The sequence below is a fragment of the Microbacterium endophyticum genome (assembly GCF_011047135.1).
Lineage (GTDB): Bacteria > Actinomycetota > Actinomycetes > Actinomycetales > Microbacteriaceae > Microbacterium > Microbacterium endophyticum.
This window is the reverse complement of record NZ_CP049255.1, coordinates 1,784,985-1,842,655: the sequence shown is the minus strand read 5'-3', so window position 1 is coordinate 1,842,655 and position 57,671 is coordinate 1,784,985. Positions and strand designations below refer to the sequence as shown.

Sequence of the window (57,671 nt, the reverse complement as noted above, 5' to 3'; positions counted from 1 at the left end):
TCGGCGGAATGGCCGCGCTCGGCCCACTCCTCGGCGGATGGCTGACGACCTACTTCTCGTGGCGCTGGGCATTCGGGATCAACATCCCCCTTGGAATCATCGTGTTTATCGGCATCCTTCTCACGATTCGAGAGTCGAAAGAACACCGAGCAGGAAACCTCGATTTTGTGGGCGCCGGGCTTTCAGTTGCACTCTTCGGAACGCTGGTATTCGGACTTATCGAAGGCCGCACCTACGGATGGTGGACGGCAAAAGGGGCGTTCGAGATCGGTGGCTTCTCCTGGCCATTTGCGCTCTCGCCCGTGCCGGTCGCGTTCGCGATCACCGCGCTTTCCCTCGTCGGCTTCATCGCCTGGGGACTCCACCGGCGCCGTGTGGGCAAATCGTCGCTCATCGAGTTTTCGCTCTTTCGGATCTCGTCATTCACAAACGGCAACATCGCAGCCCTCGTCGTGGCGCTCGGCGAGTTCGGCATCATTTTGTCGCTACCGCTGTGGCTGCAATTCGTCCTGGGCTTCAACGCGTTGAATACCGGACTCATCCTGCTCGCACTCGCCGTCGGATCATTCTTTGCGAGCGGAATCGCGGGGGCGACAAGCGGTCGAGTGCGCCCCGTCGTGCTCGTGCGGGCGGGTATCGCCGCCGAGATCATCGGCGTTGTAGGGGTTGCGCTCGTCATTCGACCCGACGCGCCGTGGGGTTGGCTACTGCCTGCGCTCTTCGTATACGGCATGGGAGTGGGCCTTGCCACCGCGCAACTCACGGGCGTCATCTTGCAGGATGTTCCGGTTGAGCTCTCCGGCCAAGGCTCGGGCACCCAGTCGACAGCACGGCAGGTCGGCTCAGCCCTCGGCATCGCAATCCTTGGCACGGTGCTGTTCACAAGCACCGCCGGCATCCTGTCGACGTCTCTCGACGAACAGGGGCTCGCCGCGTCACAGCGCGACCAGGTGGTGTCAGCCGTCGTAGACAGCGCGGGATCTGCCATCTCGGGACTTGAAGCGTCGGGGCAGTCTGAAGCAACAGCGGATGCCGCCAAGTCGGCGTTCTCTGACGGCACCCGTTTTGCCGCCTATACCGCGGCAGGATTCCTCGTGGTCGGGCTCGGTGCAACGTTTGCACTGGGTCGGGGCGGCGCGTCGTCTCGACGCGAAGATAACACCGAAGAGAACGCGTCCAATTTTAGTTAGCAACACTAATGAGCTAGGCTAAGTATTCATGCCGGATAGCTCTTTTTCTTCCTCGAAGACCGACCTCGCAACCGAGGCCTCGGAACTGCGAATGGCGACATTTCGGCTTGCCCGACGCTTGCGAGCTCAGCGCGCGGTCGACACCCTGAGCGACGGCCAGTACACGGTGCTCGCAGCCCTGAAGCATTTCGGAGCGCACACGCTCGGCGAGCTCGCCGAACGGGAACGCGTCACACCACCCTCGATGAATCGCACCGTCAATTGCCTCGCCGATGCGGGTTATATCTCTCGAACTGCCGACGACGCCGATCGACGAAAGACGAACATCGATCTGACACCCACGGGTCGCTCTCTCGTTGAGGAAACCACCCGACGCCGAGACGCCTGGCTTGAGGACGCCCTCTCGAACCTCACAGCGGAAGAACTCGAGGTCGTCTCTCGGGCAGCCAGCATTCTGCGCGAGGTGGCAAGCCGATGAGGGGAATGTTCCGCTCGCTCAGCATCTACAACTATCGGCTCTGGTTTATCGGCGCTCTTGTCTCCAATATCGGCGGTTGGATGCAGTCGACTGCTCAAGACTGGGTAGTGCTCACCGAGCTGACCAACAACAACGCCGCAGCTATGGGCGTCACCATGGCGCTTCAATTCGGTCCGCCCCTTCTGCTTGTAAGCATCACGGGTTGGGCGGCTGATCGCTTTGATCGCAGGCATCTCCTGTTCGCCACGCAGTCAGCATTGCTGCTGCTGGCGATCGGTGCCGGCGTCCTGCTGCTCACGCATGTCATGACGCTGCCGATCATGTTCGGATTCGCGCTCGCGTTCGGGATCGTGACAGCGTTCGACGCTCCTGCGCGTCAAGCGTTCGTTTCGGATGTCGTCGCGAAAGAAAACGCATCGAACGCTGTCGCCTTGAACTCGGCCTCATTCAATACCGCGCGCCTGATCGGACCCGCCGTCGGCGGCATCCTGATCGTCGCGATCGGAACCGGCTGGGTGTTCATTGTCAACGCAGTGACCTTCTTTGCGATGCTCTTAGCCCTCCGGCTGATGCACTCACGGGAGCTCGTGCCGCGCGCTCGCGCAACGGGTCCTCGAAAGCTCGCCGATGGATTCCGGTACGTGGCGCGACGCCCTGACCTCGTCGTGACATTCATCATGGTTTTCCTGCTCGGGGCCTTTGGTATGAATTTTCCGATCTTCGCCTCGACGATGGCGCTGGAATTCGGCCAGGGCGCAGATGGCTATGGCGTCTTGAGTTCGATCCTCGCCATCGGCTCGCTCGCCGGGGCTCTGCTGTCGGCGCGGCGAGAAAAAGCCCGAATGCGGGTAGTGATGTGGGCTGCCGGCGGCTTCGGCATCGCGTCTCTCATTTCGTCGTTCATGCCGACCTATCTTTCGTATGCCATCGTGCTCGTCTTCGTGGGTTTTTGCACTGTGACAATGCTGACAACGGCAAACGGTTACGTCCAAACAACGACAGATCCGGCTCTTCGCGGACGCGTGCTCGCGCTATATATGGCGGTCATCATGGGTGCGACACCGATCGGTGCGCCTATCGCCGGATGGATTGCTGAGCAGTTCGGTCCTCGCGTCGCGGTTCTTGTCGGCGCGGTGGCTGGCCTCATCGCGTTCGCCGTAGGGGCCGGGTGGCTGGCGCTGTCGGGGCGGGTGCATCGCCATGAGCAAATGAGATTTCGCCTGCGCCTCGATGAGACGAGGCCATTGCACGTCGTCACACCCGGTCCGGAGGAGTTCAGCGACGCCGTCGCCAGCACGACGCCGATTCGCATCCCGGGAACGTCACCGCGCTAATTACGCGCCAGCGGCGTGAGCGTCGAGAGCAATCTCAAGCGATTCCATGTCGAACCCCGAAACGAATCCGCGAAAAAACTCTTTGAGCGCTTCGGCCATGTCGACGATATTTCGGTCGAGCAGCCACTGGACCTGCAGGCCGTCCATCATCGCGAGCGTTGCGACCGCGGCCCGTGCGGGGTCGACCCCGGCACCAAGCCTGCCCTCTTTCTGAAGCCGCTCGAAAGCCAGCATCACCTGGCCGCGCGTGTACTCGTAGCGGTTGATGAAGTACTCGTGTGCTGGATGCCGAGGCGACGTTGCCTCGGCCGAAAGCACGCAGTACAGCTCCACCACCCCTGGCACCGATGCGTTGTACGCGGCAAGCGCGACCAACCCGCGAAGACCAATGACGCCATCGGGCGCATCGAAATTGACTAGCTCGAGCGAACGCTCATCGCGCCGGTCGAGAACAGCGAGGAGGAGTGCGCTTTTACTCTTGAAGTGATGGAGAAGCCCGGCTTCGCTCATGCCTACACGCTGCGCAACCTCGCGCAGCGATCCAGCGCGATACCCTGATTCGGCGAACACTTCCAGCGCGGCGTCCAAAATCGCCTCGCGTTTGGCCTCTGTCTTCGCATACTCACCGCGTAACTTGCGCGCGGGCGCTGCATCTGTGGTGTCCGTCATCGCATCACCGTATCTCGCCCGTGGAACCACTACCAGCGCCACGCGAACGACCCTTCCGCATCCTTTTTATAACGAAAACCAAAGAACCGCTAGTTTTTTGCCATGAAAACCTAGTGCTCACTCGTATTTGATGTTAGCGTCTCGATTCGAGAGGCGATCCATTGGGGTATCGCCCAGACGAAGGGACCAAGGATGTTCCGTTGGAAGGCCACAGCAGCCGTCCTCGCAATAGCCGCTCTCACGCTCTCCGGATGCGCATCGAGTGGTTCCGACTCCAGCAATGGAGACGGCGCAAAAGGCGAGACTCTTACGCTCGGTGCAATCACCGAGCCCCTCACCCTCGACCCGGCGGGTGCGGAATGGGGAAACCGATCCCCCTACTACCAGGCGATGTACGACACGCTCCTGCGTGCAACACCCGAAGGCACGATCGATCCGTGGCTCGCTACGGAATGGTCATACAACGACGACAACACCGAGTTGACGCTGACGATCCGCGATGACGTCACGTTCAGCGACGGCTCAGCCCTCGATGCGGACGTCGTCGTAGAGAACCTCCAGCGCTTCAAAGACGGCACCTCACCCGACGCTTCGTACTTCACGTATGTCGATTCGTTCGCAGCCCCCGACGCGACAACCGTCGTCATCACGCTCACCGAGGCTGATCCGGCCCTGTTGAGCTACCTCACCCGTGACGCAGGCTTGATCGCGTCTAGCGACGCCATCGCAGCGGGCGATCTCGCGACGAACCCTGTCGGTTCGGGCCCGTACATCTATGACGCTTCGTCGTCGGTGTCTGGCACGAGCTACGTCTACACCGCGAACCCCGACTACTGGAACCCCGACGTACAGCACTACAACAAGCTTGTCATCAACGTGCTGGCAGATGCGACAGCTTCGCTCAACGCCATCAAGGCAGGCGAGGCGAACGTCGTCAAGGTCAGCAGTAACGACAACCTGGCCGAGATCGAGGCCGCAGGCTGGACGATCAACTCAAACGAACTCGACTTCGCAGGCCTGTTGCTGCTCGATCGTTCCGGAGAGATGAACGAGGCGCTCGGCGACGTCCGCGTACGTCAGGCGATCAACTACGCCTTCGACCGTGAAGGCCTGTTGGAGGGCCTCGAAGGCGGCAACGGAACCGTCACAGAGCAGGTCTTCCCGGCCTCCTCCGCGGCGTACAACGAAGACCTCGACACGTACTACGACTACGACCCCGACAAGGCGCGCGAGCTGCTTGCCGAGGCGGGATACGCCGACGGTTTCACTCTCTCGATGCCGAGCTCCACAATTCTGGGCTCGACCGTTTACACGCTCGTCGAGCAGCAGCTCGCCGACATCGGGATCACTGTGGAGTACACGGAGCCAGGCTCGAACTTCATTTCCGATCTGATCGCGCCGAAGTACCCTGCGTCGTACATGACGCTGGAGCAGAACCCGGACTGGCAGCTCATTCAGTTCATGGTCTCGCCCAGTGCGATCTTCAACCCGTTCCACAGCGAGAGCGATGAGCTCAACACGCTCATCGCGCAGTTCCAGGCTGGCGACGAGGCGGCTCAGGATGATGCCGCGTCACAAATCAACGAGTATCTCGTCGAGAACGCCTGGTTTGCACCGTGGTACCGCGTGCAGGGCAACGTCCCGTCCGACGCGAACACGACAGTCGAGATGCTTCCGACGAACGCCTACCCGGCGATCTACGACATCTACCCGACCGAGTGATGTCTTCCTGGCCCGGCTTCGCTCCACGCGTCGCCGGGCCAGGACCCATCTGACAGGGAATTGCCAATGCTCAGCTTCATCTTCCGCCGCCTCGTCGCGGGCATCTTCTTGGTGTTCGCTGTCTCCGTCGTCGCCTTCTTCCTGCTGTACGCCGGTGGTGGCGATATCGCACGGCGCATCCTCGGGCAAAATGCCACCGAGGAGACCGTGGCGCTCAAAGCGCAACAGCTCGGACTCGATCAGCCGTTGATTACACAGTTCTGGAACTGGATCTCGCACGCCGTCACCGGTGATTTCGGGGTCTCATGGTTCTCGAGCCAGCCCGTCACAACGAGCCTCTCGAGCCGCCTGGCAGTGACTCTGACCCTGGTCATCGGAACGACCATCGTCGCCGCTATCGTGTCCGTCATCCTCGGCGTCCTTGCCGCCCGACGCGGTGGCTGGATAGACGCGGTGGTGCAGTTCGTCGCGGTCATCGGCTTCGCAATTCCCGGATTCCTCATCGCCCTCTACCTCGTGCTGTGGTTCGCCGTCGGACTCGGGTGGTTCAAGGCCACCGGCTTCATCCCGATCACGACATCGTTCACCGGATGGCTCTCCTCAATCACACTTCCCATCGCGGCACTATCGCTCAGCGCTATTGCAGCCGTCGCGCAGCAAATCCGCGGATCGGTCAGTGATGCCCTCTCGCGGGACTACGTACGCACCCTTCGCGCCCGCGGTCTCGGCATGAACCGGGTGGTTTACCGCCATGTGCTCCGAAACGCCGGCGGACCCGCGCTCGCCGTGCTTGCTGTGCAGTTCGTCGGCCTCCTCGGCGGTGCCGTTGTCATCGAGCAGGTATTCGCACTGCCGGGCATCGGACAGCTCACGGTCTCCGCGACAAGCTCCGGCGACATCCCCGTCGTCATGGGCGTCGTCGTCGCTACCGCGATCATCGTCGTCATCGTCAATCTCCTCATCGACCTCGCGCAGGCCGCTCTCAACCCGAAGGTGAGACTGTCATGACCGCCATCGAAACTCCCCAAACTGTTCCCACGAGCGGCTCAGGGCAGACCAAGCTTGTCAAGCGGCTGCTCCGGAGACCCCTTACGCTCGCGTCGCTCATCGTGCTGGGGATCGTCGCGCTCATCGCGATCGTCGGGCCCTGGATCGCGCCGTACGATCCCAACCTCGCATCGCTGCAGCTGATTCTTCAACCGCCGAGCGCGGAGCACGTGCTGGGCACCGACAGCGCCGGTCGAGATGTTCTCTCCCGACTGCTCGCGGCAACTCAAGTCAGCGTGGGCGCCGCCCTTTTGGCGCTGGTCACCTCACTCGTCATCGGAGTCGTGTCCGGTCTGATCGCCGGCTATTTCCATGGCTGGTTCGACAGCGTGTCCTCGTGGACGACGTCGCTCCTGATGGCTCTCCCTGGAATCGTCGTGCTGCTGGCGGTTCAGGCCGTCGTCGGCCCGTCGGTGTGGATTGCGATGCTCGTGTTCGGTGTTTTGATCTCGCCCGCCTACTTCCGGCTCGTCTACGCCTCCGTCAACGCGGTTCGCGAAGAGCTCTATGTCGATGCAGCTCGCGTCGCCGGCCTCAGCGACATGCGCATCATCGGTCGTCACGTGCTGTCGGTCGTGCGAGCGCCGATCATCATCCAATCCGCGATTGTGGCTGGCATCACCATCGCCATCCAGGCGGGTCTTGAGTTCTTGGGACTCGGCGATCTCTCGGTTCCCACGTGGGGGCAGATGCTCAACGACGCCTTCAAGAACATCTACAAAGAGCCGACACTCATGCTGTGGCCGTCCTTGGCCATCGCCGTCACCTCAATCGCTCTGACGTTGCTTGCAAACGGCATGCGCGATGAGCTCGAGCGCACCATCCCGGTGCGACGCCGTCGTCGTCGTGCCGTGACGGGAGCGACGACCTCGATCGCGGCCGTCACGACATCCATCTCGACCTCCGGTGGCGACGCACCCATCGAAGACTCCGGGCCGATTCCGGTCGTGGGCGAAACCATCGTGCACCCGGATAACGAGTTTGCGGGCATCGAGACGCTCCTCAGCATCAAAGACCTACGAGTGAGCTACGACCAATCCGATCGCTCTGTCGTCGAGGTTGTCCACGGAGTTTCTCTCGACATCCACCGCGGAGAAGTGCACGGGCTCGTTGGCGAGTCCGGTTCGGGAAAGACGCAGACCGCATTCTCGGTTCTCGGTCTGCTGCCACGCGGCGGGCATGTCGCTGGCGGCACGATCGACTACCAGGGCGTGTCGCTGACGTCTGCCGGTGAAAAGGAGTACGCCGGCATCCGAGGCACTCGAATCGGTTACATTCCGCAAGAACCGATGTCGAATCTCGATCAGGCGTTCACGATCGGCCAGCATCTCGTCGAGCCGCTGCGCGTGCGGTTAGGAATGTCCAAGAAGGATGCCACGGAGCTTGCGCTATCGCTGCTGGATCGCGTCGGCATCCCGAATCCGAAACGCACATTCGACGCGTACCCGTTCGAGGTCTCGGGCGGTATGGCACAGCGTGTGCTCATCGCCGGAGCTGTCTCGACCGACCCCGACCTGATCATCGCCGACGAACCCACGACGGCGCTCGATGTGACAGTGCAAGCCGAGGTGCTGGACTTGCTGCGCGATCTGCAGCAAGAAAAGGGCATGGCCATGTTGCTGGTCACCCACAACTTCGGTGTGGTCGCCGACCTCTGTGACCGAGTCACCGTGATGCAGCAGGGGCTGTTCGTCGAATCGGGCCCGGTGCGCACGATTCTGCGGACGCCCAGCCATCCGTACACCCAGTCGTTGTTGGGCGCGATCCTCGACGAAGGACCCGCGCGTCCGGCCTACAGCGCACCTCAGGAAGGGGCCCAGTCATGACTTCACCATTGCTGGACGTCAAAGATCTTGTCGTCGAGTATCCCGGAAAAGGCTTTCGCGGCACACCATTCCGCGCCCTGAAGGGCGTATCACTCGACATTCGCCCCGGCGAGACCGTCGGCCTCGTCGGAGAGTCCGGGTCAGGCAAGACGACGCTCGGAAGAGCACTGCTGGGGCTGGCTCCCGTCACCGCAGGAACGGTCAACTACGCCGGCCGCGACATCGGCCACCTCCGCCGAAACGAACGCCGTGCGCTTTCGAGCGAGATCCAGGTGGTCTTCCAAGATCCCTACTCTTCGCTCAACCCCTCGATGACGATCGAGCAGATTCTTTCGGAACCTCTCACGGTTCGAAATGAGAGCAAGCAGCAGGCCCGAGCGAAGGTACGAGACCTGCTCGACCGCGTGGGCCTCCCCGACGGAGCACGCAGTCGCCTCGCGCGCGAATTTTCCGGTGGGCAGCGGCAACGCATAGCGATCGCTCGCGCTCTCGCACTGGATCCGAAGCTGATCGTCTGCGACGAGCCGGTATCGGCGCTCGACCTGTCGACACAAGCGCGCGTTCTCGATCTCTTCATCGAGATTCAAGAACGCACTGGCGTCGCTTACCTCTTCATCACGCACGATCTCGCCGTCGTGCGTCACATCAGTCACCGAGTGTCGGTGATGTTCCGCGGCGAAATCGTCGAGACCGGAGATGGAGAGCAGGTCACGTCGCACCCGACACATCCGTACACCCAACGACTATTCATGGCAGCTCCCTTGCCAGATCCCGACAAGCAAGAGGCGCGCCGCATCGCTCGCGCCGAACTACGCGCCAACGAAGCAGGAGAAGCAGCATGACCGAATCGACCGACCACCTCCGGCCGCTTCTCGAAAAGCTGAGTCTCGAGACGAAGGCGGCGCTGGTTCAAGGTGCCGACTTCTGGACGACGGTGCCGGTTCCGGAAATCGGGCTGCGCGCAATGACTCTGTCGGACGGCCCCGCTGGCGTCCGAGGACCCCGCTGGGACGAGCGTGAACCGTCACTGAATATGCCTTCCGGTTCCGCGCTCGCGGCGGCATGGAGCACAGATCTCGCGTATCGCTACGGCGCCGCAGCGGCCTCGGAGGCGCGGCGCAAAGATGTTGACGTCGTACTCGGCCCGACGATCAACCTGCACCGTTCCCCTCTGGGTGGGCGCCACTTCGAGTGCTTCAGCGAAGACCCCGAGTTGAGCGCCGAGCTCGCCGCTGCGTACGTGCGCGGACTGCAAGATAACGGTGTCGCAGCGACACCGAAGCACTACGTCGCCAACGACAGCGAGACCGACCGGTTCACGGTTGATGTCGATGTTGACGAGCGTTCGCTCCGCGAGCTCTACCTCGCACCATTCGAGCGAGCTGTCGACGCTGGTGCGTGGGCGATCATGAGCTCTTACAACTCGGTCGACGGTGTCACCATGACCGAGAATGATCTGCTCGAGACACCGCTGAACAGCGAGTGGGGCTTCGATGGCGTCGTGATCAGCGACTGGACAGCGGTGCGCTCGCTGGCCTCCGTCGCCGCATCACAGGACCTCGCAATGCCAGGCCCCGCACCCGCATGGGCTGACCTCGTCGAGGCCGTTCGCGATGGTCGAGTGAATGAGGCCGACCTCGACCGTAAGGTGCTGCGGATGCTTTTGCTCGCCGAGCGCGTCGGTGCACTCGGCGACACACCCGCTGTCGTGCCGTCTGCGCTCGATGGGCTCGCCTTTGTGCGAGAGGCAGCGATTGAAGGCACAGTGCTCCTGTCGAACGACGGCGTACTTCCGTTGAGCGCCGCAGAGCTCTCGTCGGTTGCGATCATCGGCCACAATGCGCGCGATGCCCGCACCCAGGGCGGCGGCAGCGCAACCGTCATCCCCGAGCAGATCGTGACGCCTCTTGACGGCATCCGTGCCGCACTTCCGAACGCCGAGATCACGTATGAGATCGGTGCTGTCGTGCAGGAAGGTGTTGCAGAGATACCGCTCGAGCAGCTCACCAACCCCGTTACCGGAGAACCGGGCTTGCGCATCGCATTCCAGGATGCCGCGGGAAGCGAACTGTTCAGCGAAGATCGCCGCTCATCCGCCCTCGTGTGGTTCGGCGGCGATGCTCCGATCTCAGCGACAAGCACCCTCGTCGCTGAAGCCGATGTGACGACGGTCGAGTCGGGCGAGCTCCTGCTGGGGTTTGCCGGTGCGAATCCCGCTCGTCTCTATGTTGACGGCGAGCTGGTTCTCGACGACGCTCCGGTAGTCGAAGGAACCGACCTTGGGGCCGCGTTCCTAAATCCCCCCTCGATCACGGTTCCGGTCGCTTTCGAGGCGGGCCGCGCTCGTCGGGTGCGCCTGGAAATGCGATTGGATGCCGAAGGCCCCCTCGCGGGTGCGGTATCGGTCACTCTCGGTGTGGCCCCCGAAGACACCGATGCAGACGCCCTCATCGCGCGTGCCGCAGCAGCCGCCAGCGCGGCAGACGTCGCCATCGTCGTCGTCGGCACGAACTCAAAGGTCGAGTCAGAAGGATTCGACCGAGAGAACCTCGATCTGCCGGGACGCCAAGATGATCTGGTGCGCGCCGTGGTCGCGGCAAACCCCCGAACAATCGTGGTTGTCAACGCCGGTTCACCCGTCGTGCTGCCGTGGGCAAACGACGTGGCAGCCATCGTTCAGGGCTACTTCGGTGGCCAAGAGTTCGGCAACGCATTGGCCGACGTGCTCACAGGAGCCGCCGAGCCCGGTGGCCGAATTCCTACGACGTGGCCTGCAACTCTCGAGGATGTGCCGGTTACCGAAGTGTCTCCCACCGATGGAATGCTTCACTACACCGAAGGCATCCACATCGGCTATCGCGCGTGGGCGAAGGCTTCCGCAACGCCGGCCTTCCCGTTCGGCCACGGACTCGGCTACACGACCTGGTCGTGGGGCGCGGCACACCGCGTCGAGGGTACAGCGGTCGACACGCTCGAAGTGGTGCTGGCGAACACCGGCACACGGGCGGGAAAGCAGGTCGTTCAGGTCTACGCACAGCGCAAAGACTCCGCGATCGATCGACCCGAATTGTGGTTGGTCGGCTTCGCCGTCGTACACGCCGAACCCGGTCAGACAGTCACCGCGACAGTCGAGTTGCCCTCGCGCCGCTTTGCGCACTGGGCAGATGGCTGGCAGCTTGAATCTGGCGCCTTCACTCTGTGCGCCGGAGCATCGGCCGCGGATCTTCCGCTTTCACTGGAATGGACGCCATCTGCATGAATACCCTCGCTGGAGCGCTCGAAGGATATGCCGACGATCGTCTCGGTGAAGTCGTCGAGCGCCTCAGCGCGTATTTGGCGGGTGACCCCGACCTCTCCTTTCAGGCCGCGGCATTCCACAGCGGTGAGCGCGTGCTCGACGTCTGGGGCGGCCCTCACCTGGGCGGCGACTCGATCACGGTCCCGTACTCGGTCACGAAGAACACGATCGGGCTCTCGATCGGGCTTCTCCTCGAGCGCGGCGACATCGAACTCGACGAGTACGTGAGCACGTACTGGCCTGAGTTCGCGGCAAAGGACAAGGCGCGCATCACAGTGCGGCAACTTCTCTCCCATCAGGCGGGGCTTCCCCAGGCAACGCCATCGCTCACGTGGGCGGAGTTACTCGATGATCACGCCGCGGCAGCGAGGCTCGCAGATTCACGACCGCTCTGGCACCCGGGCTCAGCGTTCGGCTACCACGCAGTGACGATCGGAAATTTAGCAGCCGAGCTCGTTTTTCGCGTGACCGGCCGCACCCTGCGCGATTTCTACGAACAAGAAATCCGTGCTCCCCACGACATCGACTTCTACCTCGGACTTCCTCCCGAGCACGATGTGCGGCGCGTACCCCTGCTGCCGATGATCCGACCCGTGTCCGACACCTCCGTCAGCACACCCACGCAGCTCGGCGTCCTCGCCTGGTCGACTCCGGGCCCGGCCGTCGACCTCGCGAACGATGAGGTGAGCTGGCGGTTCGGCCACCCGGCTGGATCCGGAACCGGGACAGCGCGCGGTCTCGCCGGCTTGCTGGCATCCGCTGTCACCGGTCGCGACGGACGTGCCCCGTTCCTCTCGGCCGACACCGTTTCAGTGCTGTCGCAACAACAGGTTCACGGCACCGACGAAGTGCTCGGCCTCGCTGATCGCGCTCACTCGATCGTCTTCCAAAAGCCGACAGCAGTCCACAACTTCGGTGGCCCGCGCGCGTTCGGTCACGACGGCGCGATGGGCGCACTCGCCTGCGTCGACCCCGATACCGGCATCGCGTTCGCGTGGACTATCGTCCGCGGCGCCTGGCCCGGCGGCGCGGATCCGCGCGCACTCGCGCTCGCGCGGGATCTCGGCACCCTCCTTGCCCGTTGAACGGAAAGTCATCAATGCACAACCTTCCGAACCCGGTACTGAACGGCTTCCACCCCGACCCGAGCATCGTCAAAGTCGGCGGCTGGTACTACCTCGCTACGTCGACATTCGAGTACCTTCCCGGCATCCCGATTCATCGGTCCCGCGATTTCGTGACGTGGGAACTTATCGGCCATGTCGCAACTCGCCCCGGTCAACTCGGCGTCGAGTCAGTGCCCACCGGCGGTGGCGCGTGGGCACCAACGATCCGTTATCACCACGATCAATTTCACCTCGTCATCACCGACGCGATGGGTCGTGGCATGCTGCATTTCACCGCCGACGAAGCAGCCGGTCCGTGGAGTGACGGTGACCTCCTGCTGACCGCAGACGGCTCGCAAAGCCTGTTCGGAATCGACCCGGATATCGCTTGGGATGCCGATGGCACCTGCTACGTCACCTTTTCTGGCCTCCTGCTCTCGGGCGACCTCAACCCGAATGCGCCGACGCATCTCGGCATTCAGCAGGTCGTGGTCGACCTTGAATCCCACCGGGCAACCGAGGAGCCGCGCTCGCTCTGGTCGGGCACGGGGCTCATGTTCCCCGAAGCACCGCACCTCTATGACATCGATGGCAGCTGGTATCTGATGCTCGCCGAAGGTGGCACCGAGCGCGGGCACGCGATCAGTATCGCGCGCGGAGATTCACCGTCCGGCCCATTCGAAGGCGCCCCGGCAAACCCACTGGCCTCGGCGCGCTCCACGCCGCGACCGATCCAGAACACGGGACACGGCGACCTCGTCGAGGGTGTTGACGGCGGCTGGCTGTGCGTGCTCTTGGGCGTCCGTCCGCGCAGCGGCACGCGAGCGTTCTCAGCTCTCGGCCGCGAGAGCTTCGTCACACCCGTCACCTGGTCTGATGGATGGCCGGCCCTCGCACCTGTCGAGTTGAATCCACGCCCGGGCACGAGCATCGACATCTCTTTCGACGGCCCTCTCGATGCGGAGTGGATCTCGGTTCGCCGTTTTCCCACCGATGTCGCCAGGGTGCAGAACGGCCGCCTCGTACTGACCGCCGATGGCTCGACTCTCGCGGATGCGAAGCCGGCGTTCGTCGGACGGCGTCAGGAACACCTCACCAACGAGGTCACTGTCCACCTCGATGTCTCCGCCGGAGTCGGCGGGCTCGCCGTCCGGTACGACGAACAGTTCCGTCTCGAGATCGAGGCCGGCACCGGTGAAGTCGTCGCGCGCGCGTTCATCGGCGGCCTGCACCAGCAGTGGCAGTATCCGTTCGCTGGCACGAAGCTCGAGCTGCACCTCGCTTCGAAGAAGCCACCCCGTGGCGCAGGAATCGTGTCTACGAGCGACGTGTTTCACATCGCCGCCACCATCGACGGCGAGCGTCGTGAAATCGCTCAGGTCGACGGGCGTTTCCTGTCGTCCGAGGTCACCGAATCCTTCACTGGACGAGTCATCGGTGTCTACGCGGTCGAGGGCCAAATCGCGGTGGAACGCTGGATCTCCGAGGGGAACGACGAATGAACTCTCACGCGCGCATCACGAAGCTTCGCACTGAACTCCGCGAGGGTCCTGTCGCGACGGCAACGCCACGGCTGAGTTGGCAGGTCGAGGCCGCCGCGGACGGCTGGATTCAAGCGTCGGCTGATCTGACGGACGGCCGGGAAAGGATCACCTTGGAAGGCCGCGACAGTGTGCTTGTCGCATGGCCTTTCGCCGCGCTTTCTCCCGGGGAAAAGCGAGAAATACGCGTTCGTGCGCGGTCAACAGCTAACGCTGAAACTGACTGGAGCGCTCCGTTACTTGTCGAGCCTGGCTTCATGTCCGAGGGCGAATGGATCGCTCAACCAATCGGTCTCGTCTCTCCTGACCGCCCGGCGCAACCCTTTGTTGCGCGCACTCGATTTACCCTCGATCGCCCGATATCCCACGCGACACTGTTCTGGACAGCACTGGGCGTGGCTGAACCGGAAGTCAACGGGGAAGCAGTTTCAGAAGACGTGCTGTCACCGGGCTGGACCTCGTATCGAGACCGACTCGTGCACGAAAGCGTTGACGTCACTGCTCTCGTCAACGCAGGTGACAATGAGCTCAGCGCGACGGTTGCAGGTGCCTGGTACACCGAGAAGTACGGCTTTTACGAGTTCGCCGACCACCTTTATGGCACACAACCCTCTTTCCTCGCGCAACTTCGGGTGACCTACGAAGACGGCGAAACGTCCACTGTCGCCGCAACCGGCGACGGGTGGGAAGCGGCCGGAGACGGCACGGTCGTTGATAGCGGCATCTATGCAGGCGAGCATCAAGACCTACGACGCACCGCATCCGCGTGGGCCCCCGCTCGCCTCGGCGCTGCAGCCCATCCTGGCTATGAAAATGTGCCGGTGCCCGAGCCGCGAATTGCGCCGCCGGTCCGCCGCATCGAGACGCTGCCGGTTGCTCAGACTCTGGCAAGCCCCTCCGGCGGCACGATCCTCGACTTCGGTCAAAACCTGGTGGGCCGCTTGCGTGTGAAGATCCGCGGCGAAGCGGGACAGCGGATCGTGATGCGCCACGCCGAAGTTCTCGAGAACGGCGAGCTCAGCATCCGGCCCCTGCGAAATGCGAAAGCCACGGCCACGTTCGAACTGTCGGGCGAAGAAGACGTCCTGGAGTCACGGTTCTCGTTCTACGGGTTTCGCTACGCCGAGATCACGGGAGCCGAGATCAGTGCGTCGGATGTCGAAGCGGTGGTGCTTCACACCGACCTGACGCGGACCGGGTGGTTCACGGCATCCGATTCGATGCTTGAACGCCTCCACGAAAATGTGGTGTGGGGCATGCGGGGCAACTTCTTGTCGATCCCGACCGACTGCCCGCAGCGCGACGAGCGTCTCGGGTGGACCGGCGACATTCAGGTGTTCTCACCGACGGCCGCTTTTCTCTACGACTGCGATGCTTTCCTCGTGTCGTGGCTGCGCGACCTCACCCACGAGCAAAATCGAACCGAAGATGGGTCGGTGCCGTTGGTGATTCCCGCCGCACTCCCTTCGTTTGGGGGTGGCGGGCCCACCGCGGTGTGGGGGGATGCCGCGACGGTGGTTCCGACCGTGCTCTACGAACGATTCGGCGATGTAGGCGCGATCGAAGCCCAATACGCGAGCATGAAAACGTGGGTGGATTCCGTCCTCGCACGCGTCGACGACCGCGGGCTGTGGGCTGGCAGGATGCAGCTTGGCGACTGGCTCGACCCCTCTGCCCCACCCGACAAGCCGGGCCAGGCCAAGGTCGATGGCGACATCGTCGCAACCGCTTACCTTGCGCGCTCGCTTGGGCAGGTCGCTCATGCGGCGGCGCTTCTCGGCAACTCGGCGGATGCGACGACCTACGCAGCTCTCGCAGAGCGTACTCGGCTTGCTTTCGTCGCGGAATATGTGACTCCGGCCGGGCGAATGATGAGTGATGCTCCGACCGCCTACGCGCTGGCTCTTGAGTTCGACCTCGTGACCGATCCGGTCGTCCGGCAGGCGCTGGCGGATCGGCTGGCAGCTCTTGTGCGCGAGGGCGGGTATCGCATCGCAACCGGCTTCGTCGGAACTCCGATCATGACCGACGCCCTGACGCACAACGGCCATGTCGCCGCTGCCGAACGTCTCCTGCTGCAGACCGAATGCCCCTCGTGGCTGTACCCGATTACCATGGGCGCCACGACGGTGTGGGAGCGATGGGATTCTCTCCTGGCCGACGGATCGGTCAACCCCGGCGAGATGACGTCGTTCAATCACTATGCCCTCGGTGCCGTCGCGGACTGGCTGCACCGCACTGTGGCAGGCTTGGCGCCCGCCACACCCGGCTATCGCACGATGCGGGTCGCTCCGCGGCCGCTGATGGCACTCGAAAACGCGTCAGCGCGCCATGTCACACCGTACGGTGAGGCATCCGTGGCGTGGCGGCGCGAGGGTGCACAGATCATCGTCACGGCGACAGTCCCCGCCAATGCAACAGCGATCGTCGACCTTCCCGGCGAAGCAGAGTTCGCGGTGGGGTCGGGTCACCACGAGTGGCGGTTTGCCGCGGCATCCGAAGTCCCACGCCAGCAGTTGCCGGGGCTGAATGCATCGCTCGGCGCCGTCATCGACGACCCACGCGCGTATCGGGCACTCCTCGACACCGTGGCGACGTTCGATGCCGACCGTGCCGAAGCTGTGCGGGCCGACACTGTCTGGGCGAACGGTCGGGTCGTTGCCTCGGCGCTGATGTTCAGCCCACCGCCACTGCTCGAAGCCGTCGACGCCGCCATCCGCTCCGCCACCGCCTGAGCCCGCGCAGCATTCCGCCCCCGCCACAGCCACAGCCACAGCCGCGCGAAGGGTCGCAACACGCCGCATTGATATCGCGCGGCACACGCCATAGCGGCGTGTTGCGACCCTTCGCGAGCGGGTTCGGGCGGCTAGGAGCGCACCGTCAGGATCACGCGCTGATACGACTTGAGCGGATGCGGGGCGTCATCTTCGGCCTCGGCGATGATGTGGATGGTGTCACCGGGCCTTGCCGTTGCGGGAATGACGACGGATGCTATTTCGCCCGCGGCGGATACGACAGGGTCGCCGGTGACCGTGCTCGCTGCCGCGTCGTGCCACCAGCGCACGGTGACAGCATCACCGTCGGGGTCACTCGCCTGCGCCCGGAGCTCTACGCGCTCCCCGAGTGAGACGTCGATATCGCATCGGTCGACGTGCAGCTTGGGATGGTGATTCACTTCTTCGAAGCTGCCACTGACCGACCACTGCAGTCGCGCCGCGAAGTCGGTTTGGGCGTCGGCGAACCAGCGCATGACAGATCTCTCGTCGCCGCGGCCTCCGAAGGCGCTGTCGGCGATCGCCCAGGTATCGGCGCCGTCGTCGGTGCGTGCGGCGTATCCGCCCCAGCCGCCATAGCTCGGGTGCTCGTGGCCCCGAAGCCCGGGGACGATGAGATTCAGCATGTTCGTGCTGTCGCCCTCCGAGATCCACTCCCCCGCCTTCTGCGGGTCGATCCACACCTGATATCCCTGCGCGCGCAATTCATCGGCCGTAAGCCCAGAGAGGTGGAAATAGTCGGTGGTGTCTCCCGGCACCATCTGCCGCCCATCGCCCCACACACGGTAGCGAGCGCCGAGCGGCCCGACGCTGGTGACGTTTGCTCGCAGCCAATCCGCTGAGATCAGCGATGCATCCGCCTCGGGGAGAACTCTCCGGATCATGTACCCCCACCCCATCGTGGCGACCTCGACCACCCGAATGTCCGGCCAATGCGGCGCGATGTAATCGTCGTACGTGGCATCCTGCGAGGCGAACTTCGTGATGATGGCTTTCGCCGACACGGCCGCGTGCACCGCGGACCACTCGGCGGTATCAGCGAAACGCTCTTCGATCGACATCAACGCTCGCGCGACAGTGCTCGGTCCGGCCCACATCTGCAGGTGCACGGGGTCTGTTCGCTCATCGAGAAGGACAGCCGCGATCAGCTGCGATCCGGGCGTCTCGCGACTCGTATCGCCCTCGAAATCCACATTTCCCTCGCGCACGACCGCGCGAAGCGCGGCAGGAGTCGGATACCTCGGGTCGTGCACAGCAAGATTTTCGTAGACCGCGGTGTAGGCGTCGACCGCATCGTCGATAAAGCGCTCACCCGGCGCCCAGCGCCAGGACGTCTGCGGCTCAGCGTATTCGCGATCGGGCAAAAAGAACCGTGTGCCCTGACCATCGCCACGCCAGTGAAATTGACTGCTCGCGTAGACGAGACCAGCAACCTCGACTTCGTTGGTATAGAGCAAAAACCGAATCATCGAGTTGAGATCGTCAAGCTCTGGGTCGGCAGTGATGATGGTGCGAGGTCGCACGGATGCCTCAGCTGTCGAGTCGTTCACGCGGCGCTGCCTGCCTGCCAGCGACCGAATTCCGACAGCTTGAGGTAGAAGTCCTCGAACATCAGCCGAGTGTCTACCCAGGTGTAGATACGCATCGAACGCGCACCCGGCACCTCGACGTAGCCACCGTCGTCGTCGAGCGCAGGCGTTGATCGCTCGACGTGTTGACTCGATGCCGAGTCGGGCTCGAATAGCGACTGCAATGCCGTAAGCAGCACCAGCGGCGAATCACCGAGCGCGTAGGTTTCCGACGCCCCTGACATATGGGCGCCGACCATCGCGAAGACACGCGCGACTTCGTCGTACAGGTAACGTCCGAGGGGTCCGGTGGCGGCAACGCGCAGCCGAAGTTCCGCATCCGAGACGAGACACTGGCGGTACACATCACGCGGCACCTGCCAGATCTTCACCGAAGAGTCGCCGAAGATCACCTGTCCCGCGACAACGTCGATCAGCAGGTTGTATTCGATGGGCATCGCCCCCGGCGGCGGCGCGGCAAGTTCTTCGTGTTCGCCGCCGCCGATCCAGACGAGCGTCAGTCGATCCGCGATACGCGGCTCGATCAGGTATGCCGAAGCGATGTCGGTCAGGCCTCCGCCCGCGACGTAGAAGAGTGGAGACGCCACGTCATCGCGGAGCGCTTCGGCGATGATGGCGTCGACAGCAGGCGAACGCTGCGGCGTTTTCCGGTCGACAAGCGCCTCGTTCGCGCCGGTGTAGATGACGTCAGCGGAGTCGATCCCCATGCGAGCGAAGACATCCTTCACCACGGTCGCGGCGTTGTCGGCTGTGTGCGAGCTCGGGTCGAATCCATCACCGGGTCGAAGGTGGGATGCCACTACGGCACGGATATCGACGCTCGGCGAAAGGACGTGGTGAACGAGCTGAAAGAGGTCGTCGGGGTCACCCGAGAAGTCATTGTCGATAATCACGCGGGCGCGGGGACCCGCGGCGGGCTGGATGGCCTGCCACGGTGTTTCACCGAGAACCCACGTCGGAATCGACGGGTCGATCTGTGGGCTATCGGTGTCGGGGATGGTGGTCATCTATGACCTCTTCTCAAGATCGCACGAAAGTACCCTCACGCTAGCACTGGTACACCGGTTGACCAATTAGCGGATCCCACCTCGCCGGAGCTGACGACCTACGCACTCGCCTGAATCGCTTCGATCCGGCCCCAGATCTCGTCGGGCACATCGGTCGCAAGCAGTGCGGTGAGCTCTCGGAGCCGGTGCTCGGTTTTGATTCCAACGACGGTCGAATCAACCAGCGGCGAGCGCAGCGAGAATTCCAGGGCGACAGCGGCAAGCGGTACGTCGTACGCGGCACATACCTCTTCCATCCGCACGACCCGCGAGAGAAGTTCGGCCGAGGGCTCACGGTAGGCGTAGGTGGATGCCGAGGCCGACCCTTTCGCCAAGATTCCGCTGCCGAACGGGGCAGCATTGAAAACGGTCATTCCGCGCGCTCGCGCGTCTTCGAAAAGCGGCGCCGCGCTCCGGTCAACGAGAGTGAAGCAGTTGTGACTGAGCACCGCGTCGAAAACCCCGGTACCGATGTACTCACGCATTTCGTCGATCGGGTAGGTGGCGATGCCGATGGCATCGACGACACCGGCATCCCGAAGCTCGATGAGGCCCTCGACGGCGCCTCCGGGAGCCATCGCTTCCGAGACCGTGACGGCGTATGGGTCGTGAAAATGCAAAAGCGGGAGGCGGTCAACGCCCAAGCGCGCGCAGCTTTCCTCGAATGAGCGCAGCACGCGATCCCGATCGAAGGCACGCGTGTCGGGGTCTTCATCGACCTTCGTCACGACATGCGGCTCAGCGTCGGCCTTGACCTGTTGGAGCGCAAGTCCGAGTATGGCCTCGGAACGACCCCCGGAGTAGTTGTTCGACGTATCGACGTAAGTGTGTGGAGACTCGAACAACGCGACCGCTGCCGCGACAGCGGTCTTCTCTTCGGGGCTACCCGGTTGCGTATTGCGCCCGAGCCCTGACGTACCGATGGTCACTGGACTGGGGGAAATCTTCACAGTGCTGCCTCCGTTGACAGTCGTGGGGACACGGATAGCCGGACGGCTCACGTCCCCACAATTTAGCCCACCTCCTCGAACGCCCTCGCACACAACGATGCCCGGCAGATCCCCCTTCGGATCCGCCGGGCATCGAACCTGAGACGCTAGGCGCCCTTCGTGGCGAGCTTTTCAGCGACCACCTCGACGGGGGCTTCTCCAGCGGCTGCGACCTCGACACGGTGCGCCCGCACCTCATCGAACGACGTGCCGTAGTAGGAGGCTTCCATGAGCGTCTTCATATCAGCGAGCATCGGCATCCGCGGGTTTGCCGGTGCACACTGGTCTTCGTAGGCTGCCATCGCCAGGGCATCCAGCTGACCGATGAATTCGGTCTCGGAGACACCCTGCGCCTGGAACGAGCTTTCGATACCGATCGCGTCGCGAAGGGCTTCGACGGCACGGGCGTAAGACTCCACGCCCTCTTCAGGAGTGGATGCCTTCAACCCGAGGTGTCGTGCGATCTCTTGGAACCGCTCGGGCGCGATATAGCGCTCGTATTTGGGCCAGCTCGTGAGCTTGGTGGGGATGCGACCGTTGTAGCGGATCACGTGGGGCAGATACACGGCGTTGGTGCGTCCGTGGATCAGGTGGAACCTGGATCCGGTGACGTGCGCCATCGCGTGAACGATTCCCAGGAAGGCGTTTCCGAATGCCATACCTGCAATGGATGCCGCGTTGTGCATCTTTTCACGAGCGAGCATGTCGGCAGGATCCGTGCTTCCGGACTTCGCTTTGGCGCTGCGCTCGATGTGCTCGAAGATGAGCTTGATCGCGTGGAGAGCCAATCCGTCGGTGTAATCGTTGGCGTACACCGACACGTACGCCTCAGTGGCGTGCGTCAAAGCATCAAAACCAGCGTCGGCGACGACGTTCGCGGGCAAGGCCGACGTGAGCGCCGGGTCGATGATCGCAACCGATGGGGTCAGCGCGTAGTCGGCCAGCGGGTACTTCTTGCCCGTTTCGTCGTCGGTGATCACCGCGAACGGTGTCATCTCAGAACCGGTGCCCGACGTGGTGGGAATGCAGACGAGCTGTGCCATCTTGCCGAGGTCGGGGAACTTGAAAGCGCGCTTACGCACATCGAAGAACTTCTCGCGCATGTCCGAGAACTGCACCTCGGGGTTTTCGTAGAGCAGCCACATGACTTTGGCGGCATCCATCGGTGACCCACCACCGAGAGCGATGATCGTGTCAGGCTTGAACTCCCGCATTTCTGCGGCACCCGCAACGACGCTCGACAGCTTCGGCTCGGGCAGCACCCGGTCGATGATCTGCAGGTGCACGCGGTTGGGTCGGCGGTTCAGAACGTCGATCACCTTGTCGACGAAGCCGAGCTTCGTCATCGTGGCGTCGGTGACGATCGTGACGCGATCGACGCCCTTCATGTCGATCAGGTAGCGAATCGCATTCAGCTCGAAATAGGTCTTGGCCGGCACCTTGAACCACTGCAGGTTGTTGTTGCGGCGTCCGATTCGCTTGACGTTTACGAGGTTGACTGCGGAGATGTTGTTCGACACCGAGTTGTGACCATAGGAACCACAACCGAGAGTCAACGACGGCATGAACGCGTTGTAGATGTCGCCGATTCCGCCGAGCGCCGATGGTGCGTTTTCGATGATGCGCACCGCCTTAACTCGCTTTGCGAACTCGGCGATGACGGCCTGATCGTTGCTGTGGATAGCGCCCGAGTGGCCGAGGCCATCGAAGTTGACCATCTGCTCCGAAAGCGTGATGCCCGCCTCGGCGTTCTTGGCACGCAGGATCGCGAGCACGGGGGCAAGCTTTTCGCGAGTCAGTGGCTCGCGGGGTCCGACCTCGGCGACGTCGACCATGAGAAGCGACGTGTCTTCTGGAACCGTGAAGCCCGCCTGCTGCGCGATCCACACCGGGGTCTGACCGACGACGGCCGCATTGAGCTTGGCGTCGCCGCAGTTCTTTGCGTTGGCTTTCACTCCGAAGATGAACTCTTCGAGCTGGCGCTTCTCTTCGGCATTCACGACGTAGGCGTGCAACCGAACGAATTCTGCCATCGCCTCTTCGGCGATCGGTTCGTCGAGGATGACGGCCTGCTCAGAGGCGCACACCATGCCGTTGTCGAACGACTTCGACAGCACGACGTCGTTGACCGCGCGACCGACCTTGGCGGTGCGTTCGATGAAGGCGGGCACGTTGCCGGCGCCGACGCCGAGAGCTGGCTTGCCACAGGAGTATGCAGCGCGAACCATCGCGTTGCCGCCCGTTGCGAGAATGAGCGCGACACCGGGGTTGTTCATGAGCTCGTTGGATGCTGCGAGAGAAGGTTCTTCGATCCACTGCACACAGTTGACCGGAGCACCCGCAGCAACCGCGGCGTCACGAACGATCTTCGCGGCGGCAGCCGAGCACTTCTGTGCCGCCGGGTGGAACCCGAAGACGATGGGGTTCCGTGTCTTCAGCGCGATGAGTGCCTTGAAGATCGTGGTCGAGGTGGGGTTCGTCACCGGGGTGAGCGCGCACACGACGCCGACTGGATCGGCGATCTCGGTGATACCGGTGATCTCGTCTGTCGAGATCACACCGACGGTGCGCTGCTTGATGATCGAGTGCGTGACGTGTTCGCACGCGAAGATGTTCTTCACTGCTTTGTCTTCGAAAAGACCTCTGCCCGTCTCGGCTACCGCAAGCTCCGCGAGCTCGCCGTGGTGGCTGAGAGCTGCGACCGATGCTTTCCGCACGATGAAGTCGATCTGCTCTTGAGTGAAGGACGCGTATTCATCAAGCGCAATCTGTGCGCGTGCGACGAGTGCATCGATGCTGCCGGACATGAGAGCCTCCTACCCGGTGCGGACTGGGTGTCCGCTCCTGTTCCCATGACCATCGTGCCCAATGTGGTCTGACCACGATAGGGACCATGGTCCCACCGTGATCCCGACTTTCCACGCGTCGCGACTTGCCTGTTCTTGTGGGTGCCCTCACACCAACACCCGCAGAAACGGGCGAGTCGGCGGTCAGAGGCAGTCGTTACGAAGTGCGCGATGCGGCGGCGAGGCGAGCGGATGCTGTAGCCATGTGTACCGCCATGGCAGAGGCGGCGGCATCCTCATCTCCGTCGGCGACGGCCCGATAGATCGCGTCATGCTCATCGATTGCGCTCGCGACCTCCGAAGCGTCGTGCACGGCGCGATCGGCATACACCTGCAGCAGCGAGCGCACGACGTGCAGCATGTCGATCAGCACAGCATTGTCGGCTGCGGCGGCAAGAGCGTTGTGAAACTCCAAGTCTGCTTTCGCAAAGGCCCGCAGGTCAGCAACCGACTCGCGCATCCGTTCCACGTGCGAAGCCAGAGACTCGAGCGCGGATGCCTCCGCTCGGCCGGCCGCGAGGCGCGCGACGTAGATCTCGAGCCCTGAGCGCATCTCGAGCAGCTCTGCGGTGTTGCGCTCACCTATCAGCAGCCCCCAGCGGAGCGTTTGCGGCAACAGCTCGCTCGCCGCGCCGCGCAGGTACGTTCCCGAACCCGGGCGCACATCGACGATGCCGATGATCTCGAGGGCCGCGAGCGCCTCGCGCACCGCTGAGCGACCGACGCCGAGGGTCAACGCGAGCTGACGCTCGGGCGGAAGCCGAGTGCCCGGCTCGATCGAACCACTCGTGAAGAGATCGAGCAGTCGGCGCGCAACCTCCGACACCGGCGTACCAGCGGGCAGGGAACCCAGTGATGCGGCGATCTCATTAGAACGCTCGTCGGAGTACGCAGGCATGCGAACAACTTACCTGGCCGCGATAGAACACCCTTGCGATATTGGTCAACCGGATGCTTGCAATTGGTCAACCGGTTTGGCAAACTGAATGCACCCACACACCGACTCACCGCCCCGAGGAGCCGCGATGACGCGACTATGGAACGATCCCGCCGACTTTGCCGACGAGATGATCGAGGGCTTCGTCGCCGCCAACGAGCGCTACGTTCGGCGCGTCACGGGTGGAGTCGTGCGAAGCACCGTCTCGCCAGCGGGCCAGGTTGCTGTCGTTGTCGGCGGCGGCTCGGGCCACTACCCCGCGTTCGGCGGTTTGGTCGGACAGGGCCTCGCACACGGCGCAGCAATGGGAAACCTCTTCGCCTCCCCCAGCACGCAGCAGGTGTACTCGGTCGCTAAAGCCGCAGACAACGGCGGCGGAGTGTTCTTGAGCTACGGCAATTACGCCGGAGATGTGCTCAATTTCGATGCCGCACAAGAGCGGCTGCAAGCCGACGGCATCCGTTGCGAAAGCCTCGCCGTCACCGACGACATTTTCAGCGCCGGGCGCGAAGAGCGGCACAAACGTCGCGGCATCACGGGAGACCTCACGGTTTTTCGCATCGCGGCGGCAGCGGCCGAGGCGGGGTCTGACCTGACCGAGGTGACTCGGGTCGCAACGCTTGCCAACGGTCGCACTCGTTCATTCGGCGTCGCCTTCTCCGGGTGCACGCTACCTGGCGCCGACCACGCGCTCTTCAGCGTCCCGGAGGGACGGATGGCAGTGGGCCTCGGCATTCATGGCGAACCCGGCATCGACGAAACCGACATTCCCACCGCCGACGAGCTCGCCGAACTCCTGGTCGCACGGCTTCTCGAAGAAGTGCCAGCCGGCATCGAACTCCCCGGTGCCCGTGTCGTGCCGATCCTCAACGGCCTCGGCTCGCTCAAGTACGAGGAGATGTTCATCGTCTACCGGCGTATCGCACAGCTGCTCACCGAAGCGGGAGTCGACATCGTCGACCCACATGTCGGCGAGTACTGCACGAGCTTCGACATGGCCGGCACCTCGCTCACTCTCTTTTGGCTCAACGACGAACTCGAGTCGCTCTGGGATACCCCGGTCGATACTCCCGCCTACCGCCGCGGTTCGGTCGCACCCGCAGAACGAGCGGATGCCACCACCAGCAGCACAACAGCGCTCGCTGACGTGGCGCCCACTGACGCCGCATCCCGCGAGGTCGCAGCAACCGTGCAGGCCGTGCTGACGACGATCGCCGAAACTGTCGACCTCAATGTCGAAGAACTCGGCCGACTCGACTCGATCGCGGGTGACGGCGATCACGGGATCGGTATGCAGCGCGGGTCGCATGCGGCAGCCACTGCCGGAGCTACCGCTTTTTCGGCGGGCGCGGGGGCCGAAACAGTACTCGCTCGCGCCGCGGATGCCTGGGCTGACCGGGCCGGCGGCACATCGGGCGCGCTCTGGGGCCTCATCCTCGCCCAGGTCGCCGTTCGTCTCGGCGACGAAGGTCGCCCCTCACGCGAAGCTGTCGCCGCGGGCGTTTCAGCGGCCGCCGAGAGCGTCATGGCCTACGGCAAAGCCGAACTCGGCGACAAGACGATGGTCGATGTGCTTGTGCCGTTTGCCGAAACGCTCTCGCGCCAAGTCGATGACGGAGCAGCTCTCATCGCTGCCTGGAGCGAAGCTGCCGCTGTTGCGACAGCGAAAGCGACCGCCACCGCTGATCTGATGCCACGCATGGGTCGCGCCCGCGCCCACGGAAAAAACAGCGTCGGCACCCCCGACCCGGGAGCACACTCGCTCGCGCTCATCGTCAACGCGATCTCAACAGTCCTGTCAGCAGCAGTACCCGCCGACAGCGCCCTCGAAAGGACTCACTCATGACAGACGCCACCCCCCTCCGCATTGTCATCGGCTGCGATGACGCCGGCTTTGAGTACAAGGAGATCCTCAAAAGCGACCTCCTGGCGAGCGCCGGAGTTGCCTCCGTCGTCGATGTCGGTGTCAACGCCGATGGGCACACGTCGTACCCCAAGGTCGCAATCGCTGCGGCCGAGCAGGTCGCCGCTGGCACCGCAGACCGGGCGCTTCTTATCTGTGGCACGGGACTCGGTGTCGCGATCGCGGCGAACAAGGTTTCCGGCATCCGCGCTGTCACGGCGCATGATTCGTTCTCGGTGGAGCGCGGCGTGCTCTCGAACGACGCTCAAGTACTCACGATGGGCCAGCGCGTTGTGGGCATCGAGCTCGCTCGGCGGCTCGTGCGCGAATGGCTGACCTACCGCTTCGACCCGGCGTCGGCGAGCGCCGAAAAGGTCGCCGTCATCGGCGAATACGAGACCACCGGGTCGTGCTGATGGGTCAAGTGACCGTTGGAGTCAGCCTCAAAACCTACTTCGGGCGGGCCGAAGCCCTGGCCTGGTTCGAGCAGGTAGCGGCGCGGATTCGCTTGCACGAGGCTGTGCGCACGGGAAGCGTTGAGGTTTTCGTCATTCCCACCTACTTACAAATCGACGACGCCGTTCGAACCTTTACCGACACCGCGATCAAGATCGGTGCTCAGGATGTATCGGAGTATCCGCCGGGAGCATTCACCGGCGAGGTTTCTGCCACAGAGCTCGTCGAATCCGGCGTCGAGGTTGCCGAGATCGGTCACGCTGAGCGCCGACGTCTTTTCGCCGAAACCGACGCCGTCGTGGCTGCGAAAACCAAGGCTGCACTTTCTGAGGGAATCACCCCCGTACTGTGCCTCGGCGAGACCGAGCACCTGTCCCCAGCGGATGCCGCGGCCACAACCGTGGCGCAACTCCATTCCGCGATCGCCGGGGCCGCTGCGGGCCCACTCATCGTGGCGTACGAGCCGGTGTGGGCAATCGGTGCGCCAGAACCGGCACCGGCGCACCACATTGGCGCCGTCACGACGGCACTTCGCGCCGCGCTAGATGCGCTCGATGGCCGCGACGGCAGCGCCGTGATCTATGGCGGTTCAGCGGGGCCCGGTCTCTTGACGGCGCTCGATGGCGCCGCCGACGGTCTCTTTCTCGGGCGATTCGCTCACAACCCCGATGCCTTCGTCGCGGTACTCGACGAAGCAGCGTCACTCGCTGCCGCGCGGAGCAGGCCATGATCGGCCTCGGCACTTACGCCTTCTTCTGGCAGCACTCTGAGCGGGCGGCAACTCCGCTCTCGCTCGCCGGTGCATTCACCGCAACGCGCGAGCTCGGCGTCGACCTGTTTCAGATCTGCGACTACGCACCGCTCGACAGCATGAGCGACGCCGAGCTTTCGGATGCTGCAGCTGCCGCGCGCTACCTCGGACTCACTATCGAGCTCGGAACAAAGGGTGTCGAGCCGCAGCACCTTCGACGCTATCTAGAGCTTGCCGAAGTGTTCGACGCACAGCTTGTGCGGAGCATGCTCTATAGCCCGACATCTCGCCCGACCCTCGCTGAGGCCGAAGCACAGGTGCAGTCGGTCGTCGCTGAGTACGAGGCGTCCGGAGTCACTCTTGCCCTCGAGACTTACGAGCAGATTGCGACTCGAGACCTCGTCGGGTTGGTCGAGGGCATCGCCAGCGAGAATGTCGGAATTTGCCTTGACCCGGGCAACGTCGTCGCGCGTCTCGAACGCCCCCGCGACTGCGTCGAGCAGACGGCAGCGCTCGTGAAAAACGTGCACGCCAAAGACTTCGCCTTCGCGCGGCAAGAGGGCTGGGTGGGATTCACCTACTCCGGAGCGCTGATGGGCGCGGGACTCCACGACTACCCGCACCTGCTCGAGAAGGTTCGACCGCGCGAGCGCGCCATCAACGAAATCGTCGAGCACTGGCTGCCCTGGCAGGGCGACGCCGAAACCACAGTTCACACGGAGCGGGAATGGACCCGCACCACAGTCGACTATTTGAGGAGCACGACATGACCACCACGACAGACACCTACACGATCGCCGTTCTCGGCGCCGGCGGAAAAATGGGAATGCGAGTGTCGAACAACCTCGCACGCACCGACCACACCGTCTTCTACGTTGAAAACTCCCCCGCCGGCCAGCAGCGCACAACGGATGCCGGCCGCTCACTGACCGACGCCCCCACAGCCGTCGCCGACGCCGACATCGTGGTTTTCGCCGTCCCCGACCTCGCTCTCTCGCCCGTGACTGCTGAGATCGTTCCTCTCATGAAAGAGGGTGCGATCGTACTGACCCTTGACCCGGCTGCCGCCTACGCGGGTCTTCTCACAACGCGCGAAGGCATCATTCAGGCCGTTGCGCACCCGTGCCACCCGTCGATCTTTCTGCAGCGCCAGACGCCCGAAGAATGGGCCGACACCTTCGGTGGCATCGCCGCCCCGCAAGACGCTATCGCTGCGATCGAGAGCGATGACGCCGCGAAGCAGGCCATCGTTGAGGCAACCGTCCGCGCCATCTACGCGCCGATCATCGACGTGCACTGGGTGACGATCAAGCAGCTCGCCCAACTCGAGCCGACCCTCGTTGAGACCGTCGCCTGCATGATCGGGTCGCTTCTGAACGAAGCGCTCGATGAGGCGATCAACACCATGGGAGTGCCGGAGGCGGCGGCGCGCAGCATCCTCTACGGTCACACCCAGGTCGCTCTCGCCAACGGACTCCGCGGCGACAACCCCTTCAGTGACGCGTGCCTCATCGCGATGGACTACGGTCGCGAGAGCATCATCAAAGATGATTGGAAGAAGATTTTCCGTGACGACGAGCTCGACAAGAACCTCGCGCGGATGCTTCACCTCGACACCATCGAGAGGTAGATCATGAGCAAACTTTCGGGCAAAACCGCACTCGTTACCGGCGCGGGAACCGGCATCGGATACGCCGTCGCCGCGCGATTCGCCGCAGAGGGCGCGCGCGTCATCATCGCCGACCGTGACGAAGCAGCGGCTGCAGCCGCCGTCGCGGCCCTCGGCGCCGACGTCGCAAAAGCTGCCATCGTCGATATCTCTGATGAGGCATCCGTCGAGCGCGGCTTCGCAGAACTCGTCGCTGCGGGGTGGACCCCCGATGTCGTCGTTGCCAACGCGGGCGTGCAGCTCTTCGGCCAAGACGCGAAGATCGCCGACCTCGATCTCGCCGTCTGGCAGCGCACTGTCGACATCAATCTCACCGGCACGTTCCTCACCGTCAAGCACGCTGTGCGCGCGATGAAAGACGCGAACGGTGGATCGATAATTCTCACCGGGAGCCCCACCGGGCTCAACGGCGAGGGCCAGGATTTCACGGCGTACAGCGCGACGAAGGCCGGGATCCATGGCCTCGCACGCACAGTCGCAGCGGCGTATGCACGCGATGGCATACGGGTGAATACTGTCGTGCCCGGTTACACCGAGACGACACTCGTGACGACGATCACTTCCGACCCCGAAGCGCGCGCCGCCATTGTCGGTCGCATTCCGATGGGGCGTGCCGGCACGCCCCACGATGTCGAAGGCATCATGGTTTTTCTTGCCAGCGATGACTCCGCGTTCGCAACCGGCGCGCTCTTCGCCGTCGACGGCGGCATGACGACGCTCTAACCAGGATCCCCCGATATGACACGCGATGATTGGAACTCTTCCCACGCGCCGACACTGCTCTGGCAGTCCGGCGCGTGGGAAGTGCACCTCCGCGATGACGAGCTCGCCGACATCAGCTACGACGGTCGGCGTGTGCTCCGGAGCATCCGTGCTGTGGCGCGTGACCGCGATTGGAACACCGCGGGGTGGGTCATCGACTCCGTATCGAGGAAGCCCGAAGAACTCACACTGAGACTGCGCACTCGGGATTTCGGTGCTGATCTCGCCGGAGACGTGCATGTCCGGGCATCGGATCGCGCACTCACTGTCGAATTCGAGGCGCTATCAGCCGTGGAGTGGGAAACCAATCGCACCGGTCTGGTGGTGCTGCACCCACCGCTTCTCGCCGGAGCAGAGTTGCAGGCAACGCACCCCGACGGTTCGACGTCGGTGAGCCACTTTCCGGTCGAGATCAGCGCGCACCAGCCGGTCTTCGACATCGCTGGCCTCGCGTGGCAACACGCGGGTCTCGCGGTCGACGTCGCGTTTTCGGGTGACGTTTTTGAGATGGAAGATCAGCGCAACTGGACGGATGCCTCGTTCAAGACGTACAGCAGACCGCTTTCGTTACCTTTCCCCTACCGACTCGCGCCCGACTCACGCGTCTCGCAGTCGGTCACGGTCACGGTCTCACCGCTGCCCGACGCCTCGCCCGCGGTGAGGTCACCCGTCGCGCAGATCCGGCTCGCCGCGGCCGGTGCACCTTTTCCTGCTGTGGGGGTGTCCGCCGCTACCGGACCAGACCCGGCCCCCGCGCTCGAACCGATTGGCTCTGAGCTTCTCGTCGAGCTCGATCTTGCGACCGCCAACTGGCGCAGCGCTCTCGAACGCGCGCTCGCGCAGCCGCTCGCACTCGATGTACGTCTCGTGCTGGACGCCGCGAACCCCGCAGCCGTTCATTCCGCCGTCGCGCTGCTCCCGAGCCAGCGACTCGTGCGAATCGGCGCATTCCAGCGTACCGGCGACTCGCGACATGTGACCGATGCTCGCGCCGACGCGCTTCTTCGGGACGCGCTCGCAGCCCACGGCCTGACAACACCAGTCGTCGGCGGTTCACGCTCGCATTACACGGAACTGAACCGTGAGGGCCATCGGCTTCCGCCCAGGCTCGATGGACTCGCCGTCACGTTCACGCCGCTGTTCCATTCGCTCGGAACCGAGCAACTCATCGAGTCCGTCGCAATCCAACGTCTGATCGCAGAAGCGGCCGTCGCATATATCGCTGATACCCCCGTCCACATCGGGCCCATCACGCTTCGCCCGCGCTTCAACGACGTGGCGACGGCGCCGGAGCCCGCTCCGTCTCGCGCAGACTTCACCGAGGGTTACGGTGCTGAGCTGACAGGCAGCGTCGACCCCCGTCAGAGCGCGCCACAGCTTGGTGCCTGGTTAATCGCAAGTTCTGCGGCGCTCGCAATTCCGGGCGTCGTATCGCTCAGCTATTTCGAAGAGTGGGGGCCACGAGGCATCCGCTCGTCAGCCGGGGAGCCAACGCCCGCTTTCGACGCAATCAACGCCGTCGCCGGGCTTGCGGGATCGCCGCTCCTGTCTGGCACGAGCCCAGACGGACTCGTGTGGGCTGTCGGTGCGCTCACTGACAGCCAGACCTCAACGGTGCTCGTTGCCAATCTCGACACCGTGGCGCGCGACATCGACGTGACAACCCCGACGGGCATCGAGCGCGTGCTCGTTGCACCTTTCGCCTGGCAGTTCCTGTCGGGAGCCTCACGGTGACGCCACCCACGCACTCGCACGTCCACCTCACCCCCACGTCACTTGCCCGTTTTTGTGGGTGTCGGCGGATGAACACCCACAAAAACGGGCAAGTCGGGCGGTGAGACGGGGTGCCCGAGGGTGCCCGGATGCGAGAGGGGTGCCCGAGGGTGCCCGCAAAACGCAGTGCTCTACACTGCCGACAGGCGCCGAACTGTGCCCCAGAACAGAAAGCGGTTGCAATGACGGTCAGCGTGAAAGACGTCGCAGCCGCGGCATCCGTCTCGGTTGGCACCGTGTCGAACGTGCTCAATCGCCCCGAAAAAGTCTCCCCCGAAGTCGTCGCGCGGGTAACGCGCGCGATCAACGAACTCGGCTTCGTGCGAAACGATGCGGCCCGCCAGCTGCGGGCGGGCAGGTCTCGCAGCATCGGGCTCGTTGTGCTCGATGTCTCGAACCCCTTCTTCGCTGATGTCGCCCGAGGTGCAGAAAATCAAGCTGCAGAATCGGGCCTCACAGTGCTCGTGGGCAACAGCGACGAAAACGGCGAGCGCGAGCGCGCGTACCTCGAACTCTTTCGCGAGCAGCGCGTCAACGGCGTGCTCATCACTCCCACCGACGATGAGCTGGCGGGCCTTCGGACTCTCCGAAACGCGGGCATTCCCGTTGTGCTCGTTGACCGCGACGGTGGCGACGAATTCTTCTCCGTGACTGTCGACGACGTCGAGGGCGGCTCGCTTGCGGCGGCTCACCTGCTCGAATCGGGCCGACGCCGATTGCTCTTTCTCGCCGGGCCCCTTGGCGTGCCGCAGGTTGCTGAGCGACTCGAGGGGGCACGCCGAGCTGTCGCCGAGTACCCGGATGCCACGCTCGAGATCGTCGAGATGCCAGCGTTGACGGTGCTACAAGGCCGCGCCGCGGGCGAACAGCTTGTCGCGCGCCCAGCGGGCGACCGCCCAGATGCTGTGTTCGCCGCCAACGACCTGCTCGCCGTCGGCGTGCTGCAGGCATTTACGCTGCTCTCCCAGGTGCGCGTGCCCGAAGACATCGCGCTCATCGGCTACGACGACATCGATTTCGCGGCAGCGACTGTTGTGCCACTGAGTTCTATCCGCCAGCCCGCTCGGCTCCTCGGTGCAACTGCCGTCGATCTGCTCCTTTCTCAGTCAGGCGGCACGTCGGCGGGCTCAGCGCCGCAGCATGTGCGCTTTCAACCGGAGCTCGTGGTGCGGGCATCTTCCGGCGGCACGAACTAGCGGCACCCGCGTGACGCAGGGTTGCATGCTTGACCCTCGTCAGGTACATTATGAAACGATTCACAACGTACCGAAATGATTCACCCTTGACGAAGGAGCTACTCGATGACGAGTGCCAAGAAGCCTTCACGCGTGTGCTTTCAGTTGCAGATTGACCCGACACAACTCGACGAATACCTCGCTCGCCACAGCCCGGTATGGCCCGAAATGCTCGCCGAGATTGCGGCATCCGGTCGGCGCAACTACTCGCTTTTTCTCGGTCCGGGCGCGACCCTGATCGGCTACTACGAAACCGACGATGACGCCGCAGCCCAGGACTACCTCGCGGCCTCGCCCATCGCCGCGCGCTGGGAAGCCGAAATGGCCCGATTTTTCATTGGCCTGAGTGGTCGCCCCGACCAGGCCGCAACCCCGCTTACCGAAGTTTTCAATCTTCACGATCAGCTGACGGCATCCGCTACAAACGAGAGCACGACACCATGAGTATTTTGACGTCCGACATCCAGGCCGCCCTCGCGGGCCAAAGCATCGAGCTCCCCAGCTGGGCGTTCGGTAACTCCGGCACGCGTTTCAAAGTCTTCGCTACCGAGGGCACCCCGCGCACCCCGCAAGAAAAGATCGCGGATGCCGCAGAGGTCAACCGCGTCACAGCACTCGCTCCTTCGGTCGCGCTCCACATTCCGTGGGACAAGGTCGACGACTACGCAGCCCTCCGCCGCTACGCGGAAGATCTTGGCGTGAGCCTTGGAACCATCAACTCCAACACCTTCCAAGACGACGACTACAAATTCGGCGCCCTGACCCACGCCGACGACCGCATCCGCCGGAAGGCAATCGATCACCACATCGAGTGCATCGACATCATGGGCGCCACCGGCTCACGCGACCTCAAGATCTGGCTGGCCGAGGGGTCCAACTACCCGGGCCAGGCCGACATGCGTGCTCGCCAAGACCGACTCCACGAGTCGCTCACCGAGATCTACGCGGCGCTCGGCGATGACCAGCGCCTCGTGCTCGAATACAAGTTCTTCGAGCCGTCTTTTTACCACACCGATGTTCCCGACTGGGGTACGTCGTACGTGCAGGTGGCGGCGCTCGGCGACAAGGCCCTCGTGTGCCTCGACACCGGGCATCATGCACCCGGCACCAACATCGAGTTCATCGTGATGCAGCTCCTCCGCCTCGGCAAGCTCGGTTCGTTCGACTTCAACTCTCGTTTCTACGCCGACGACGACCTGATTGTGGGGGCCGCCGACCCGTTCCAGCTGTTCCGCATCATCTTCGAGGTCATCCGCGGCGGCGGACTCAACAACCCCGATGTTGCTTTCATGCTCGACCAGTGCCACAACATCGAGAAGAAGATCCCGGGCCAGATCCGCTCGGTTCTCAACGTGCAAGAGATGACTGCTCGTGCACTACTCGTCGACGGCGCAGCTCTCGCCGCAGCGCAGGCCGCAAACGATGTACTCGCAGCCAACGCGGTGTTCATGGATGCCTTCTCAACCGATGTGCGGCCAGCACTGGCCGAGTGGCGCGAATCGCGCGGTCTTCCTGCAGATCCGATGGCAGCGTTTGCAGCCAGCGGCTACCAGGAAAAGATCGAAGCTGAACGCGTCGGCGGCACACAGGCCGGTTGGGGCGCGTAGGCATCATGGCAGTTCCCTTCGCCGCGGCCGATGGGCTCGTGCGGGTATACCCCGCAGACGTGCCCACTGGCGCTGGCCTCGTTTGGGCGCACGGCGGTGGTTTCGCCCACGGCGACCTCGACATGCCCGAAGCTCATGCTGTCGCTGAGACGCTCGCGGCAAAGGGAACAACTGTCATCTCCGTCGACTACCGGCTGGTCGGCCCCGGATGCCGCTACCCGGCACCGTCCGATGACATCCTGACCGCGTGGTCGTGGTCGGTGGCGAACGCACCCGCGCTCGGAATCGATGTGGCAAAGCTCGCTATCGGCGGAGCAAGCGCCGGCGCGAACCTCGTGACGGGTGCAACGCTTCGCCTCCTCCACGACGGCGCTCCGGTACGCCCAGCCCTTGCCGTGTTGGCCTACCCCACCCTGCTCGCCGTGCAGCCGGCGCCGGGTGCTGATCTTCGCGCGGCGCTCGACGCTGACCCGGTCGCTGATCGGTTCGACCCGACCGTCGTCCGCGAAATGTACGAAGGCTTCGTTGGCGGCCCCGTCGATGAAGCCCCGGTATATGTCGTTCCCGGCATGGCCCTGCCCGAACAGGTAACGGGCTTCCCGCCGACCCTCATGATCAACGGCGATGTTGACGAACTGCGAGTGTCGGGCGAAGTGTTCGCTGCGACCCTGCAGCGCGCGGGCGTTTCCGTTGACGTTTCGAGCGAGCCGGGCACGACCCACGGTCACCTCAACCGGCCCGCCGAGGCTGCGGCATCCGCTTCTCTTACCCGTATCGCCGCAGCTCTTGCGGCGCTTCCCGATTTTCTCCCCCGAACTGAAACCACGAAGGACATGTCATGACCAATCCGGCAGCAGCTGACCTCATCGCGCGGAGTAATCGTCTGGGCGCTGACCCGAAGACCACCAACTACGCGGGTGGCAACACATCGGCCAAGGGCATCGCGACCGACCCGGTGACGGGTCAAGATGTTGAGCTCATGTGGGTGAAGGGTTCGGGCGGCGACCTGGGCACCCTCGCCGAAAAGGGCCTCGCTGTGCTGCGACTTGACCGCATGCGCGCCCTCGTCGACGTCTACCCGGGCCTCGACCGCGAAGACGAAATGGTTGCGGCCTTTGACTACTGCCTCCACGGCAAGGGCGGTGCCGCACCCTCGATCGATACCGCGATGCACGGTCTTGTTGATGCAGCACACGTCGATCACCTGCACCCCGATGCGGGTATCGCAATTGCAACGGCCGCCGACGGGCCCGCTCTCACGGAAAAGATTTTCGGCGAGAAGGTCGTGTGGGTGCCGTGGCGTCGGCCCGGGTTCCAGCTCGGTCTCGACATCGCCGAGATCAAGGCACAGAACCCTCGGGCTGTCGGCTGCATTCTCGGCGGCCACGGTATTACTGCGTGGGGCGACAGCTCCGACGAAGCCGAGACCAACTCGCTCTGGATCATCGACACCGCAACGGCATATATCGCGGAGCACGGCAAAGCGCAGCCGTTCGGCGAGGTTGTCACAGGCTTCGAGGCTTTGCCCGAGGTCGATCGTCGTACACGCGCTGCGGCTCTTGCCCCCACCATCCGTGGACTCGCCTCAACCGACAAGCCGATGGTCGGCCACTTCACCGACAGCGATGTTGTGCTCGACTTTCTCGCGAGCGAAAAGCTCACTCAGCTTTCGGCTCTCGGCACGAGTTGCCCCGATCACTTCCTCCGCACGAAGGTCAAGCCGATGGTGCTCGATCTTCCGGCGAGCGCGACGATCGACGAGCAGATCGCGCGGCTGAAAGAGCTGCATGAGGCGTACCGCGCCGACTACCAGGCGTATTACGACGCCCACGCGACGGACGATTCCCCCGCCATCCGGGGCGCTGATCCGCTCATCGTGCTCGTGCCAGGTATCGGCATGTTCTCCTATGGTGCCAACAAGCAGACCGCACGCGTTGCCGGCGAGTTCTACGTCAACGCCATCAACGTCATGCGCGGCGCCGAGGCTCTCTCGACCTATGCGCCGATCTCCGATGCCGAGAAGTTCCGCATCGAATATTGGGCTCTCGAAGAGGCAAAACTGCAGCGGATGCCGAAGCCCAAATCCCATCAGGGGCGCATCGCATTCGTGACAGGAGCCGCCAGCGGTATCGGCAAGGCGATCGCCACCCGTTTGGCGGCCGAGGGTGCGTGTGTCGTTGTCGCAGACCTCGACCTCGAAAAGGCACAGGCCGTGGCATCCGAACTCGGTGGCAGCGATGTCGCGATCGGCGTCGCCGCGAACGTTGCCGACGCCGACGGCGTGCAGGCGGCGATCGACGCGACAGTGCTCGCGTTCGGCGGCATCGACCTGGTCGTCAACAACGCCGGGCTGTCACTGTCTAAACCGCTGCTTGAAACCACAGAGAAGGACTGGGATCTGCAGCACGACGTCATGGCGAAAGGATCGTTCCTCGTCTCGCGCGCGGCGGCGAAAGCACTCATCGAGCAGGGCATGGGCGGCGACGTCATCTATATCTCGTCGAAGAACTCGGTGTTCGCCGGTCCCAACAACATCGCCTATTCGGCGACCAAGGCCGATCAGGCGCACCAGGTGCGTTTGCTCGCCGTGGAGCTCGGCGCCTACGGCGTGCGCGTCAACGGCATCAACCCCGATGGCGTTGTACGGGGCTCCGGTATCTTCGCCGCCGGTTGGGGCGCGAACCGCGCAGCGACCTACGGTGTCAATGAGGAAGATCTCGGTCAGTACTACGCCAACCGCACGATCTTGAAGCGCGAAGTCGTGCCCGAGAACGTCGCCGACGCTGTCTTCGTGCTGACGGGCCCTGAGCTCACTCGCACAACGGGCCTCCACATCCCCGTCGACTCCGGCGTCGCCGCCGCGTTCCTCCGATGAGCCGTGGCGCGGCCGCCGGCGCTGTTGCCGCGGTAGATCTCGGCGCAACCAGCGGCCGCGTCATCGTTGGGCACGTCGGGGCCGACACACTCGATATGACCCAGGTCGCCCGGTTTCCGAACGACCCCGTGCGCACCTCCGACGGGTTGCACTGGAACATTCTCGGGCTCTACGGCGCCGCGACCGCGGGGCTCCGCGAAGCGTTCCGGGTGGCGCCGGACATCACAAGCATTGGCATCGACTCGTGGGCTGTCGACTATGCGCTCCTTCGCAACGGGCGCATGCTCGGCGATCCCTTCCACTACCGCGATGAGCGCACCGCCGCGGGCGTCGATGCCGTACACACTCTGCTGCCGCACAGCGAACTTTTCGAGCGCAACGGCCTGCAGTTCCTCCCTTTCAACACGCTCTACCAATTGGCATCCGAGCCGTCGGAGCTGCTGAACTTCGCCGACACCGCGCTGCTGATTCCTGACCTCCTCGGGTTTTGGCTCACGGGTGTCGCGCGCGCCGAAGTGACGAACGCTTCGACAACCGGCTTGCTGCGTGCACTCGATCACCGCCGGGATGACGCCCTCATCGCGCGGCTCGGTCTGCCGCAGGGCATTCTTCCGCCCCTCATCGCACCGGGTGAGACGCTCGGCACGCTGCTGCCCGAAGTCGCGGCAGCGCTCGGCGCTCGGCCGGACGCTGCGGTAACCGCAATCGGATCGCACGACACGGCATCCGCTGTGGTCGCTGTACCGATGCAAGCGGATGCCGCGGCCTACATCTCATGCGGAACCTGGGGACTCGTCGGGGTTGAAGTGGCGCGCCCAGTACTCACATCGGAAGCGCTCGCTGCAAACTTCACGAACGAAGGCGGTGTGGACGGGCGAGTACGACTGCTTCACAACGTGATGGGACTGTGGGTGCTCAGCGAGGCAGTTCGCACGTGGGAGCGTGCGGGCCACACGATCGATCTGCCGACCCTGCTCGACTCGGCTGAAGAGGTGTCGGAGCCAAGCCCCGTTTTCGATGTCAACGACCCGCGTTTTCTCGCACCGGGCGACATGCCCGCGCGTATCGATGAGTGGTGTGCCGAGCACGACATCCGTCCTCCTCGCACTCGTGCAGAGTACGCGCGCAGCATCGTCGAGTCGCTCGCGCAGGCTTTCGCCGACGCCGCTCTCGAAGCCGGCCGCCTCGGCGGAGTTGACGTACGGACGATACATATCGTCGGTGGCGGGTCGCTCAACGAACTGCTGTGTCAGCGGACTGCTGACCGTGCCGGGCTGCCGGTGCTCGCAGGCCCCGTCGAAGCGACGGCCCTTGGCAATGTGCTCGTGCAGGCACGCGCGACGGGACTCGTTAGCGGTTCACTGGAGTCACTGCGACACCTCGTCGCACGCACTCACGCACCACGAAGGTTCACGCCGCGCGCCTCGTGACTAGCCCGCATGATTAGCCCTTGGTGACGCTGGTTGTCACCGCTGTCGGGTTGGCGAACAGATCGAGCACGGGGCAGTGCGCGTCAACGACTGCGCGTAGTTCTTCATAGCGCTCCAGCGGCTCAGATCCGGAGAGTTCGATTGCCACCCGCACGGCGCTGAAGCCCGCACGCACCGAATCGTCCTTTCCGAACAGGCGTGCGGCATCCAGGTCACCCTCGGCCGTCACATCGATGTCGTCAAACGGAATGCCGAGGGCGTGGGAGTACAGGCGAAATACGACAACCTGACACGCAGCGATCGCGCCGAGTGCAATTTCGACGGGGCTTGCGGCTGTGTCGTCACCGGCGAGCGCCGCGGGTTCGTCGATCGAGAATTCGTGCGCGCCAGCGCGCACACGCGTTGCGACGGAACCCTCACCCGTGCCCCGCACCCGGTAGGTCAAGTGAGCAGCAGTGCGGTCGGAGTCAATGCGGTTTCCCCACGCGGATGCTGCGGCATCGAGGCGGCGGGCACGCTCATCGGCGTCGAAGGACGTGTTCGAAGTTCGCGGGTCTGTGTCTGAAGTGAGAATCGTCATGCGGTGAACGTAGACGCCTCCGCGCATCCGCGCACGCATGGAGTCATACGAAGTCGCACACCGTCATCCGGAGTCGCACGCTGAAACATGACGACACTTTCTGACACGTAACGTCATCGAAAGCTCACCCCTACGATGGGCATATGCCCACACATCAGCGCCATACGGGCGCACTAGTGATCGCGTTGCGGCTCGCCGACATCGTGGTGCAGATCGCACTTATCGCAATCGGATCGCTCTTCTTGTTGGGCGATGCGAGCGCTGAGGCAGTTGTCGGATGGCTCTTGTTGTGGTGCAGCGTTGGCAGTCTCTATTGGGTTGCGACTGTCGCAATTTCGGCCTGGACTGTGGAGCATCCGGTGCCCCGAGAAAGTGCAGTTGCTGAGGCGCTCGACCAGTGGCCTGCTGTGCGGTGGATCACGACAATCGCCAACCTGACGGCAAGCTCAATGGGGCTCTGGGCGGCCGCCGTGCTCATTCTGTTCCGTGATGATCCGGACTGGGCTGGCACGGTCAAAGTTGTCGCCGTATGGGCGATGTTGCTCTCATGGGCGCTTTTCCACTGGGGCTTTACGCGCGTCTACCAGCGTCGCTATAACGCGGCTATCGAAAAGCCCCTGCGTTTTCCGGCAACGGAGCATCCTCGCCTCGTCGACTTCTTGTACTTCTCGTTCACGTGCGGCACGGCATTCTCGGTGTCCGATGTCGAGGTGCGCACAACGTCGATGCGTTGGATCGTCATGTGGCACACGGTGATCGGCTTCTTCCTCAATGCGCTCATCATCGTGCTCGCGGTCAACACAATCATCAGCTGACCCCATGTCTCACTTATTCAGCAATGCGGACGCATTTAGCTGAATAAGTGAGACATGGGGGGAACTGTCGCCACCTCGGTCAAGCACGCATTCTGTTCGTTGCGGTGAGGTAACTGCCATCATTTGATGATCAAATTAGGTCGGCCGTGAATTCTCCGCTCTGGTGTTTTGCGTTGACGATTTGTGAGAAAAGATGGTCAAATTCGTATTACCCGACCCCAGCTTTCCTTCAGATAGCAGGCCCTAGCGCCTACCCGAAGCAGATACGCCCCGATGCAACAACTTTCTCGCTGGGAAACATTCCGCAGAGGTGTCACGGGCCGCTACGCCTTCAGGTGGCGATTCCTTCTCATTTTCGGATTGCCAGGCGCGCTTTCGATATCTGTCTACGACTCCTCTCCCCACACACCGACATGGGCGACTCTTACCGTCTCTCTTCTCGCAGTGTTCTTTGCGGCGTGCTGTGCCGCAGCCCACCTCGCAGTTTTCCGAAACCGCGATTCGTTCGCCGTCATAGCCTGCTATTGGATCGTCGCTGGCCTCGGGCTCGGCGTCGTGCGAAGCCTCGGACGTGGGCTGCTCGGGAACAGCAGCAACTTCTTGGCCGATATGCTCATTTCGACCGTGACGACGTGTGTAGGAATACCGACAATCGCCTTCACCGTAAGCTCTCTCGCACGTTACGTAATGGTGCGCCGGGCTGTTCTGGAAGTCACCACTCAAATTGAGCAGCACGCGATCACCAACGACACGCACCCGGTTTCTCTCATCGCGAGTTCCATCGCGGATATCTCACCGCGAATAAAATCCCGCCTACGGCTCGTAACTCCGCACTTTGATCGAGCGCAGCGCAGGCCCTCTAAACAAAACCTGACGAGACTCGCAGACGATATTTCCGCGGCATCACGCGACATTGTCCGTATCGTTCGAAGCAACGCATTAAACGCCAACGACACTACGCCGCCGCGGGATCGGGATTGGGTATTTTCGTCGGGGGTCATTCGTGCGGCTCTCTGGCGGCCGCTTGCCTCTCCGTGGCTTGCGGGCGCGCTTTTAGTCGCCAGCACGACGCTCGAGTACACGCGGAGTAGCGATATCTTCAAGCTGTTCTCTTATGTGATCTCGATCTTTCTTGGCGCCTTCCTCTTCCACTGGGTCGGGTTGCTCACTCGTAGTAGCGATCGGCGCACTCGAGCTATCGCCATGTGGGGGGTCCTTCTTCTTTTGCCTGCCACGGAATGGTACGCACTCTCAGTTGCGCGGATAGCGACCGGCCCTGAAACTCCAGCGGCAATTCTTCTCTTTTGGGTCGTAGTTATAGTTCTGTGTCTTCTCACGTCAGCAATCGCACACACTGCCGAGGAGACTCGCGCGCTCAGCCGCGAACTGGCTATCAGGAGGGCGATCGTCCACGATCTCGCCGGTCCGTCGGCCCTCGCGGATGTCGATTTCAGACGCCAGACAGCGCTATTTCTCCATGGGCCGATCCAAGGACGAATGGAGTCGATTGCCTTGATGATTCGAAACGTCGCCGGGCAGACAAAACCTAGCAGTCGCGCAGCGATGCTTGAAAGTGTCAGAACGTCGTTGAACACTACTTACGAAGATTTGATGGAACTCCAAACAGCCCTCTCGTCGCCTCGTGACGAACCACTCGAGGCCGCACTCAATCACATTTCTGAAATTTGGTCTGGGCTCGTTCTCATCCGTTGGTCTGTTGGCAGCAACATCGCTGAAAAACTCGACAATAAAAGCCGAGACATTCTGATACATGTTGTGACCGACATGATCACAAATGCCGCCCGGCATGCACGTGCAGAGAAGGCCGACTTATCGATCGAAGAGGATAAAGGCGTCATCTGTATCACGTGTTTGGATGACGGCTACGGGCTGAAATCGGAGCGCTCCTGCGATGGGCTCGTTGCTCAGGCGCTCGCCGAGATAGGCGGCACATGGGCGGTCTCTTCCCGTGAGAAACAGGGCGCGCGATCGGTCGCGCGAATACCTCTTACGCACAAAAAAGGACCTCGCTGACGGAATGGCCTAGGCAGCCGGGATGATTTAACGCGCTATCCAGACCGCATGTCTCACATATTCGTCAGCGCGACCTCGCTGAGCTGAACAAGTGAGACATGGGTGAGGGAAGCGGCACTTGCGGGGGCGGGGGCGGGGGCGGCGCTGCGCCTAGGCTTCGCGGGTGATTGTGACGTTGACGTTGAGTCCGCCCTTGAAGGTTCCGCCGTATACGCCGCGGAGCGGCGGGACGTCGTTGTAGTCGCGAGCGCGGCCGACCAGCACATGGCGGTCACCGATCTCGATGTTGTTGGTCGGGTCAAAACCCTGCCATTCGCCCGAGAACCACTCGACCCACGCGTGCGACTCGCCTTCGACGGCAACGCCGACCTCGGCCTGCGGTTTCGGATGCAGGTATCCCGAGACGTATCGCGCCGGGATCCCCACGGCGCGAAGAGCCCCGATCACGATGTGTGCGAGGTCCTGACAGACACCCTTTCGGGCCTCCCAGGCTTCAGCACCGGTCGAGTGCACGCCCGTGACACCCGTCACGTATTCGACGGCATCGCCGATCGCCATCGCGATGTCGTGAGCGGCCCGACTCGGGTCGGTGTGGCGCGCGGCAATCGACTTGGCGATCTCGACGACCTCGGGGTGCGGCGCCGTGCGGGCGCTCTGCACCATCTGCTCGACCGTCTCAATCGTGCGCGCTGCTTCGCGACTCAATCGCTCCCAAGAGATGTCGGAGTGCTCGATCGGGCGCGGGCGTACTTCAACGAGAGAGCGAGCCGTGATCTTGAGATCGGTATGGCGCGAGAGCACGTCGAACGCCGAGACTCTCGTGCCGAAATAGTCGACGTAAGAGTTGACCGACGTCGAGGGCTCGATGTCGAGCGATGAACTCAGCACGAACTGACTGTCGGTAGTACCAGGCAGCATCCGCGCTTCGTTATACGACGCCGACACTTCGCCCTGATACGAGAACCCGGTTTCGTGTTCGATCCTGAGACGCTTCATGAAATCTCTCCCATCCAGCTGGGCTCGGCTTGCGTGGGAAAGAACCGACCCCGAATAGCTTCGGATGCCTCGCGCGTCACTGTCTGCACCCGCAACATCTCTCCCGGAAGGTCATCAAGAATCTCGCTCACTGGGCGGTACTCGAGGTCGTTGCGAATACGTCCGAGCGCCCGCTGCACCTGGTTGGAGTGGCCAACGCGGTCCGCCCGCGGATCGATCGCCCGCATGCACTCTTCGGCTTGCGCGATCGAATAGATGATCGAGCGGGGGAAGAGCCGGTCAAGGAGAAGGAACTCGGCAGCGTTCTGCGCACTCGGCATACCGCGATACGTGCGAAGGTAAGGCTCGTAGGCTGCGCACGACCGCAGGATCGTGGTCCACGACGGGCCCGAGACTTCGGTCAGCGAGCGCGTTGCGAGCAAGCGCGCCGTCATATCCGCCCGTTCGATGCTGCGACCCAGGGTGAAGAACTGCCACGCTTCATCGCGGCTCGTTGACGAATCGACGATGCCGACGGCGAGCGCTGTGCGCTCACGCACCCACTGGAAGAAGTCGTGGACCTTGTCGGTGGAAAGGCGCCGCGGCATCCGCGCGTTGTTGGTGTTGAGGCACTCCCAGAGCTCCGTCGAGACGATTTCACGGGCACGACGAGCGTTCTCGCGCGCCGCTGTCATCGAATAGACGATGCTTGAAGAGTTGGTGCGATCGACGGCGAGAAGATCGAGCACGTCCTGGCGCGTGACTTTCTTCAACCCAGCCGGTGGCTGCGAACCCATGACGGTGAGCAGTGAACGGCACGCGGTGTCTTCATCGATCCACTGGTCTTCGAGCAGCAGCTGAAGGTGCACATCGAGAATGCGGGCGGTGCCGTCGCTGCGCTCGATGTAGCGGCCAATCCAGAACAGGGACTCTGCGATGCGGCTCAGCATGACGCACCACCGTTCGATCGAGCCTGCTGTTGCTGCTGTTCTTGCTGCTGTTGTTCGACCTGCGTGCGAGCACCCTCCTTGGGCGAGTGTGAGACTTCAGGTCCTGATTCCGGAGCCTTCACCTCCCGATCTGAAGAGAGCATCTCTTCGGTGATGATCGGGATCGCCTCCGTCATACCCGAGGCCTGATCGGCGACGAGCTCTGCCATGCCGTGCCCGGGGCCATACTCGACGTGGCCGGGAGCAGCACCGCCGACGACCCACGTGTCTTTCGACCCACCACCCTGGCTCGAGTTGACGACCAGCTGACCCTCGGGGAGCGCGACGCGAGTGAGGCCGCCGGGGAGCACCCAAATGTCATCGCCGTCGTTGACCGCGAATGGTCTGAGATCTGCGTGCCGCGGCTGCATTCCGTCTTCAACGAGCGTCGGAATCGTCGAAAGCATGACGACCGGTTGCGCGATCCACCCGCGGGGATCAGCAATGAGGCGCTTTCTCAGCGCCTCGAGTTCTGACGGCGACGCATCGGGGCCGACGACGAGCCCCTTACCGCCCGAGCCGTCAACCGGCTTCACAACGAGTTCGTCGAGTCGGTCGAGCACCTCTTCAAGCGCACCCGGATCTTCGAGACGCCAGGTGTCGACGATCGGGATGATCGGCTCTTCCGAAAGGTAGTAGCGGATGAGGTCGGGGGTATAGGTGTACAGCAGCTTGTCGTCGGCGACACCGTTACCCACCGCGTTGGCGATCGTGACGTTGCCGAGGCGTGCTGCGAGCATGAGGCCGGGGGCCCCGAGCATCGAGTCGGCCCGGAATTGCAGCGGATCGAGGAAGTCGTCATCGACCCGGCGATAGATCACGTCGACGCGACGCGGACCCCTCGTGGTGCGCATGAAGACTTTTCCGCCCATGCAGAAAAGGTCACGGCCCTCGACGAGTTCGACGCCCATGAGTCGTGCCAGAAGCGTGTGTTCGAAGTACGCCGAGTTGTAGACGCCCGGCGTGAGAACAACGATGTTCGGGTCTTCGATGCCCGACGGTGCGGATGCACGAAGTGATGCGAGCAGCTTGTTGGGGTATTCGCCCACGGGACGAACCGCCATCGAGACGAAGAGCTCGGGGAGAGTCTGCGCCATGACGCGGCGGTTGGAAATCACGTAGCTCACACCGGAGGGCACGCGCACGTTGTCCTCGAGAACGCGCATCTTGCCGTGTTCGTCGCGAATCAGGTCGATACCCGATACCTGGATGCGCACACCGTTGGCGGAGTGGATGCCGTAAGCCTGGCGGTAGAAATACTGCGATGACGCGACGAGCTGCGCCGGGATCACGCCGTCACGCACACAGTTCTGACGCCCGTAGATGTCATCGAGGAAGGCTTCTAGCGCACGCACACGCTGCTTGATTCCGCGCTCGACTTCAGCCCACTCGTCATACGCGATCACGCGCGGTACTGCGTCGAGCGGGAAGGGGCGCTCTTCACCTGCGAAGTCGAACGTCACGCCCTGCGCAAGGTACGAGCTCGCGAGAGCTTCGGTGCGCCCGCGCAACTCGTCTTGAGTCATGCGCGCTAACGCTTGATGCAGCTCTTTATAGGCGTGTCGCGAACCATCGAGAGACGCAGACCGAGGAGAACCCCCGAACATCTCGTCGAAAGCAGGCAGTCCTTCAGCTGTCTTTCGTGTGGAGGCTTTGGAGCCATATCCGTCGAAGAGGTCGCCCATGGGTACACCCTAGTCGGGCCCGTGTTGCCACAATGTTTCCACAGGAAAGGGTTGACAATCCCCCGCCCCACAACGATTTGGTACACGTAGGCTTCGGTTGTGGAACCACGTCGAAGAGCACAAGCCGCAGCATCCGGAGTCGCATCCGTTGTCTTTGGAGTGGGTATCGGCGAGCTCGTTGCCGGCATCCTTGTTCCCGCATCGAGCCCGGTCGCAGTCGTCGGTGGTGCTCTCATCGACGGAGCCCCGGCGTGGGCGAAAGACACCGCCATCGCGCTCTTCGGCACCGCCGACAAGATCGCTTTGGTCATCGGCATCCTGATCGTTCTGCTCATCGTGGGCGCAGGAATTGGTCTGCTGGAGCGATGGCGCTCGCCTGCGGGGCGCATTGCGGCAGTGGGGCTCGGCGTTGTCGGCATCATCGCCGCCGTCACGAGGTCGGGCGCGGACGGACTCGCCTGGGTACCGGCGGCTGTTGCCGGCGGCGGCGCGGCGCTCGCGGTCGGTGTGCTCGTGCGGCGCTTCGCCGCTCGCGCCGACGACGGTATCGCAGCGGGGAGCAGCCGCCGTGACTTCTTGATCTGGAGCGGAGCCGCGACCCTCATTGGCATCGCGACAGCCGCAGGAGGCACGGCGCTGCGTGTCAGCAGCCAGGCCGCCCAAGCAGCACGCAATGCGCTGAAGCTACCGTCCCCCGCGGTGGAAGCTGCAGCGATACCGGCGGGAGCGGAGCTTTCGATCGGCGGTCTCCCGCCTGTCATCACGCCGAACGCTGACTTCTACCGAATCGATACCGCACTCATCGTGCCCGATGTCGCGGTGGCTGACTGGAGCCTGCGCATTCACGGGCTCGTCGATACCGAAGTGACCCTCACCTGGGACGAACTCATCGCACTGCCGCTCGAAGAAAGCGTCACTACGCTCATGTGCGTGTCGAACGAGGTCGGAGGCTCACTCGTCGGCAACGCACTCTGGCTCGGCTACCCGATACGCGAACTGCTTGCGAAAGCGGGACCACAGGCGGGCGCCGACATGGTGTTGTCGACATCGATCGATGGGTTCACGGCATCCAGCCCCCTGGAAGCCCTGACGGACGACCGCAACGCGATTCTCGCGGTGGGGATGAACGGCGATCCGCTCCCGTCCGAACACGGTTTTCCGGTGCGCATGGTCGTTCCGGGCCTCTACGGCTACGTGTCGGCGACGAAATGGGTCGTCGATCTTGAAGTGACTCGTTTCGCGGATGCCACGGCCTATTGGACCGACCGCGGTTGGTCCGAGCGCGGCCCGATCAAGATCGCGTCGCGGATCAACGTGCCCCAGTCAGGAAACAATGTCGCCGCCGGAGACACAGTGATCGCCGGCTTCGCGTGGCAGCAGCACACCGGGATTTCGGCTGTCGAAGTGCAGATAGACGACGGCGCCTGGCAGCCGGCGACGCTCGCGACGGCCATTTCGGATGACACGTGGGTGCAGTGGAGCATGCAATGGCGAGCGGAAGCCGGCGATCACAGCATCCGCTGCCGCGCGACGAACGCCAACGGCGAAGTACAGACCGAGCAAGAAGCGCCGCCCGCCCCCGACGGCTCAACCGGCTGGGACACCATCCAAGTTACGGTGCGCTAGACCGGGCTACTCAGCCTTCGAGGACGAGCTTCAGCTGCTCGATTGCCCAGTCGATCTCGGTGCCACGGATGACGAGCGGCGGCGCAATACGGATGGTCTGGCCATGGGTATCTTTCACGAGCACTCCGCGGTGCACGAGTCGCTCCGCGATCTCGCGACCGGTACCGCGTGCGGGGTCGATATCGATTCCTGCCCACAGGCCCGCAACACGTACGGCGGTGACTCCGTGACCGACGAGAGCTTCGAGGCGCTCGGAAAGGTGCTCGCCCAGAGCGCGTGAACGGTCTTGGAATTCACCCGTGGCGAGCATCTCGACGACGCGCTCACCGACAGCTGCAGCGAGCGGGTTTCCGCCGAAGGTCGAGCCGTGCTCGCCGGGCTTGATGACGCCCAAAATGTCGCTGTCGGCGACAACGGCCGAAAGCGGCATGATGCCGCCGCCGAGTGCCTTGCCGAGCAGGTAGACATCGGGCACAACGCCGTCACGGTCGCACGCGAATGTCTCGCCGACACGGCCAAGCCCCGACTGAATCTCATCTGCAATGAAAAGCACGCCGCGATCGGTGCAAATGTCACGCACTGCCTGCAGGTAGCCCTTGGGCGGCAGGATGACTCCCGCTTCGCCCTGAATAGGTTCGATCAATACTGCGGCGGTGTTCTCGTCGATGGCAGCGTCGATCGCGGCGGCGTCGCCGAACGGCACCGAGCGGAAGCCCGGCGCAAAGGGTCCGAAACCGTCGCGTGCTGATTCGTCATCGCTGAAGCCGACGATCGTGGTCGTGCGCCCGTGGAAGTTTCCATGGGCGACGACGATGTTCGCGGCATCCGTCTTGACGCCTTTCACACGGTATGCCCATGCTCGAGCCACCTTGATGCCTGTTTCGACTGCCTCGGCACCGGTGTTCATCGGCAAGACGAGGTCTTTCTTGCACAGCTCGGCCAGCGCGGTGGCAAAGGCGCCGAGCCGGTCATTGTGGAAGGCACGACTCGTCAGCGTCAGGCGCCCGAGCTGCTCGGTTGCCGCCGCGACAATGGCCGGATGCAGGTGGCCGAAGTTCAATGCGGAGTACGCCGACAGCAGGTCGAGGTATCGCTTGCCCTCGACGTCGGTGACCCAGACGCCTTCGCCGCGTGAGATGACGACCGGCAGCGGTGAATAGTTGCGTGCGAGGTGTGCGTCTTCGCCCGCAATGATGCGGATGGTCTGGGTGTCGAGAGTGGGGCTGGTCATGAGCGTCCTCGCAGTTCCAGGGTGCAGCACTTGATTCCACCACCGCCGAGCAGCAGCTCGGACAGGTCGATGAGCACCGGGTTGTATCCGCGCTCGCGCAGCTGCGCTTCGAATCCCTTCGCGCGGGGGGAAATAAACACGTTGTAGCCATCGCTTGCCGAGTTGAGTCCGAAGACATCGCCGTCGGCCTCGGAGACGAGAATCGCGTCGGGGTAGCGGTCCTCCAAAATCGCGCGGGATGCCTCGTCAAAAGCCAAGGGAAGGTACGCGATGTTGGCGTGGTCAACGCCCCCTTCGCCCTGAACCGGATCGAGCACGGCGATGGCGGTGTCGAGGTGGTAGAAACGCGGGTCAGTGAGGGTGAGGCTCACGACCTCGCGGCCGAAGATCTTGGCAAGCTCGCCGTGGCTGGCGCCGTCGGAACGGAATCCGGTGCCGGCGAGGATGGTGTCACCGACGAGCAGGAAATCGCCCTCGCCCTCGTTGACTTCGATGGGGGGTACGACGTCGTAGCCGTACTGTGCGAACCAGTCCATGAAGGGCTGCGCTTCACCCTGGCGCTCGTCGACGCGGAACTTCACACCGTAGGCGGTGCCGTTGATGATGAAGCCGCCGTTGGCGGTGTAGACCATGTCGGGGAGGCCGTCGATCGGATCGATCAGGTGAACGTCGTGACCGAGGGCGACGTATGCGTCGTGCAGCTTCTGCCACTGCGCGACCGCTTTGGCCGTGTCAGTCGGCTTCGACGGCTCCATCCACGGGTTGATGCTGTAGCTCACCGTGAAGAACTCGGGGCGGCACATGAGGTAAGAACGCTTGTGCGCGATGCGCGTGGGTGTGCTGGACATTCTGCTCCTTCAGGAAGGTGGCGGACGCTGTCCCCTGGGCCCGGCGGAGCTGATTGAAGCCAACGACACGGGCACGCCGGTTTTCATTCTCGCACGCGGTTCGCTGAGTTGTCTTGTGCATGAGCACAGCATTTTTTTATGCGAAAAGCCGACGCAGGTAGGAGTTGTCGAAGCGACCGTCGGGGTCGTACTTCGCACGCAGGGCCACGAAATCGTCCCACCGCGGGTACCGCTCGCGCAGGGCTGCGCCTTCGAGCGTGAACACTTTGCCCCAGTGCGGGCGCGCGGACAGAGGCAAAGCAGCTTCCAGCTCGGGCAAGAATTCTCGAACGGATGCCTCATCTCGATGCCACGTGAAGTGGAAGCACACCGAGTCGCGACCGGAGGCTTCGCTCAGCCACAGGTCGTCTGCCGCAACAGTGCGTACTTCGCATACGTGCAGCAACGCCGCGATGCGGGGCGCCAGTGTGCGTAACGCCGCGATTGTGGCCACGGCATCCGACCGGTCCACGATGTATTCACTCTGCAGTTCGTCGCCGACCGACGGCGTGAAGTCGAGCCGAAAGTGCGGCAACCGGTCGTACCAGGGGCCCGGTATCCCGATCTGCGTCGTCGTGGGAGTGGGATCGATCTCGGGGATCGGATGCCGCGAGCTCTCCGCCTCGATGGCTCCGATGAATGTGAGGTCTGGGTGGGGGCGATCGGTACGAGATTTCACCCAGACGTTGTCGACGTCATCCGCGCTCTGCCACGTTGTGAAGATGCTGACGCTGTCGCCCGCCGAGGTGACGTCGTCGAGCGCTGCCGCGATGGCATCCCATCGACCGCCGTCGAACACGCGCTGCGAGATCTCATAGGTCGCTTCGACATCGAGTTCAAGGTGCGTGACGATCCCGAGCGTACCGAGCGCCACGACAGCACCCCCGAAGTCATCGTCGCCGCGCTCGATCCGCACGGATTCCCCGCCCGCAGTGATCATTTCGAGCGCGCTCACCTGCGTCGCGAGTGACCCGATGCTGTCCCCCGAGCCATGAGTGCCCGTTTGCACGGCCCCGCCGACTGAAATGTGCGGGAGCGAGGCGAGGTTGGCGAGAGCGACGCCGGCGTGGTGGAGGCTTTCAACGATGTCGCCATAGCGAAAACCGGCCGATACCCGGACGGTGCTGCCGTCGAGTTCGATCGCCGGAGGCATGTTCACGAGCGATACGAGCACATCGTCGGTATCGGCGATGTCGTTGAACGAGTGGCGGCTACCGAGCGCACGAACGTGCTGTGTGCCCCTGATCAACTCGACCAGCTCGCGTTCGTTCGACGGCGCTGAGATGCTCGCCGCCGAATACGTGACGTTGCCCGCCCAATTGCGCTCGTCGCCTGCTCGTTCACTCGTCATACGTTCACTCCACCACACTCATCTTCTCTTCGCGAGGGGTCGCAACACGCCGTTCCGGCCGCCCCACAAGGCGCGGGATACGGCATGTTGCGACCCTTCGCCGGGGCTTTGGATGCCGTTAGCTCAGCGCCAACGCAGTCCACGACACCGGCGGCAGCGTTACCGTCAAAGTGCCATCCGACACACGGGCTGTCTCGTTCGGTCGAGGAGCGACACGAGTGGGGGCATCCAACGTGTTCTTCGCGTACACGTCGTCGTCGTTGAGCGTGTGCGACTCGCGTACCTGCACGTCGCCCAGCGCACTGACATCGACCGTCACATCGATGCTCTCGGTGCTACTGCGGTTGACAAGGAAGACGGCGCTCGATCCGTCTTCCGCGTCGTGGGTGGCGACAGCATCCACGAGCGGCACAGCACCGTAGCGCTTGGTGTCGTGCGTCGGCACGTCGAGCTTCAGCTGCAGTGCTTCGCCCTGCGCCAAACGCGAAGTGATCGCGAACGGAAAGAACGTGGTCTGGCGCCATGCGGGTCCGCCCGGCTCCGTCATGATCGGCGCGATCACGTTCACGAGTTGAGCGAGAGACGCACTGGCGACGCGGTCGGAGTGCTTGAGCAGCGAAATCATGAGGTTTCCGAACACGACGGCGTCAACCACCGAGTACACGTCTTCGAGAAGTCGCGGCGCGATGGGCCAGTTGCCGATCCCCTCGACTTTGTCGACGTTTTCGTAGCGATCGAGGTACCAGACATTCCATTCGTCGAATGAAATATTGATCTGCTTGTCGCTCCCGCGCACAGCTTTCACGTGATCGGCCGTCGCGACGACCTTCTCGATGAAGCCGTCCATGTCGACGGCAGACGCGAGAAAGCTGTCGAGATCACCATCGTGCTCTTGGTAGTAGGCGTGGCAAGAGATCATGTCGACGTCGTCGTAGGCATGAGTCAGCACGACGCGCTCCCACTCGCCGAACGTCGGCATACTCGCACCCGAGGAGCCACAGACCACGAGCTCAATCGAGGGATCGAGCTGCCGCATCCCTTTCGCTGTCCGCGCCGCGAGCTTGCCGTAGTCGTCGGCGTTTCGGTGGCCCAACTGCCACGGTCCGTCCATCTCGTTGCCGAGGCACCATACCTGCACTCCAAACGGCTCGGTGCGGCCGTTGTCGATGCGGCGCTGAGCGAGGGCCGAGCCCGCCGGCACGTTGGAGTATTCGAGCAGATCGAGGGCTTCAAGGGTGCCGCGAGTGCCGAGGTTGACCGCCATCATGAGATCGCTGCCGACCTTTTCGAGCCACGACGAAAACTCGTGCAGGCCCACTTCGTTCGTCTCGGTCGAGTGCCATGCGAGGTCGAGCCGACGTGGACGCTCCGCCACCGGGCCTACGCTGTCTTCCCACCGGAATCCCGACACGAAGTTGCCGCCCGGGTACCGAATGGTCGAGACGCCGAGTTCTTTCACGAGCTCGATCACATCTGTGCGAAAGCCATCAGCGTCTGCCGACGGATGCCCCGGCTCGTAGATGCCGTCATAGACGTGTCGTCCAAGGTGTTCGACGAAACCACCGAAGAGGCGGCGCTGGATGGCTCCGACTGCGGAGTTGGGGTCAACGGTCAGGTGTGCGGATGGCATGGATGCGCTTTCGAATCGATCGTCACTGGTTCTCGACACGGCGCGCTATCGTGCATTCAAAAGCGCCGCCATCGCCGTTTTCTACAACGTTGTAAAAACAACGTGCAAGAAGTGTCACCCGCGAGGGGTAACGCTGTCAAGACCGGTCTTCAGCCAGCAGGAGCCGACTCGCGAGCCACGATCTCGAACTCCGCGAACTGCGCAGCGACGGGTGGAAGCGAGGAGTGCCCCGTGATGCGGCGATGCAGTGTCTGAACTGCCGTTCGTGCAATCCACGGCTGCCCGGGGTCCACCGTCGTCAGCGACGGAATCGAATAGCCGGCCTCATCGAGATTGTCGAAACCCATCACCAAAATGTCATCTGGCACGCGGCGTCCTGCTTCTTGCAAGGCGCGCATCGCGCCGAGAGCGAGCGTGTCGTTGAGCCCGAAGACAGCATCGAACGGGATGCCACGATCCAAGAGTTCCCGCATGCTGCGCGCGCCGTTCGATCGGTGCCAGAGAGTGGCGTACGAGACAAGGTTCGGGTCGTAAGCAATTCCTGCACGCTCAAGCGCTTCTCGATACCCCCGCAATCGCAGGCCTGCGGAGCCGAAGACCTCACCCTCGTGCGCTCCGACAACCGCAATCCGGCGACGCCCAAGGCCAAGGAGGTAGTCGGTCGCGGCACGAGCGGCATCGATATTGCGCATCGTGATGTGGTCGACGGGCGCGTTGAAAATCCGCTCACCGAGCAACACCAGAGGATACGAAACCGTGAGCGCGTCAATGTCATCCTGGCTCATCCCGAGCGGGCTAAAAATCAGACCATCGGTGAGCTTGAGGCGTGGGCTTTTCAACAGATCGAGTTCGCGATCGCGGTCCCCGCCGGTTTGCTCCACGAGCACCACGAGACTCAGCTTCTCAGCTTCCGCTATCACCGCCGCTGCGAGCTCAGCGAAATAGCTGAGACCGAGGTATGGGAGCGCCAGAGTGATCGCGCCCGTGCGACCCGATCGGAGATTTCGCGCCGTGAGGTTCGGGGTGTAGCCAAGCTCAGCGATGGCCCGCTCTACCCTTTCGCGGGTCGCCGGGCGAATATGCGGATAGCTATTGATGACGTTCGAGACGGTTTTGATCGAGACGCCGGCCAAGCGCGCAACGTCGTGCAGCGTCGTCGACATGGGCACCTCCTCCGCCGCGCTCACCCTACAACGTTGTATAGCGCAGCACGCACGGCGCAGCGTGGGAGAATGAACGGGCCCGAAAGGAGCGTTCGTGACTGCCTCTGCCGCAACCATCGAGAACACCGCAACTCTCGAAAACTCCGTCATCTTCGACGGGGATGCCGTGCGCATCCTCGACCGTCGAACATTTCCCGCCGAAGTCGACTGGTTGATCGCCCACACGCCAAATGACGTCGCCGCGGCGATCCGCGACATGGTGACACAGAGTTCAGGCCCACTGTTTGCCGCGTGCGCGGGCATGGCTCTCGCCGCTTCGCAGTCGCGCGCGCTCGATCTGCCGCAGGCCCAGGCGAATCTTGCCGCTGCCGGACACGCACTCGCTACCGCCCGCCCAACGAATGCGCACCCCCGCGATGCCGTTGAGCGCATTCTCGCGGCATCCGCGGGGGCTACATCCACGTCTGAGATCGTCGACGTCGTTATCGCCGAAGCGGATGCCGTCGCACGCGACTACCGCGAAGCGAGCCTTCGCCTCGGCCGCGCTGTGCTTTCGCAACTACCCGAAAACCCTCGCGTTCTCACTCACTGCTGGATGGATGCCTACCTGTTCGGTGTCATCGCAGCGGCTCGCGAGCAGGGCCGCACCATCGAGTGGGTCGCCACTGAGACGCGACCGTACCTTCAGGGCGCACGCCTCACCGCGCACTCACTGCGCGAACTTGGCCAAAAAGTCACGCTGATTACCGACAGCATGGCCGCCGCGGCGCTGTCGTCGCAGCAAGGGGTCGGATTCGGGCCCATCGATGCCGTTCTCACCGCAGCCGACCGCGTGTCGATGGATGGCTGCGTCGTCAACAAGGTCGGAACCCTCGGTATCGCTGCCGCAGCGAAGGCCTGCAACGTTCCGTATTACGCGCTCGTCGAGGCTCCCGATCCGCACGCGCCAACGGGCGCCGACATTGTCATCGAGGTTCGCGATCCGACCGAAGTTCTCGAAGTGCTCGGCCAGCGCACGGCGAGCCCACTCGTCACGGATGCCTGGTACCCCGCATTCGACCTCACTCCCGCGCATCTCGTCACAAAGATCGCGACGTCGCACGGGGTTTTTGACCCCACTCGCGTTGCCGATCATTTCGCCACCGACCCCGACGCGTACGCAGCGCCGGGGCCACGCCGTTAGGACCCCATGACCTCTCCCGTCACCGTCTCAGCCGACGTCGTCGTCGTCGATCTCGAAGGAACAACGAGTGCCGCCGGTTTCATACTCGGCGATCTCTACGATTACGCACGCCCCCGCCTCGAAGAGGTGCTGTCGCGCGCTGAAACGAACGACACAGTGAAAGCGGCACGCGCCCAGGCGATCGCCGAAACCGAGCTCGAAGAAGATGCGTTGGATGCCGCAATAGCCGACGCCCTGCGGGAGCTCATGGCATCCGATGTGAAATCCACGCCGCTGAAGACACTGCAAGGAATCATCTGGGCCGAAGGATTTGCCGCGGGCGCCATCACATCTCACTTCTTCGATGACGTACCGCCTCAGCTGCACTCATGGCACGCGACGGGCACGCGCATCGCTGTGTACTCGTCGGGTTCAATCGCGTCGCAGCAGCCATGGTTTCGCCATGCACCCCAGGGAGATCTTTCCCCTCTCATCGAGGACTGGTTCGACACTGTCAACGCCGGACCGAAGAAGAGTCCCGCGTCGTACGAGAAGATCGCGACGGCGCTCCAGACTCACCCCGAGCGCCTGCTCTTTTTGACCGACCACCCAGAAGAGGTGACCGCCGCACTCGCCGCCGGGTGGCAGGTCGTCGCGCTCGATCGCGCTGGCGAACCATGGTCAGGGGCCGATTTTGCAGCGCCCGCGGTTTCGTCGTTCGATGAGATCGAGCTCACAGCATGAGCGCTCTCGAAACGGTGCGGATCCGCGAAGCCGGTGCGACGCTCGCCGCCGAAGCTGCCCGATTCTCGAGTTACGGGTGGATGCGCGGCACCTCAGGCAACCTCTCGCTCGTACTCGAGCGCGAACCTCTCGTTCTCGCAGTGACGGCTTCGGGCCTCGATAAGTCCGAACTCACCGACGCCGACATCGTGCTGATCGACGGCGAGGGCGTCGGGATCGATGACGACGATCCGCGCGCACCATCAGCCGAGGCGGGGCTTCACGCTCACATTGCCGCACGCACGGGAGCCGGTGCCGTGTTCCACGTACACGCGTTCGATGCCGTGATTGCGGGCCACCGGTGGCCCGGTGGAGTCGAGCTGCGCGATATGGAGATGCTGAAGGGCATCGGCCACAGTGCGCACAACGAAACCGTGTGGATTCCGGTGATCGAAAACGACCAGGACATGGCTGTCGAAGCCGATCGCTTCGACAGGGTCTACGTCCCCGCGACAGATGCGGTTCCCGAGGTTCCTGCCCTTATCGTCGCGAACCACGGCATGTACGCGTGGGGCGCAGATGCCGCCGAAGCTCGCCGCCACCTTGAAATCGCGGAGTGGCTCGTGCGGTTCGCCGTCGCAACTCGTTAACCAGAGCGCTCCCCCACGTTTTTGATTTACCTCTAAGATAGTTGACTTAGGACAACGAGATCGGCTGCGACGGCGCTTTCACTCGTCATGGTCCTGCCCCTGAACCTTTCGAGGACCGATGTCAACCACCACCTCCAGTACTGTGCCCGCGCCCGCGGCACAGGCCGTCATGACTCACCGAATGATCCTGCTCGTGATCTTCGGCCTCATGGCTGGCATGTTTCTTTCCGCTCTCGATCAGACGATCGTCAGCACAGCTATCCGCACGATCGGTGACGATCTCAACGGTCTGAGCCAGCAGGCATGGGTGACGACCGCATACTTGATCGTCTCGACGATCTCGACGTTGCTCTACGGCAAGCTCTCCGACATCTTCGGGCGTCGACCGCTCTTCCTTTTTGCCATTGTCGTCTTCATCATCGGCTCGATCCTGGCGAGCTTTTCGACCTCGATGATCGAGCTCGCGGGCTTCCGCGCGATCCAGGGCCTCGGCGCTGGTGGCTTGATGTCGATGCCGCTCGCGATCATGGGCGACATTCTCGCCCCCCGCGAGCGCGCGAAATACCAGGGCTACTTCCTCGCCGTCTTCGGTATTTCCAGTGTTATCGGCCCGCTCGTCGGCGGACTGTTCGCTGGTGCTGACCAGATTCTGTGGATCGCCGGGTGGCGCTGGGTCTTCCTCATCAATGTGCCGATCGGGCTCGCAGCTCTCGCGATCGTTTGGCGCTTCTTGCACATTCCGCGCGGCGCAAAGCGCAGCGTGCGTATCGACTGGTGGGGCGCCGCAACCGTCATCGTCGCCCTCGTCCCCCTCTTGCTTGTTGCCGAGCAGGGACGCGAATGGGGGTGGGGTTCGCCCCTCGCCATCGCCTGCTACGTCATCGGCGTTCTCGGTTTGATCGCGTTCGTCGTGACGGAAACGCTCATGAAAGATGATGCCCTCATCCCGCTGAAGCTCTTCCGTTCCGCCACCTTCTCGATGGCCACCATCATCGGTGTCTTCGTCGGTTTCGGAATGTTCGGCGCAATGCTCACGCTGCCGCTCTACCTTCAGCTCGTGACGGGCGCGACGCCGACAGAAAGCGGCATCCAGCTGCTGCCGATGATTCTCGGGCTCATGATCGCATCGATCGTGAGTGGCCAGATCATCTCTCGCACCGGGCGCTACCGAATCTTCCCGCTCGTGGGCACAGCCTTCATGGCGGGTGGCTATCTGATGCTGACGAGAATGACCTACGACGGCTCGTACTGGTTCATCGCCGGCGCCATGCTGCTCATCGGTCTCGGTCTCGGCCAGCTCATGCAAACGCTGACGAT

General features: G+C 63.3%; 46 protein-coding genes (2 of these 46 cut by a window edge). 31 read left to right on the top strand and 15 right to left on the bottom strand.

What is annotated here, in order from left to right; genetic code table 11:
* The 3 genes in view from G6N83_RS08560 to G6N83_RS08550 are tightly spaced (at most 28 nt apart) and all read left to right on the top strand, a layout consistent with a single transcriptional unit that may run on beyond the window.
* On the top strand, window positions 1-1,190 hold the 3' portion of the coding sequence (locus G6N83_RS08560; protein WP_165141192.1) for a DHA2 family efflux MFS transporter permease subunit. Its footprint begins 427 nt before the window's first position; 1,190 of the gene's 1,617 nt are visible here — the last part of the coding sequence; its start codon lies beyond the left edge, outside the window; it ends in the stop codon at window positions 1,188-1,190.
* A 28-nt stretch (window positions 1,191-1,218) separates the two neighbouring features.
* Window positions 1,219-1,668, top strand: coding sequence for a MarR family winged helix-turn-helix transcriptional regulator (locus G6N83_RS08555; protein WP_241246147.1), 450 nt, complete (start codon window positions 1,219-1,221; stop codon window positions 1,666-1,668).
* A gap of 5 nt (window positions 1,669-1,673) precedes the next feature.
* Window positions 1,674-3,002: an MFS transporter gene (locus G6N83_RS08550; RefSeq protein ID WP_165141190.1), complete on the top strand. Its 1,329-nt coding sequence runs from the start codon at window positions 1,674-1,676 to the stop codon at window positions 3,000-3,002.
* Here G6N83_RS08550 and G6N83_RS08545 read toward each other — a convergent pair whose 3' ends face one another.
* Complete coding sequence (locus G6N83_RS08545; protein WP_165141188.1) at window positions 3,003-3,671, bottom strand: TetR/AcrR family transcriptional regulator; 669 nt, start codon at window positions 3,669-3,671, stop codon at window positions 3,003-3,005. It abuts the gene before it with no gap.
* A gap of 192 nt (window positions 3,672-3,863) precedes the next feature.
* Here G6N83_RS08545 and G6N83_RS08540 point away from each other — a divergent pair, with 192 nt between their 5' ends.
* From G6N83_RS08540 to G6N83_RS08505, 8 genes are all read left to right on the top strand, one after another.
* Entirely contained in the window at window positions 3,864-5,393 is a 1,530-nt protein-coding gene (locus G6N83_RS08540; protein ID WP_165141186.1) for an ABC transporter substrate-binding protein, read from the top strand.
* 66 nt (window positions 5,394-5,459) lie between these two features.
* Window positions 5,460-6,401, top strand: coding sequence for an ABC transporter permease (locus tag G6N83_RS08535; protein ID WP_165141184.1), 942 nt, complete (start codon window positions 5,460-5,462; stop codon window positions 6,399-6,401).
* On the top strand, window positions 6,398-8,266 hold the full coding sequence (locus G6N83_RS08530) for a dipeptide/oligopeptide/nickel ABC transporter permease/ATP-binding protein (RefSeq protein WP_165141182.1): 1,869 nt from the start codon (window positions 6,398-6,400) through the stop codon (window positions 8,264-8,266). The genes G6N83_RS08535 and G6N83_RS08530 overlap by 4 nt, the downstream gene beginning before the upstream one ends.
* Complete coding sequence (locus G6N83_RS08525; RefSeq protein ID WP_165141180.1) at window positions 8,263-9,108, top strand: ATP-binding cassette domain-containing protein; 846 nt, start codon at window positions 8,263-8,265, stop codon at window positions 9,106-9,108. Before G6N83_RS08530 ends, G6N83_RS08525 begins: the two co-directional genes overlap by 4 nt.
* The gene (locus tag G6N83_RS08520; RefSeq protein ID WP_165141178.1) at window positions 9,105-11,525 is read left to right on the top strand and encodes a beta-glucosidase H; all 2,421 of its coding nucleotides are present in this window, start codon (window positions 9,105-9,107) and stop codon (window positions 11,523-11,525) included. The genes G6N83_RS08525 and G6N83_RS08520 overlap by 4 nt, the downstream gene beginning before the upstream one ends.
* Window positions 11,522-12,649 (top strand): serine hydrolase domain-containing protein, encoded by a 1,128-nt coding sequence (locus G6N83_RS08515; RefSeq protein WP_165141176.1) that lies wholly within the window; start codon window positions 11,522-11,524, stop codon window positions 12,647-12,649. Before G6N83_RS08520 ends, G6N83_RS08515 begins: the two co-directional genes overlap by 4 nt.
* A 14-nt stretch (window positions 12,650-12,663) precedes the next feature.
* A complete protein-coding gene (locus G6N83_RS08510) occupies window positions 12,664-14,172 on the top strand; it encodes a glycoside hydrolase family 43 protein (RefSeq protein WP_165141174.1) in 1,509 nt (502 codons plus the stop codon).
* Window positions 14,169-16,946, top strand: coding sequence for an alpha-L-rhamnosidase (locus tag G6N83_RS08505; protein ID WP_165141172.1), 2,778 nt, complete (start codon window positions 14,169-14,171; stop codon window positions 16,944-16,946). Before G6N83_RS08510 ends, G6N83_RS08505 begins: the two co-directional genes overlap by 4 nt.
* Window positions 16,947-17,077: 131 nt before the next feature.
* On the opposite strand, the gene G6N83_RS08500 is transcribed toward G6N83_RS08505, so the two are convergent.
* From G6N83_RS08500 to G6N83_RS08480, 5 genes are all read right to left on the bottom strand, one after another.
* On the bottom strand, window positions 17,078-18,535 hold the full coding sequence (locus G6N83_RS08500) for a DUF1593 domain-containing protein (protein ID WP_241246146.1): 1,458 nt from the start codon (window positions 18,533-18,535) through the stop codon (window positions 17,078-17,080).
* The gene (locus G6N83_RS08495; protein ID WP_165141170.1) at window positions 18,532-19,581 is read right to left on the bottom strand and encodes a nucleoside hydrolase; all 1,050 of its coding nucleotides are present in this window, start codon (window positions 19,579-19,581) and stop codon (window positions 18,532-18,534) included. The genes G6N83_RS08500 and G6N83_RS08495 overlap by 4 nt, the downstream gene beginning before the upstream one ends.
* Window positions 19,582-19,679: 98 nt before the next feature.
* Window positions 19,680-20,621, bottom strand: coding sequence for an aldo/keto reductase (locus G6N83_RS08490; RefSeq protein WP_241246145.1), 942 nt, complete (start codon window positions 20,619-20,621; stop codon window positions 19,680-19,682).
* 95 nt (window positions 20,622-20,716) lie between these two features.
* Window positions 20,717-23,416, bottom strand: coding sequence for a bifunctional acetaldehyde-CoA/alcohol dehydrogenase (adhE, locus tag G6N83_RS08485; protein ID WP_165141166.1), 2,700 nt, complete (start codon window positions 23,414-23,416; stop codon window positions 20,717-20,719).
* A 196-nt stretch (window positions 23,417-23,612) separates the two neighbouring features.
* Entirely contained in the window at window positions 23,613-24,353 is a 741-nt protein-coding gene (locus tag G6N83_RS08480) for a FadR/GntR family transcriptional regulator (RefSeq protein ID WP_165141164.1), read from the bottom strand.
* A 127-nt stretch (window positions 24,354-24,480) separates the two neighbouring features.
* Between G6N83_RS08480 and G6N83_RS08475 the strand changes: the two genes are divergently transcribed.
* The 13 genes from G6N83_RS08475 to G6N83_RS08415 all read left to right on the top strand — a co-directional run bounded on the left by G6N83_RS08475 (window position 24,481) and on the right by G6N83_RS08415 (window position 38,853).
* Window positions 24,481-26,238: a dihydroxyacetone kinase family protein gene (locus G6N83_RS08475; protein ID WP_165141162.1), complete on the top strand. Its 1,758-nt coding sequence runs from the start codon at window positions 24,481-24,483 to the stop codon at window positions 26,236-26,238.
* Window positions 26,235-26,711 carry a ribose-5-phosphate isomerase gene (locus G6N83_RS08470; RefSeq protein WP_165141160.1) on the top strand — a complete coding sequence of 159 codons (477 nt, stop codon included), beginning with the start codon at window positions 26,235-26,237 and terminating at the stop codon, window positions 26,709-26,711. The genes G6N83_RS08475 and G6N83_RS08470 overlap by 4 nt, the downstream gene beginning before the upstream one ends.
* Window positions 26,711-27,481 (top strand): triose-phosphate isomerase family protein, encoded by a 771-nt coding sequence (locus tag G6N83_RS08465; protein ID WP_165141158.1) that lies wholly within the window; start codon window positions 26,711-26,713, stop codon window positions 27,479-27,481. The genes G6N83_RS08470 and G6N83_RS08465 overlap by 1 nt, the downstream gene beginning before the upstream one ends.
* Complete coding sequence (locus G6N83_RS08460; RefSeq protein WP_165141156.1) at window positions 27,478-28,272, top strand: sugar phosphate isomerase/epimerase family protein; 795 nt, start codon at window positions 27,478-27,480, stop codon at window positions 28,270-28,272. Before G6N83_RS08465 ends, G6N83_RS08460 begins: the two co-directional genes overlap by 4 nt.
* The gene (locus tag G6N83_RS08455) at window positions 28,269-29,132 is read left to right on the top strand and encodes a phosphogluconate dehydrogenase C-terminal domain-containing protein (RefSeq protein ID WP_165141154.1); all 864 of its coding nucleotides are present in this window, start codon (window positions 28,269-28,271) and stop codon (window positions 29,130-29,132) included. Before G6N83_RS08460 ends, G6N83_RS08455 begins: the two co-directional genes overlap by 4 nt.
* 3 nt (window positions 29,133-29,135) lie before the next feature.
* Window positions 29,136-29,894, top strand: coding sequence for an SDR family NAD(P)-dependent oxidoreductase (locus tag G6N83_RS08450; RefSeq protein ID WP_165141152.1), 759 nt, complete (start codon window positions 29,136-29,138; stop codon window positions 29,892-29,894).
* Window positions 29,895-29,909: 15 nt separating this feature from the next.
* The gene (locus tag G6N83_RS08445; protein ID WP_183408427.1) at window positions 29,910-31,667 is read left to right on the top strand and encodes a D-apionate lactonase family protein; all 1,758 of its coding nucleotides are present in this window, start codon (window positions 29,910-29,912) and stop codon (window positions 31,665-31,667) included.
* A 221-nt stretch (window positions 31,668-31,888) separates the two neighbouring features.
* Window positions 31,889-32,902 carry a LacI family DNA-binding transcriptional regulator gene (locus tag G6N83_RS08440; RefSeq protein WP_165141150.1) on the top strand — a complete coding sequence of 338 codons (1,014 nt, stop codon included), beginning with the start codon at window positions 31,889-31,891 and terminating at the stop codon, window positions 32,900-32,902.
* 105 nt (window positions 32,903-33,007) lie between these two features.
* Window positions 33,008-33,385 (top strand): L-rhamnose mutarotase, encoded by a 378-nt coding sequence (locus G6N83_RS08435; protein ID WP_165141148.1) that lies wholly within the window; start codon window positions 33,008-33,010, stop codon window positions 33,383-33,385.
* Complete coding sequence (gene rhaI / locus G6N83_RS08430; RefSeq protein ID WP_165141146.1) at window positions 33,382-34,548, top strand: L-rhamnose isomerase; 1,167 nt, start codon at window positions 33,382-33,384, stop codon at window positions 34,546-34,548. The genes G6N83_RS08435 and rhaI overlap by 4 nt, the downstream gene beginning before the upstream one ends.
* Window positions 34,549-34,553: 5 nt before the next feature.
* A complete protein-coding gene (locus tag G6N83_RS08425) occupies window positions 34,554-35,390 on the top strand; it encodes an alpha/beta hydrolase (protein ID WP_165141144.1) in 837 nt (278 codons plus the stop codon).
* Entirely contained in the window at window positions 35,387-37,423 is a 2,037-nt protein-coding gene (locus G6N83_RS08420; protein ID WP_165141142.1) for a bifunctional aldolase/short-chain dehydrogenase, read from the top strand. Before G6N83_RS08425 ends, G6N83_RS08420 begins: the two co-directional genes overlap by 4 nt.
* A complete protein-coding gene (locus G6N83_RS08415) occupies window positions 37,420-38,853 on the top strand; it encodes a rhamnulokinase (protein WP_165141140.1) in 1,434 nt (477 codons plus the stop codon). Before G6N83_RS08420 ends, G6N83_RS08415 begins: the two co-directional genes overlap by 4 nt.
* Window positions 38,854-38,866: 13 nt before the next feature.
* Here G6N83_RS08415 and G6N83_RS08410 read toward each other — a convergent pair whose 3' ends face one another.
* Window positions 38,867-39,433, bottom strand: coding sequence for an OsmC family protein (locus G6N83_RS08410; RefSeq protein WP_165141138.1), 567 nt, complete (start codon window positions 39,431-39,433; stop codon window positions 38,867-38,869).
* Window positions 39,434-39,576: 143 nt separating this feature from the next.
* Between G6N83_RS08410 and G6N83_RS08405 the strand changes: the two genes are divergently transcribed.
* Both G6N83_RS08405 and G6N83_RS08400 read left to right on the top strand, forming a co-directional pair.
* Complete coding sequence (locus G6N83_RS08405) at window positions 39,577-40,248, top strand: DUF1345 domain-containing protein (RefSeq protein WP_165141136.1); 672 nt, start codon at window positions 39,577-39,579, stop codon at window positions 40,246-40,248.
* Window positions 40,249-40,848: 600 nt separating this feature from the next.
* Complete coding sequence (locus tag G6N83_RS08400) at window positions 40,849-42,282, top strand: sensor histidine kinase (RefSeq protein WP_165141134.1); 1,434 nt, start codon at window positions 40,849-40,851, stop codon at window positions 42,280-42,282.
* A 150-nt stretch (window positions 42,283-42,432) separates the two neighbouring features.
* On the opposite strand, the gene G6N83_RS08395 is transcribed toward G6N83_RS08400, so the two are convergent.
* Genes G6N83_RS08395 through G6N83_RS08385 form a run of 3 tightly spaced genes read right to left on the bottom strand, consistent with a single transcriptional unit; the run spans window position 42,433 to window position 45,931 of the window.
* Window positions 42,433-43,278, bottom strand: a complete 846-nt coding sequence (locus G6N83_RS08395) for a transglutaminase family protein (RefSeq protein WP_165141132.1) — start codon at window positions 43,276-43,278, stop codon at window positions 42,433-42,435.
* The gene (locus G6N83_RS08390) at window positions 43,275-44,207 is read right to left on the bottom strand and encodes an alpha-E domain-containing protein (protein ID WP_165141130.1); all 933 of its coding nucleotides are present in this window, start codon (window positions 44,205-44,207) and stop codon (window positions 43,275-43,277) included. The genes G6N83_RS08395 and G6N83_RS08390 overlap by 4 nt, the downstream gene beginning before the upstream one ends.
* Window positions 44,201-45,931, bottom strand: coding sequence for a circularly permuted type 2 ATP-grasp protein (locus G6N83_RS08385; RefSeq protein ID WP_165141128.1), 1,731 nt, complete (start codon window positions 45,929-45,931; stop codon window positions 44,201-44,203). Before G6N83_RS08385 ends, G6N83_RS08390 begins: the two co-directional genes overlap by 7 nt.
* A 99-nt stretch (window positions 45,932-46,030) precedes the next feature.
* Between G6N83_RS08385 and G6N83_RS08380 the strand changes: the two genes are divergently transcribed.
* Window positions 46,031-47,557 (top strand): molybdopterin-dependent oxidoreductase, encoded by a 1,527-nt coding sequence (locus tag G6N83_RS08380; protein WP_165141126.1) that lies wholly within the window; start codon window positions 46,031-46,033, stop codon window positions 47,555-47,557.
* Window positions 47,558-47,567: 10 nt separating this feature from the next.
* Here G6N83_RS08380 and rocD read toward each other — a convergent pair whose 3' ends face one another.
* The 5 genes from rocD to G6N83_RS08355 all read right to left on the bottom strand — a co-directional run bounded on the left by rocD (window position 47,568) and on the right by G6N83_RS08355 (window position 53,819).
* Window positions 47,568-48,788: an ornithine--oxo-acid transaminase gene (gene rocD / locus G6N83_RS08375; RefSeq protein ID WP_165141124.1), complete on the bottom strand. Its 1,221-nt coding sequence runs from the start codon at window positions 48,786-48,788 to the stop codon at window positions 47,568-47,570.
* Window positions 48,785-49,636 carry a dimethylargininase gene (gene ddaH / locus G6N83_RS08370; protein WP_165141122.1) on the bottom strand — a complete coding sequence of 284 codons (852 nt, stop codon included), beginning with the start codon at window positions 49,634-49,636 and terminating at the stop codon, window positions 48,785-48,787. Before ddaH ends, rocD begins: the two co-directional genes overlap by 4 nt.
* Window positions 49,637-49,772: 136 nt before the next feature.
* Entirely contained in the window at window positions 49,773-51,026 is a 1,254-nt protein-coding gene (locus G6N83_RS08365) for a D-arabinono-1,4-lactone oxidase (protein WP_165141120.1), read from the bottom strand.
* Between the two features lie 118 nt (window positions 51,027-51,144).
* On the bottom strand, window positions 51,145-52,656 hold the full coding sequence (gene arfA, locus G6N83_RS08360; protein ID WP_165141118.1) for an arabinosylfuranosidase ArfA: 1,512 nt from the start codon (window positions 52,654-52,656) through the stop codon (window positions 51,145-51,147).
* Between the two features lie 149 nt (window positions 52,657-52,805).
* Window positions 52,806-53,819, bottom strand: coding sequence for a LacI family DNA-binding transcriptional regulator (locus tag G6N83_RS08355; RefSeq protein WP_165141116.1), 1,014 nt, complete (start codon window positions 53,817-53,819; stop codon window positions 52,806-52,808).
* 94 nt (window positions 53,820-53,913) lie between these two features.
* Between G6N83_RS08355 and G6N83_RS08350 the strand changes: the two genes are divergently transcribed.
* The 4 genes from G6N83_RS08350 to G6N83_RS08335 form a co-directional block, all read left to right on the top strand.
* Window positions 53,914-55,002, top strand: coding sequence for an S-methyl-5-thioribose-1-phosphate isomerase (locus G6N83_RS08350; RefSeq protein WP_206535799.1), 1,089 nt, complete (start codon window positions 53,914-53,916; stop codon window positions 55,000-55,002).
* A 6-nt stretch (window positions 55,003-55,008) separates the two neighbouring features.
* Window positions 55,009-55,725, top strand: coding sequence for an acireductone synthase (gene mtnC / locus G6N83_RS08345; RefSeq protein ID WP_165141114.1), 717 nt, complete (start codon window positions 55,009-55,011; stop codon window positions 55,723-55,725).
* Window positions 55,722-56,354: a methylthioribulose 1-phosphate dehydratase gene (gene mtnB, locus G6N83_RS08340; RefSeq protein WP_165141112.1), complete on the top strand. Its 633-nt coding sequence runs from the start codon at window positions 55,722-55,724 to the stop codon at window positions 56,352-56,354. Before mtnC ends, mtnB begins: the two co-directional genes overlap by 4 nt.
* Before the next feature lie 118 nt (window positions 56,355-56,472).
* A protein-coding gene (locus G6N83_RS08335; RefSeq protein ID WP_165141110.1) for an MDR family MFS transporter crosses the window boundary here: on the top strand, window positions 56,473-57,671 show its 5' portion. It continues 889 nt past the right edge of the window; only the first 1,199 of its 2,088 coding nucleotides appear in the window; it begins with the start codon at window positions 56,473-56,475; the stop codon falls past the right edge of the window.

Excerpts from the sequence above, each read along its gene's own strand:
- G6N83_RS08525 (WP_165141180.1), top strand. The coding sequence starts at position 8,263 with ATGACTTCACCATTGCTGGACGTCAAAGATCTTGTCGTCGAGTATCCC.
- arfA (WP_165141118.1), bottom strand. The coding sequence starts at position 52,656 with ATGCCATCCGCACACCTGACCGTTGACCCCAACTCCGCAGTCGGAGCC.
- G6N83_RS08530 (WP_165141182.1), top strand. The coding sequence starts at position 6,398 with ATGACCGCCATCGAAACTCCCCAAACTGTTCCCACGAGCGGCTCAGGG.
- G6N83_RS08460 (WP_165141156.1), top strand. The coding sequence starts at position 27,478 with ATGATCGGCCTCGGCACTTACGCCTTCTTCTGGCAGCACTCTGAGCGG.
- G6N83_RS08365 (WP_165141120.1), bottom strand. The coding sequence starts at position 51,026 with ATGACGAGTGAACGAGCAGGCGACGAGCGCAATTGGGCGGGCAACGTC.
- G6N83_RS08545 (WP_165141188.1), bottom strand. The coding sequence starts at position 3,671 with ATGACGGACACCACAGATGCAGCGCCCGCGCGCAAGTTACGCGGTGAG.
- G6N83_RS08515 (WP_165141176.1), top strand. The coding sequence starts at position 11,522 with ATGAATACCCTCGCTGGAGCGCTCGAAGGATATGCCGACGATCGTCTC.
- rocD (WP_165141124.1), bottom strand. The coding sequence starts at position 48,788 with ATGACCAGCCCCACTCTCGACACCCAGACCATCCGCATCATTGCGGGC.
- G6N83_RS08420 (WP_165141142.1), top strand. The coding sequence starts at position 35,387 with ATGACCAATCCGGCAGCAGCTGACCTCATCGCGCGGAGTAATCGTCTG.
- G6N83_RS08395 (WP_165141132.1), bottom strand. The coding sequence starts at position 43,278 with ATGAAGCGTCTCAGGATCGAACACGAAACCGGGTTCTCGTATCAGGGC.
- G6N83_RS08465 (WP_165141158.1), top strand. The coding sequence starts at position 26,711 with ATGGGTCAAGTGACCGTTGGAGTCAGCCTCAAAACCTACTTCGGGCGG.
- G6N83_RS08425 (WP_165141144.1), top strand. The coding sequence starts at position 34,554 with ATGGCAGTTCCCTTCGCCGCGGCCGATGGGCTCGTGCGGGTATACCCC.
- G6N83_RS08475 (WP_165141162.1), top strand. The coding sequence starts at position 24,481 with ATGACGCGACTATGGAACGATCCCGCCGACTTTGCCGACGAGATGATC.
- G6N83_RS08440 (WP_165141150.1), top strand. The coding sequence starts at position 31,889 with ATGACGGTCAGCGTGAAAGACGTCGCAGCCGCGGCATCCGTCTCGGTT.
- G6N83_RS08355 (WP_165141116.1), bottom strand. The coding sequence starts at position 53,819 with ATGTCGACGACGCTGCACGACGTTGCGCGCTTGGCCGGCGTCTCGATC.
- G6N83_RS08385 (WP_165141128.1), bottom strand. The coding sequence starts at position 45,931 with ATGGGCGACCTCTTCGACGGATATGGCTCCAAAGCCTCCACACGAAAG.
- G6N83_RS08390 (WP_165141130.1), bottom strand. The coding sequence starts at position 44,207 with ATGCTGAGCCGCATCGCAGAGTCCCTGTTCTGGATTGGCCGCTACATC.
- ddaH (WP_165141122.1), bottom strand. The coding sequence starts at position 49,636 with ATGTCCAGCACACCCACGCGCATCGCGCACAAGCGTTCTTACCTCATG.
- rhaI (WP_165141146.1), top strand. The coding sequence starts at position 33,382 with ATGAGTATTTTGACGTCCGACATCCAGGCCGCCCTCGCGGGCCAAAGC.
- G6N83_RS08410 (WP_165141138.1), bottom strand. The coding sequence starts at position 39,433 with ATGACGATTCTCACTTCAGACACAGACCCGCGAACTTCGAACACGTCC.
- G6N83_RS08470 (WP_165141160.1), top strand. The coding sequence starts at position 26,235 with ATGACAGACGCCACCCCCCTCCGCATTGTCATCGGCTGCGATGACGCC.
- G6N83_RS08495 (WP_165141170.1), bottom strand. The coding sequence starts at position 19,581 with ATGACCACCATCCCCGACACCGATAGCCCACAGATCGACCCGTCGATT.
- G6N83_RS08455 (WP_165141154.1), top strand. The coding sequence starts at position 28,269 with ATGACCACCACGACAGACACCTACACGATCGCCGTTCTCGGCGCCGGC.
- G6N83_RS08505 (WP_165141172.1), top strand. The coding sequence starts at position 14,169 with ATGAACTCTCACGCGCGCATCACGAAGCTTCGCACTGAACTCCGCGAG.
- adhE (WP_165141166.1), bottom strand. The coding sequence starts at position 23,416 with ATGTCCGGCAGCATCGATGCACTCGTCGCACGCGCACAGATTGCGCTT.
- G6N83_RS08435 (WP_165141148.1), top strand. The coding sequence starts at position 33,008 with ATGACGAGTGCCAAGAAGCCTTCACGCGTGTGCTTTCAGTTGCAGATT.
- G6N83_RS08415 (WP_165141140.1), top strand. The coding sequence starts at position 37,420 with ATGAGCCGTGGCGCGGCCGCCGGCGCTGTTGCCGCGGTAGATCTCGGC.
- mtnC (WP_165141114.1), top strand. The coding sequence starts at position 55,009 with ATGACCTCTCCCGTCACCGTCTCAGCCGACGTCGTCGTCGTCGATCTC.
- G6N83_RS08535 (WP_165141184.1), top strand. The coding sequence starts at position 5,460 with ATGCTCAGCTTCATCTTCCGCCGCCTCGTCGCGGGCATCTTCTTGGTG.
- G6N83_RS08480 (WP_165141164.1), bottom strand. The coding sequence starts at position 24,353 with ATGCCTGCGTACTCCGACGAGCGTTCTAATGAGATCGCCGCATCACTG.
- mtnB (WP_165141112.1), top strand. The coding sequence starts at position 55,722 with ATGAGCGCTCTCGAAACGGTGCGGATCCGCGAAGCCGGTGCGACGCTC.
- G6N83_RS08555 (WP_241246147.1), top strand. The coding sequence starts at position 1,219 with ATGCCGGATAGCTCTTTTTCTTCCTCGAAGACCGACCTCGCAACCGAG.
- G6N83_RS08450 (WP_165141152.1), top strand. The coding sequence starts at position 29,136 with ATGAGCAAACTTTCGGGCAAAACCGCACTCGTTACCGGCGCGGGAACC.
- G6N83_RS08520 (WP_165141178.1), top strand. The coding sequence starts at position 9,105 with ATGACCGAATCGACCGACCACCTCCGGCCGCTTCTCGAAAAGCTGAGT.
- G6N83_RS08550 (WP_165141190.1), top strand. The coding sequence starts at position 1,674 with ATGTTCCGCTCGCTCAGCATCTACAACTATCGGCTCTGGTTTATCGGC.
- G6N83_RS08445 (WP_183408427.1), top strand. The coding sequence starts at position 29,910 with ATGACACGCGATGATTGGAACTCTTCCCACGCGCCGACACTGCTCTGG.
- G6N83_RS08405 (WP_165141136.1), top strand. The coding sequence starts at position 39,577 with ATGCCCACACATCAGCGCCATACGGGCGCACTAGTGATCGCGTTGCGG.
- G6N83_RS08510 (WP_165141174.1), top strand. The coding sequence starts at position 12,664 with ATGCACAACCTTCCGAACCCGGTACTGAACGGCTTCCACCCCGACCCG.
- G6N83_RS08540 (WP_165141186.1), top strand. The coding sequence starts at position 3,864 with ATGTTCCGTTGGAAGGCCACAGCAGCCGTCCTCGCAATAGCCGCTCTC.